40 protein-coding genes and 1 pseudogene (2 of these 41 running past the window's edge) are annotated in these 57,671 nt (G+C 70.3%); 18 read left to right on the forward strand and 23 right to left on the reverse strand.

The window, feature by feature from the left end; genetic code table 11:
* Nucleotides 1–2,482, forward strand: partial view of a PAS domain-containing hybrid sensor histidine kinase/response regulator gene (locus BJ964_RS37745; protein WP_188125129.1) — the 3' portion only. Its footprint begins 1,406 nt before the window's first position; only the last 2,482 of its 3,888 coding nucleotides appear in the window; the start codon falls outside the window, past its left edge; its stop codon occupies nucleotides 2,480–2,482.
* Nucleotides 2,483–2,757: 275 nt separating this feature from the next.
* Here the strand turns inward: BJ964_RS37745 and BJ964_RS37750 are convergent, their stop codons facing one another.
* Nucleotides 2,758–3,873, reverse strand: coding sequence for a 5-methyltetrahydropteroyltriglutamate--homocysteine S-methyltransferase (locus BJ964_RS37750; protein WP_229806673.1), 1,116 nt, complete (start codon nucleotides 3,871–3,873; stop codon nucleotides 2,758–2,760).
* Between the two features lie 55 nt (nucleotides 3,874–3,928).
* On the opposite strand from BJ964_RS37750, the gene BJ964_RS48640 reads away from it, so the two are divergent.
* Nucleotides 3,929–4,063: a hypothetical protein gene (locus tag BJ964_RS48640; protein WP_262480355.1), complete on the forward strand. Its 135-nt coding sequence runs from the start codon at nucleotides 3,929–3,931 to the stop codon at nucleotides 4,061–4,063.
* Nucleotides 4,064–4,107: 44 nt separating this feature from the next.
* Nucleotides 4,108–4,194 (forward strand): annotated as a pseudogene (locus BJ964_RS48645) (hypothetical protein); the annotation flags it as partial.
* Between the two features lie 166 nt (nucleotides 4,195–4,360).
* On the opposite strand, the gene BJ964_RS37760 reads toward BJ964_RS48645, so the two are convergent.
* The 4 genes from BJ964_RS37760 to BJ964_RS37775 all read right to left on the reverse strand — a co-directional run bounded on the left by BJ964_RS37760 (nucleotide 4,361) and on the right by BJ964_RS37775 (nucleotide 11,551).
* On the reverse strand, nucleotides 4,361–5,356 hold the full coding sequence (locus tag BJ964_RS37760; RefSeq protein WP_188125132.1) for a LacI family DNA-binding transcriptional regulator: 996 nt from the start codon (nucleotides 5,354–5,356) through the stop codon (nucleotides 4,361–4,363).
* Nucleotides 5,357–5,408: 52 nt separating this feature from the next.
* Nucleotides 5,409–6,665 (reverse strand): DUF1996 domain-containing protein, encoded by a 1,257-nt coding sequence (locus BJ964_RS48650; protein ID WP_188125133.1) that lies wholly within the window; start codon nucleotides 6,663–6,665, stop codon nucleotides 5,409–5,411.
* Nucleotides 6,666–6,738: 73 nt separating this feature from the next.
* Entirely contained in the window at nucleotides 6,739–8,400 is a 1,662-nt protein-coding gene (locus tag BJ964_RS37770; protein WP_188125134.1) for a galactose-binding domain-containing protein, read from the reverse strand.
* A gap of 187 nt (nucleotides 8,401–8,587) precedes the next feature.
* Nucleotides 8,588–11,551 (reverse strand): galactose-binding domain-containing protein, encoded by a 2,964-nt coding sequence (locus BJ964_RS37775; RefSeq protein WP_188125135.1) that lies wholly within the window; start codon nucleotides 11,549–11,551, stop codon nucleotides 8,588–8,590.
* A 123-nt stretch (nucleotides 11,552–11,674) separates the two neighbouring features.
* On the opposite strand from BJ964_RS37775, the gene BJ964_RS37780 reads away from it, so the two are divergent.
* Nucleotides 11,675–12,217: a DUF305 domain-containing protein gene (locus tag BJ964_RS37780; RefSeq protein WP_188125136.1), complete on the forward strand. Its 543-nt coding sequence runs from the start codon at nucleotides 11,675–11,677 to the stop codon at nucleotides 12,215–12,217.
* 22 nt (nucleotides 12,218–12,239) lie between these two features.
* Here BJ964_RS37780 and BJ964_RS37785 read toward each other — a convergent pair whose 3' ends face one another.
* Nucleotides 12,240–13,631 carry a DUF1996 domain-containing protein gene (locus BJ964_RS37785; RefSeq protein WP_188125137.1) on the reverse strand — a complete coding sequence of 464 codons (1,392 nt, stop codon included), beginning with the start codon at nucleotides 13,629–13,631 and terminating at the stop codon, nucleotides 12,240–12,242.
* A gap of 163 nt (nucleotides 13,632–13,794) precedes the next feature.
* Here BJ964_RS37785 and BJ964_RS37790 point away from each other — a divergent pair, with 163 nt between their 5' ends.
* From BJ964_RS37790 to BJ964_RS37815, 6 genes are all read left to right on the forward strand, one after another.
* Nucleotides 13,795–14,826 (forward strand): LacI family DNA-binding transcriptional regulator, encoded by a 1,032-nt coding sequence (locus BJ964_RS37790; RefSeq protein WP_188125138.1) that lies wholly within the window; start codon nucleotides 13,795–13,797, stop codon nucleotides 14,824–14,826.
* A gap of 85 nt (nucleotides 14,827–14,911) precedes the next feature.
* Nucleotides 14,912–15,805, forward strand: a complete 894-nt coding sequence (locus tag BJ964_RS37795) for a hypothetical protein (protein WP_188125139.1) — start codon at nucleotides 14,912–14,914, stop codon at nucleotides 15,803–15,805.
* Between the two features lie 120 nt (nucleotides 15,806–15,925).
* Nucleotides 15,926–17,581 (forward strand): DUF4331 domain-containing protein, encoded by a 1,656-nt coding sequence (locus BJ964_RS37800; protein WP_188125140.1) that lies wholly within the window; start codon nucleotides 15,926–15,928, stop codon nucleotides 17,579–17,581.
* 240 nt (nucleotides 17,582–17,821) lie between these two features.
* Nucleotides 17,822–19,114 (forward strand): tetratricopeptide repeat protein, encoded by a 1,293-nt coding sequence (locus BJ964_RS37805; RefSeq protein WP_188125141.1) that lies wholly within the window; start codon nucleotides 17,822–17,824, stop codon nucleotides 19,112–19,114.
* A complete protein-coding gene (locus BJ964_RS37810) occupies nucleotides 19,111–20,859 on the forward strand; it encodes a hypothetical protein (RefSeq protein WP_203832431.1) in 1,749 nt (582 codons plus the stop codon). The genes BJ964_RS37805 and BJ964_RS37810 overlap by 4 nt, the downstream gene beginning before the upstream one ends.
* A 34-nt stretch (nucleotides 20,860–20,893) precedes the next feature.
* Complete coding sequence (locus tag BJ964_RS37815; protein WP_188125142.1) at nucleotides 20,894–21,382, forward strand: hypothetical protein; 489 nt, start codon at nucleotides 20,894–20,896, stop codon at nucleotides 21,380–21,382.
* A gap of 64 nt (nucleotides 21,383–21,446) precedes the next feature.
* Here the strand turns inward: BJ964_RS37815 and BJ964_RS37820 are convergent, their stop codons facing one another.
* Both BJ964_RS37820 and BJ964_RS37825 read right to left on the reverse strand, forming a co-directional pair.
* Entirely contained in the window at nucleotides 21,447–21,854 is a 408-nt protein-coding gene (locus tag BJ964_RS37820; RefSeq protein WP_188125143.1) for a hypothetical protein, read from the reverse strand.
* Nucleotides 21,851–22,183: a hypothetical protein gene (locus BJ964_RS37825; protein WP_188125144.1), complete on the reverse strand. Its 333-nt coding sequence runs from the start codon at nucleotides 22,181–22,183 to the stop codon at nucleotides 21,851–21,853. Before BJ964_RS37825 ends, BJ964_RS37820 begins: the two co-directional genes overlap by 4 nt.
* Nucleotides 22,184–22,408: 225 nt before the next feature.
* Here BJ964_RS37825 and BJ964_RS37830 point away from each other — a divergent pair, with 225 nt between their 5' ends.
* The 3 genes from BJ964_RS37830 (at nucleotide 22,409) to BJ964_RS37840 (ending at nucleotide 24,521) form a co-directional block, all read left to right on the forward strand.
* Nucleotides 22,409–22,954, forward strand: coding sequence for a hypothetical protein (locus BJ964_RS37830; RefSeq protein WP_188125145.1), 546 nt, complete (start codon nucleotides 22,409–22,411; stop codon nucleotides 22,952–22,954).
* 7 nt (nucleotides 22,955–22,961) lie between these two features.
* Nucleotides 22,962–23,885 (forward strand): AEC family transporter, encoded by a 924-nt coding sequence (locus tag BJ964_RS37835; RefSeq protein WP_188125146.1) that lies wholly within the window; start codon nucleotides 22,962–22,964, stop codon nucleotides 23,883–23,885.
* A 96-nt stretch (nucleotides 23,886–23,981) separates the two neighbouring features.
* The gene (locus tag BJ964_RS37840) at nucleotides 23,982–24,521 is read left to right on the forward strand and encodes a snapalysin family zinc-dependent metalloprotease (protein WP_188125147.1); all 540 of its coding nucleotides are present in this window, start codon (nucleotides 23,982–23,984) and stop codon (nucleotides 24,519–24,521) included.
* Nucleotides 24,522–24,564: 43 nt separating this feature from the next.
* On the opposite strand, the gene BJ964_RS37845 is transcribed toward BJ964_RS37840, so the two are convergent.
* Entirely contained in the window at nucleotides 24,565–26,859 is a 2,295-nt protein-coding gene (locus BJ964_RS37845; protein ID WP_203832432.1) for a DUF6055 domain-containing protein, read from the reverse strand.
* A gap of 131 nt (nucleotides 26,860–26,990) precedes the next feature.
* Nucleotides 26,991–28,085 (reverse strand): glycoside hydrolase family 19 protein, encoded by a 1,095-nt coding sequence (locus tag BJ964_RS37850; protein WP_188125148.1) that lies wholly within the window; start codon nucleotides 28,083–28,085, stop codon nucleotides 26,991–26,993.
* Between the two features lie 68 nt (nucleotides 28,086–28,153).
* On the opposite strand from BJ964_RS37850, the gene BJ964_RS37855 reads away from it, so the two are divergent.
* A complete protein-coding gene (locus tag BJ964_RS37855) occupies nucleotides 28,154–29,131 on the forward strand; it encodes a hypothetical protein (RefSeq protein ID WP_188125149.1) in 978 nt (325 codons plus the stop codon).
* On the forward strand, nucleotides 29,094–29,645 hold the full coding sequence (locus BJ964_RS37860) for a DEAD/DEAH box helicase family protein (protein WP_188125150.1): 552 nt from the start codon (nucleotides 29,094–29,096) through the stop codon (nucleotides 29,643–29,645). Before BJ964_RS37855 ends, BJ964_RS37860 begins: the two co-directional genes overlap by 38 nt.
* Here the strand turns inward: BJ964_RS37860 and BJ964_RS37865 are convergent.
* From BJ964_RS37865 to BJ964_RS37880, 4 genes are all read right to left on the reverse strand, one after another.
* On the reverse strand, nucleotides 29,606–30,319 hold the full coding sequence (locus BJ964_RS37865) for a VIT1/CCC1 transporter family protein (protein WP_188125151.1): 714 nt from the start codon (nucleotides 30,317–30,319) through the stop codon (nucleotides 29,606–29,608). The genes BJ964_RS37860 and BJ964_RS37865 overlap by 40 nt on opposite strands.
* Nucleotides 30,320–30,899: 580 nt before the next feature.
* Nucleotides 30,900–31,358, reverse strand: coding sequence for a GNAT family N-acetyltransferase (locus BJ964_RS37870; protein WP_188125152.1), 459 nt, complete (start codon nucleotides 31,356–31,358; stop codon nucleotides 30,900–30,902).
* Nucleotides 31,359–32,246: 888 nt separating this feature from the next.
* Nucleotides 32,247–33,629, reverse strand: coding sequence for a glycoside hydrolase family 43 protein (locus tag BJ964_RS37875; protein ID WP_188125153.1), 1,383 nt, complete (start codon nucleotides 33,627–33,629; stop codon nucleotides 32,247–32,249).
* A 127-nt stretch (nucleotides 33,630–33,756) separates the two neighbouring features.
* Nucleotides 33,757–36,012, reverse strand: coding sequence for a beta-L-arabinofuranosidase domain-containing protein (locus BJ964_RS37880; RefSeq protein ID WP_188125154.1), 2,256 nt, complete (start codon nucleotides 36,010–36,012; stop codon nucleotides 33,757–33,759).
* A gap of 250 nt (nucleotides 36,013–36,262) precedes the next feature.
* On the opposite strand from BJ964_RS37880, the gene BJ964_RS37885 reads away from it, so the two are divergent.
* Together BJ964_RS37885 and BJ964_RS37890 are read left to right on the forward strand one after the other, a co-directional pair.
* Nucleotides 36,263–38,482 carry a putative bifunctional diguanylate cyclase/phosphodiesterase gene (locus BJ964_RS37885; RefSeq protein ID WP_188125155.1) on the forward strand — a complete coding sequence of 740 codons (2,220 nt, stop codon included), beginning with the start codon at nucleotides 36,263–36,265 and terminating at the stop codon, nucleotides 38,480–38,482.
* 9 nt (nucleotides 38,483–38,491) lie between these two features.
* Nucleotides 38,492–39,391, forward strand: coding sequence for a DUF1295 domain-containing protein (locus BJ964_RS37890; protein WP_188125156.1), 900 nt, complete (start codon nucleotides 38,492–38,494; stop codon nucleotides 39,389–39,391).
* Here BJ964_RS37890 and BJ964_RS37895 read toward each other — a convergent pair.
* A complete protein-coding gene (locus BJ964_RS37895; RefSeq protein ID WP_188125157.1) occupies nucleotides 39,382–40,071 on the reverse strand; it encodes a histidine phosphatase family protein in 690 nt (229 codons plus the stop codon). The genes BJ964_RS37890 and BJ964_RS37895 overlap by 10 nt on opposite strands.
* A gap of 158 nt (nucleotides 40,072–40,229) precedes the next feature.
* On the opposite strand from BJ964_RS37895, the gene BJ964_RS37900 reads away from it, so the two are divergent.
* Nucleotides 40,230–42,071: a PAS domain S-box protein gene (locus tag BJ964_RS37900; protein ID WP_188125158.1), complete on the forward strand. Its 1,842-nt coding sequence runs from the start codon at nucleotides 40,230–40,232 to the stop codon at nucleotides 42,069–42,071.
* 1 nt (nucleotide 42,072) lies between these two features.
* Here the strand turns inward: BJ964_RS37900 and BJ964_RS37905 are convergent, their stop codons facing one another.
* The 8 genes from BJ964_RS37905 to BJ964_RS37945 form a co-directional block, all read right to left on the reverse strand.
* Nucleotides 42,073–43,005: a DUF916 domain-containing protein gene (locus BJ964_RS37905; protein WP_229807337.1), complete on the reverse strand. Its 933-nt coding sequence runs from the start codon at nucleotides 43,003–43,005 to the stop codon at nucleotides 42,073–42,075.
* A 15-nt stretch (nucleotides 43,006–43,020) separates the two neighbouring features.
* Nucleotides 43,021–43,623, reverse strand: a complete 603-nt coding sequence (locus tag BJ964_RS37910) for a hypothetical protein (RefSeq protein WP_188125159.1) — start codon at nucleotides 43,621–43,623, stop codon at nucleotides 43,021–43,023.
* 14 nt (nucleotides 43,624–43,637) lie between these two features.
* A complete protein-coding gene (locus tag BJ964_RS37915) occupies nucleotides 43,638–46,613 on the reverse strand; it encodes an OmpL47-type beta-barrel domain-containing protein (RefSeq protein WP_188125160.1) in 2,976 nt (991 codons plus the stop codon).
* A 176-nt stretch (nucleotides 46,614–46,789) separates the two neighbouring features.
* Nucleotides 46,790–52,237: a galactose-binding domain-containing protein gene (locus BJ964_RS37920; protein WP_188125161.1), complete on the reverse strand. Its 5,448-nt coding sequence runs from the start codon at nucleotides 52,235–52,237 to the stop codon at nucleotides 46,790–46,792.
* A gap of 31 nt (nucleotides 52,238–52,268) precedes the next feature.
* Nucleotides 52,269–54,764, reverse strand: a complete 2,496-nt coding sequence (locus BJ964_RS37925) for a beta-L-arabinofuranosidase domain-containing protein (RefSeq protein ID WP_203832435.1) — start codon at nucleotides 54,762–54,764, stop codon at nucleotides 52,269–52,271.
* 8 nt (nucleotides 54,765–54,772) lie between these two features.
* Nucleotides 54,773–56,653 carry a glycoside hydrolase family 127 protein gene (locus tag BJ964_RS37935; protein ID WP_229807336.1) on the reverse strand — a complete coding sequence of 627 codons (1,881 nt, stop codon included), beginning with the start codon at nucleotides 56,651–56,653 and terminating at the stop codon, nucleotides 54,773–54,775.
* 7 nt (nucleotides 56,654–56,660) lie between these two features.
* Complete coding sequence (locus BJ964_RS37940; RefSeq protein WP_188125162.1) at nucleotides 56,661–57,464, reverse strand: carbohydrate ABC transporter permease; 804 nt, start codon at nucleotides 57,462–57,464, stop codon at nucleotides 56,661–56,663.
* Nucleotides 57,465–57,466: 2 nt separating this feature from the next.
* Nucleotides 57,467–57,671: the end of a carbohydrate ABC transporter permease gene (locus BJ964_RS37945; protein ID WP_229807335.1), read on the reverse strand. The gene runs 716 nt beyond the window's last position; the window shows 205 of its 921 coding nt (coding positions 717–921); its start codon lies off the right edge, out of view — the gene reads right to left on this strand; the stop codon is at nucleotides 57,467–57,469.

Below are 57,671 nucleotides of genomic sequence, written 5' to 3' on the forward strand. Positions count from 1 at the left end.
GGTCCGCCTGCTGACCGACGGGCACACGCCGACGATCGAGTTCGAGAACCGTTACCGCGGGCGCGACGGCCGTTACCGCTGGCTGAGCTGGAACGCCACGCCGGCCGCGGACGGCTCGAGCATCTACGCGGTGGCCCGGGACATCACCGACCAGCGGGCCGCCGGAGAGGCGCAGGCCCGGCTCGCCGCCATCGTCGAGAGCACCGCGGACGCGATCATCGGCCGCACCCTGGACGGCACCATCCTCAGCTGGAACCCGGCCGCCGAGCGCATCTACGGCTACCCGGCCGGCGACATGATCGGCCGCAACGTGGACATGCTCTACCCGGCCGGCCGCCACGACGAACCGGAATGGATCCGGTCCCAGCTGGTCCGGGGCGAGACGGTCCACATCGAGGACACCACCCGGGTACGCCGCGACGGCGCGCTCGCGCACCTGGCGATCACCATCTCCCCGATCCGCGACATCAACGGCGACGTCGTCGGGGCCGCGTCCATCGCCCGCGACATCACCGGCACCAAACGGGCCGAGAAACGATTCCGCCAGCTCGTCCTGAGTGCTCCGGACGCCATGGTGATCGTCGGCGCCGACGGTCTGATCCGGCTGGTCAACGATCAGACCGAAAGGCTGTTCGGCTATCGCGGGCAGGAACTGGTCGGCCGGCCGGTGGAGATCCTCGTCCCGCAGCAACTGCACGCCGAGCACGCCCAGGACCTCCAGAAATACCTCCAGGCGCCGGCCACGCGCCAGGTGGACCTGGGCCGGGAGCTGAGCGGGCGGCGGCGGGACGGCACCGAGTTCCCGGTGGAGATCAGCCTCGCCCCGCTGGAGACCGACGACGGGTTCCTGGTGTCCGCGGCCATCCGCGACGTGTCCGAACGGCGCCGCACCGAGCAGGATCTGGCCACCGCCCGGGACCAGGCGCTGGCCGCGGCTCGGGTCAAGTCGCAGTTCGTGGCCATGGTCAGCCACGAGATCCGTACGCCGATGAACGGCGTGATCGGCCTGACCAGGCTCCTTCTGGACAGCCCACTGGAGCCGGTCCAGCGACGGTACGCCGAGTCGATCCGCGGGTCCGCCCAGGCACTTCTGGCGATCATCAACGACATCCTGGACTTCTCCAAGATCGAGGCCGGAAAGATCGCCCTGGTGGAGCAGGACTTCGCGCTCGGCGACCTGATCGAGCAGGTGGTGCACGCCGCCGCGGCGTCCGCCCGGGACAAGGATCTCGACATCGTCTCCTACTACCCGGCCGACCTGCCGGGCACCGTGCGCGGCGACGAGGGCCGGCTCCGCCAGGTGCTGTGGAACCTGATCGGCAACGCGGTCAAGTTCACCCACGAGGGCGAGGTGGTGGTCCGGGTGGAGCCGCTCGGCCCGCCCCGCGTCGACCGGCACCGGTTCACGTTCAGCATCGCCGACAGCGGCATCGGCATCGACCCGGAACAACTGGACCGGCTGTTCGAGCCGTTCACCCAGGCGGACAGCACGATGAGCCGCGAGTTCGGCGGCACCGGGCTGGGGCTGACCATCAGCCACCAGCTCGTCGAGCTGATGGGCGGCCACCTCCAGGTGGACAGCGAGCCCGGCCACGGCAGCCGTTTCCAGTTCACCGTCACCCTCGCCGGCCCGCATGACGACCGGGCCGGCGGACCGTCCCGGGGCGATCTGGCCGCGCACCGGATGCTGATCGTCGACGCCAACCCGATCAGCCGGCGTTTCCTCACCGAACACGTGCACGCCTGGGGGATGCAGGTCACCGTCGCGGGCACCAGCGGTGAGGCGCTCGGCCGGCTGCGCAAGGCCGGGGAACGCGGGGAGCCGTACGACGTGGTGGTCCTCGACCACCGACCCCCGGAGCTGGACGCGGCCCGGCTCGGCGACGACATCGCCGCCGACCCGATGATCCGGCCGCGCCCGTTCTGTGTGCTGCTCAGCCGTGACCCGTCAGCCGAATACCGGGTGCACGGCGACGTTCTCGCCAAACCGGTCGGCCCGTCCGCCCTCTACAACTGCCTGCTCACACATTTCGCCACCGACCGGGTCGCCGCTGCGGTGGAGGCGCAACCGGACGTGCCGGCCGGCGGCCGGGGCCGGATCCTGCTCGCCGAGGACAACGAGATCAACCAGATGGTCGCGGTCGACACGCTCAGCGCTCTCGGCTACGAGACCGACATCGCCGTCAACGGCGCCGAGGCGGTCGAACTGGCCAGCAGCCACGAGTACCAGGCGATCCTGATGGACTGCCAGATGCCACGGTTGGACGGCTACGAGGCCACCGAGCGGCTGCGGCACAGCGAACAGCCCAACCAGCACACCCCGATCATCGCGATGACCGCCGGGGTGCTCGCCGAGGACCGGCAGCGAGCACTCCAGGCGGGCATGGACGACTTCCTGGCCAAACCGATCGACGCCGACAAGCTGCGCGTCACCCTGGACCGCTGGATCCACCCGGACGAGGAGACCGCCGGGCAGAGGTGAAAGGGCCGGTTCACAGCCCTCCGGCATCGGCGCAGTCGGAGGCGCCCAGGCGGTTGGCTATCGCGTTACCGCGAGCGTTGGCCTGGTCGGCGGCGGCGAGATCGGCATCCACCGCCTGGGCATCGCCACGCCGGTAGTCACGGAGGGCGTTGCCCCAATGGGTGGCGGTCTCGTCCCAGGCCCGGAGGTGCCACCGAGCCTGGCAATCACGGTACGAGCGGCGAAGCGATCAAGGTTGATCAATTCCCGTGTCGGATCAACGACCGGCCGGCCGCTCAGCCCCAGACCTCCGCGGCGGTCTCGGCGATCAGGCGGAGTTTGGCGACCTGCTCGTCGTAGGTGAGCGCGTTGCCCTCGACCGTGGAGGAGAACCCGCACTGCGGTGACAGTGCCAGCTGGTCGAGTGGGATGTGCCGGGCCGCCTCGTCGATACGGCGCTTCAGGTCGTCCTTGGATTCGAGCGCGCCGCGTTTCGTGGTGACCAGGCCGAGCACGACGACCTTGCCCGGTGGGACGAATCGCAACGGGGCGAAATCGCCGGAGCGTTCGTCGTCGTATTCGAGGAAGAAGCCGTCGACGGCCAGTTCCGAGAAGAGCGCCTCGGCCACGAAGTCGTAGCCGCCCTCGGCCGCCCACGAGGAGCGGAAATTGCCGCGGCACATGTGGGTGGTGACGTTCAGCCCGGCGGGCCGGCCGGCGATCGCCGCGTTGATCTGGCGGATGTAGCGCAGATGCTGGTGTTCGGCGTCGTCACCGCGTTCGGTGAGCAGCCGCCGCTGGGCCGGGTCGTTGAGATAGGCCAGGCTGGTGTCGTCGAGTTGCAGATAGCGGCAGCCGAGGGCGGCGACCCGCCGCACCTGTTCGGCATAGGCGGCCGACAGGTCCGTCCAGAACTGTTCCTCGTCGGCGTAGACGGCCGGATCGATGGCCGCCCGGCCGCCCCGGTAATGCACCATGCTGGGCGACGGGATGGTCAGTTTCGCGGTGATCCCGGGGCCGGTCTGCGAGGCGAGGAAGGCGAAGTCGCCGCCGAAGACGGTGTCCTCGAGGCGGATCGGCCCGTCCACGGCGAGGGCCGCCGATTCGAAGTCGAGTTCGCCGTTCTCGTTACGGAAATGGACCTGGATCTTCTCGTCGGTGGGCCGGATCCCACCGAGCCGGTAGATGAAGTCCATGTGCCAGGACGTGCGGCGGAATTCGCCGTCGGTGGCCGAGCGCAGGCCGACGTCGCGCTGCATGCGGACGACCTCGCGGATCGCGTCGTCCTCGACGGCGCGCAGCTCGGCGGGGGTGATCTCGCCGAGGGCGTGCTGTTCACGGGCCTTGAGCAGGCGGGGCGGGCGCAGGAGACTGCCGACGTGGTCGGCGCGGAACGGTGGCGTGTCGCGCACTGGCGTGACTCCCTTCTCTCGCTGCCAACCTACGCCGATCGGGTGATGATCAGGGATGAACTTCGATATCCAGCCGGTCCGCGTCCCGGTTCCGGAGTCGGCGCTCATCGATCTGCGGCGACGGCCGACCGGCGCCCGCTGGCCGGAGGAGTCGCCGGCCGGCGGATGGGAGCCGGCGCGTTCCCGCTGATCCTGACGCACGGATGGCCGGGATCGGTGCTCGAATGGGCCGGAATGGCGCCGCTGCTGACCGGCGAGTTCGATGTGGTGATCCCCTCGCTGCCGGGTTACGGATTCAGCGGAAAACCCGCGACGGCCGGGTGGGGCGTCGAGCGCATCGCCGCGGCGTGGGCGCAGATCATGGCCGGGCTCGGATGTCAGCGGTACGGCGCCGCCGGCACCGGGGCGGGCACTTCCCCGCCCTGGAGTTGCCCGGCCTGCTGGCCGCCGGCCTGCGGGCGTTCTTCCGCACGGTGGCGTGACGGGGTCAGGCGGAGGCCCGGAGCACCAGGGTGGGCTGGAAGATGACCGAGCGGGCCGCGCGGCCCGGTTCGTCGATGTGGGCGACCAGCAGCTGGGCCATCTCGGCGGCCATCTCCTCGACCGGCTGCCGGATCGTGGTGAGCTGCGGACGGCACTCCAGCGCCGGGCTGCTGTCGTCGAAGCCGACGACCGCCACGTCGTCGGGCACGCGGCGGCCGCGGTCCTGCACCGCGCGCAGCGCGCCCTCGGCCATCAGGTCGCTGGCGACGAACAGGCCGTCCAGGCCGGGATGGTCGTCGAGCAGGCGGTGGGCGGCGGCCTCGCCACCGGCCCGGGTGAAGTCGCTGATCACCGCGGGGGCACCGGCGCCGGCGGCGGCCCGGAATGCCTCCAGGCGCTCGGATCCGGCCGGGATGTCGAGCGGGCCGCTGATCGTGGCCAGCCGGCGGCACCCGCGGGCGATCAGGTGCTCGGCGGCGAGCCGGGCGCCGAGCCGCTGGTCCAGGTCGACGTGGCTGACCGGCAGCGGCGCGGCCGGCTGGGAGGACAGCACCGCCGGGATGCCGAGCGCGTGGACCTGCCCGGGCAGCGGGTCGTGTTCGCTGGAGCAGATCAGCAGCACGCCGTCGACGTGGCCCTGCCGCAGGTAGCGGATCACCTGATGATGGTCGGCCGAGTCGGTCGGCACGACCACGAGGTGGACGTCGTGCGGCCGCAGCGCGCCGGTCGCGCCCGCGGTGACGCGACCGAAGTACGGGTCGGTGAAGATCCGGTTGAGGAAGGAGTGGTCGTCGGGACGGTCCGGTTCGCTGATCACCAGGGCCACCGAGTTGGAACGGCGGGTGACCAGGCTGCGGGCGGCGACGTTCGGAACGTACCCCGTCGAGGCGATCGCACGCTGGACCGCGTCGCGGATGCCGGGCGCCACCGAGACCGCGTTGTTGATCACCCGGGAGACGGTGGCCCGGGAGACGCCCGCCGCGGCGGCCACCTGATCCATCGTGGGATGGTGGCCACCGCGGCCGGGTCGTGAACTCATGTGCAAAGTTCTATCAGGGCCGTCCGTCGGTCCCGCACTTGATGATCGGGCGAATGCAGTCGTTCACCCGGCGGGCCATCTCCGCGACCGGCCAGGCGTTGAAGAAGTCGCCGTGCATCGTGAAACCGCCACCGGAGGCCAGCCGCAGCCGGGCCGGGTCGCCGGTGACCGGATAGCGCATGACCTGCCGCAACTTGGGCACCACGACCGGGTGGCTGGCCGGGCAGGCGTTGTTCACCGGGTAGGCCATGTGGCTCTTGTGGTCGGTGGAGTCCAGGTTCCGGCCGTCCCAGCAGTGCGGGAAGTCGAGGTACGACTCCAGCATCGACCCGGCCGGGCAGTTGACGAAGTCCGGTGACGAGCCGACGTGCCCGGCGTGCAGGCACGACCAGCGGGAGATGGTGTTGTCCGACGGGCCGGTGGCCTTGGCGTTTCCGGCCACGATCCGCAGGCCGAGCGGCAGCGGCTGGGTCTGGGCGATCAGGTCGTCGCGGACCCCCTCACCGAGGTAGTAGAAGATGCCGGTGACCGGTTCGACCGGCACGTTGTCCTGGTAGAGGGTGGGAATCCAGTAGGAGGACTTGTCAACCGACGGGTTGCAGTTGCTGTTCGCATTGAGCAACGTGTCAACAGTTGAGTAGGCGTTGGTACCGGCCGCGCCGAAGAAGCTGTGCATGTGCGAGGCGCCCGGCAGATTCGGGAAGATGATCGGGTCGTCCGGCAACCGGTGGCTGAACGGGCAGTCGGCCAGGAACTCGGCGACGCGGACGGCGCCCGGCGGGATGGTCGGCGTGGTTCCGCCGCCCGTCCCGTACACCTGGAACTCGTTGAGCGACACACCCCATTGCGTGGCGCGCGCTCCTGTCTCGAGCCGCACGTAGCGTGCGGTGCCGTTGACGGTGACCGTCTGTTTTCCGCCGGCGCCGGCGGCGGTGCTGTAGAGGGTGGTCCAGCTCTGCGCGTCGGCGGAGGCTTTCAACGAGAAACTGCGGGCGTACGCGGACTCCCAGTCGAGAACCACAGAGGTGATCGCGGCGCTCGCGCCCAGGTCGACCTGGAGCCATTGCGGGTCGCTGAAGGCGCTGGACCAGCGGGTTCCGAGGTTGCCGTCGACGGCGTTGGCGGCCGGGAAGGCGGCCGACTCGACGGAGGAGGCGGTGGCGGGCTTCCCCTGGGAGAGCAGGGTGTCGGCGGCGGAGGCGGAGGTGGCGGTGACGATCAGGTAGGTGGCGAGAACGGCGGCCACCGCGCCGGAAATCAGGCGCCTCATGCCGCCACCTCCGCCGCGCTCCGGCGTCGCCATGAGTAGACAACTGAGCTGAATGATTCGCTCGCAAGCTCGCTCATTGGTAGACCCTCACGTAGTCGACGAGCATCTGGCTGGGGAACGGGGTGGTGGCGTCGATCGGGCCGGGGAAGTCGCCGCCGACGGCCAGGTTGAGGATCAGGTAGAACTTGTGGTCGTAGATCCACGGGCCGCGGGTGTTCTCCACGGTCTCCTTGGCGGCGTCGAAGACCAGGCGCCCGTCGAGGAAGAACCGGATGCCCTTGCTGTCCCACTCGGCGGCCCAGACGTGGAAGTCCTGCGAAAGGTCGACGGTCGCGTACTTCTGGCCATAACCACCGGCGCCGTTGTAGGCCGGGGCGTGCAGCGTGGAGTAGGCCTCGCCGGTGTTGCGGCCGAGGACCTCCATGATGTCGATCTCGCCGTTGTACGGCCACGGCCGGCCCTGGAGGAAGTCGTCGCCCATCAGCCAGAACGCCGGCCACAGCCCGTTGCCCTTGGGCACCTTGACCCGCGCCTCGATCCGGCCGTACTGGACGTGGAACTTGTTGCTGGTGTTCATCCGGTGCGAGGTGTACTGCCGGCCCTGGTAGTCCTGGCGGCGGGCCTCGATGACGAGCTGGCCGGCGCCGTTCATGGACGCGTTCTCACTGTTCGGCGTGTAGTACTGGACCTCGCCGTTCTGCGGGACGCCCGGGTCCATGGTCCACTTCGCGCCGTCCGGCCTGCTGCCGGCCGCGCCGTTGAACTCGTCGGAGAAGACCAGGCGGGTGGCCGGGAAGACCGGGTCGGCGGGCTTGGCGGGCGGGGTGGTGGGGTTGCCGCCGGTGCCGTAGATGCTGAACTCCCAGAGTGAGTAGCCGTACGGGCCGCTGCGGGCGGTGCCGTACATCCGCACGTAACGCCCGGTGCCGGTGGCGTTGATGACGTCCTTGAGGCCGTCGCCGGTCGTCGTCGAGTAGATGGACGTCCAGTTCACGTTGTCCGCGGACACCTGGATCTGGTAGCCGCGGGCGTAGGCCGGGTCCCACTGGAGGACGACCTGGCTGATCTGGGCGGTCGCGCCGAGGTCCACCGAGATCCAGCCGGGGTCGACCCAGCCGTTGGTGGAGCTGGTGGCCCAGCGGCTGGCCGGATCGTTGTCGAACGCCTTGTCGGGGCTGCACGGGTTGCAGTTGACGTCGTTCTGCCAGGTGGAGGCGAGGGCCGGTTTGGCGTACGACAGCAGGCCCGACGTCCCGGGATTGGAGGAGCCCGAGTAGACCTGGAACTCCCAGAACGAGTAGCCGTACGCCTCGAGCGCCCGCTGCGTCAGGTTGATCCGCACGTAGCGGGCGGTGCCGGAGAGCGCGATGCTCTGCTGGCCGCCGGCGCCGGTCGTGGTGCTCCAGGCGTTGGTCCAGGCGCTGCCGTCGGTGGACAGCTGGAGGCTGAAGGCGCGGGCGTGGGCGGCCTCCCAGTTGATCGCGACCCGGCTGACCGCGGTCGCCGCGCCCAGGTCGACCTGGAACCACTGGGTGCCGGTGAACGCGCTGGCCCAGCGGGTGCCGTTGTTGCCGTCGACCGCCTCCGACGCCAGGTAGGCGCCGGCGATCTCGGTGGACGAGGCGGTGGCGGCCTTTCCCTGGGAGACGAGGACCTCGGCGGCGTTCGCGGGTCCGGAGGGGACCGCGACGAGCGCGGCCAGCAGCGCGGCGACGGATAACAGACGACGTCTCATGCGGGGAACTCCTCGGGGGATGTTTCACGCTTGTGAAAGCGCTCTCTTGCCGGACACTGTGAACCGGGCGTTAAAGGCTGTCAATGCTCGACAAACCTTGGTGAAGCGCTTTCACGACCGCCGCCGAGAGCATCGCCCCAGGTCAATGGGGTACGCCCTCGGCGGCGGGCCGGGAAGTTCCGGAACCTCAGCTGCGGTAGACGCCGAATTCGTAGAGCGAGTAGCCGTACGCGGTGGCCCGCACGGTGCCGTTCACCCGGACGTAGCGGCCGGAGCCGTTCACCGTGAGCGTGTCGAAGCCGCCGTCACCGGCCGTCGTCGAGTACACGGTCCGCCAGGTGGCGCCGTCGTCGGAGGCCTGCACGGTGTAGGACTTCGCGTACGCCGCCTCCCACGCGAGCCGCACCCGGTCGAACGACTGCACCGAGCCGAGGTCGACCTGGAGCCAGGCGGAGTCCACCCATTCGCTGGCCCAGCGGGTGCCGTAGTCGCCGTCGACCGCGTACGACGGGAGCTGCGGCCCGTTCGTGCCGGTCGGCTGATAGCTGGACGCCGACGTGGGCTTACCGCGGGACAGATCCGTGCCCGGGGCGGGCGGCGGGACGACCTTGAACGAGCGCTGTTCGATGCCGACGTTGCCGTGGCCGTCATAGGCGTACACGTACACCTTCCAGACACCGAGCGTCTCCGGCGCCCGTACCGTGAACTGGCCGTTGCCGGTCTGACTGAAAGTCAGATGCCGCAGCCCCCGGTTGGCGTTGATGTGCTTGTCACTGGCCATCAGGTTGTAGCGGATCAGGTCGCCCTGCGGATCGGTGGCGGTGGCGCTGACGGTGAACGTGCCGCCCGCCGGGACCGCCGTCTGCGTGCCGACCGTCATGGCGGTGATCTCCGGTGGCGTGTTCGGCGCGGCCTGCCCGGTATACGCCTGCCGCATGGCGTGGTAGCCGAGCCGCCGCCAGCCACCGGTCGTGGTGTTCAGCCACACCCCGCCGAAGTCGTTCTCGATGCCGTAGTGGAACTCGGTGGCGCCCAGAGCCACGCCCGGATGCCCCTTGATCGCGTTCCAGCTGTACGTGTACCCGGCCTTCTTCTGCAGGTCGGTGGGCTCGTTCGGCACCCCGTTGACGTCGCCCGGCACCTCCCACTCCCCCGCCGGACCGCCCTCGGTCAATATGTACGGCTTGGTGTATCCACCCGCGATCCAGTCACGCTTCACGGTGTCGATCGCTCCGTACGAGTTGACCGCGAGCAGGTCCAGCGCCGGAGCGTGCGGCTTGTAGTAGGTCCACGCATGGGTGTACGCGTCGGTCGAGGTGACCGGGTGGTTCGGGTCGGCCGCGTGGATCGCCTCGGTGACCTCGTTGACGAACTTCGCGTACGCCACCCGCCGCGCCTCGACCACATCGGCGGCCAGCCCGTAGTTCTGCATCTCCAGGATGACCTCGTTGCCGACGTCCCAGAGCAGCACCCCGGAGCGGCCCTTGAGCTCGTTCACCTTGGCGACGATCTCGCTCTTCACCGCCGTCTTGTACGCGCTGTCGTTCACGTAGTCGGCGCCGTGGTTCAGCCACAGCCCGACGATCACCTTGACGCCGTGCCGGGCCGCCGTGTCCAGAAGCAGCGGGGTGCTGGCGTCCGGCCCCCAGATGCGGATCGTGTTGACGCCCATGTTCTTGAGATCGCGCATGTAGCCGTCGGCCGCCGCCTGCGGCGGACCGTAGGTCATGCCCTTGACCTCCCACGGCGCCCCGTTGACGGTGAGCTGCCAGTTGCCCTGGCTCCCGGTCACCCGGACGACGCTGGGCCCGGCCGGGACCGGCGGGTCGGTCATCGCCGGGGCGGTGGTCCCGGCGGCGCGGCCGACGGTGACCGAGTCGACGCTGAGCACACCGCCCGAGGTGGTCTCCGGGGTGGGGGTCGTGAATCCGGCGATCGCGTTCGGCAGCGATCCGCCGATCGCCAGGTCGAACCGCAGGTAGAAGCCGTGGTGCACGGCCGCCTGCCAGGCCGCGACGCCGACCTGCGACTCGCGGACCACCCAGGTCTGCCGCCCGTCGAGGTAGAAGCGGATCTCCTCGTCGGTCTTCGTCCGGTCGATGATCTGGGTGTACTCGTGGTAACCGCTCTGGCAGCCCACACAGGACGCGAACCCGGAGGACCGGCCGTCGTACTCGTTGCAGGGTCCGCCCGGCGCGGTGCCGCAGTGCAGCGTCTGGGAGAGCTGGTCACGGCCGTTGACGCCGGTCATGATGTCGGTCTCGCCGACGCTGGGCCAGTTGGTGAAGTTGCCGCGGTAGGCGGCGCCGGTGGCGCGGAAGCCCGGCCAGTAGCCGGCGGCGTTGGCGACGTCCGGCTGCCTCAGCACGGCGGTGAATTTGAGCTGCTCGCCGGGCTGCGGGGCGAAATCGGCGCGCTGTGTCTCGATCCGGCCGGAGGTCCACTTCCCGGCGCCGTCACGGATCGCCTTGATGGCGAGTCTGCCGCTGCCGTCGAGGGCGACGTTGGCGGTCGTGTTGCCGGCGGTCTCCACCGAGCCGGTGCCCCAGTTGGCGGCGCCGCCCGGGTACTGGGTGCCGGTGCGCAGCAGCCAGTTCGCGGCGCTCGGGCCGGTTCCGGCCGGGCCGTCGAAGGTGTCGCTCCAGATCGTGGTGAACTGGTCCGGGGGTTGGGTTCCGCCGCCGCCGAAGACCTGGAACTCCCACAGCGAGTAGCCGTAGCCCGTGCCGCGCTGCGTTCCGGCCAGCCGGACATACCGCCCATTTCCGGAAATATCGAGATTTTCGACGCCTCCGGTGCCGTCGGTCTTGGTGAAGACGGTGGTCCAGGAGCTGCCGTCGTTCGAGGTCTGGATCTGGTACGCCCTGCCGTACGCGCCCTCCCAGTTGAGCACGATCCGGTTGATGGCGACTGCCGACCCGAGGTCGACCTGGATCCACTGCGGATCGGCGAAGGCGCTGGACCAGCGGGTGCCGAGGTTTCCGTCGAAGGCGTTGGCCGGACTGTACCCGGGCCCGTCGACCTCCTGCGACGAGGTGGTGGCCGGCTTCCCCTGTGACAGCAGCACGTCGGCGGCGGTGGCCGGGGACACGGCGGTGAGGCCGAGGAATGTCGCGGCGAGCGCGACGAGGAGCAGCAGCCGTCTATACATGATCACACCAATGGGTAAGGGGATGGAAAGCGCTCTCCAAGCGAGGAGATTGTTTCGCCCATGTTGCCGCGCGTCAATAAGGAAGCATTGACAGGATTGGTTCCGGAACCGGAGACTGCGGCCGTGAATCCTCTTTCTCTCGCATGCGTCACGGCCGCTTTGCTGGCTCTGACCGGCTGCGGCGAGCCCCCCACTCCGGCCGCTCCCACCCCGGCCGCCCCGCCGCCGGCCGTCTCGTCCACGGCCTTCGGCGGCACCGACCGCGCGTGGCTCGAGATCACCATCGCGATGGACGAGCAGCTGCTCCCGCTGCTCGACCTGGTCCCGCGCGACTCCGCGCTGGAAGCCGTGTCTGCGCAGGTCAGAGCGTTTACGGAGGCCGAGCTGGCCGAGCTGCGGCGGCTCGGCGCCGAGGCCGGGCTGCCCGCCGAGAACCAGCACAAGGGCATGCCGATGCCGGGCATGGTCATGCCCTCACACGTGAGTGAGGCCACCGCGCTGCGCGGCGGGGAGTTCGACGAACTGCTGCGCTCATGCCTGCGCGCACACCTGGAACAGAGCCGGAAACTGGCCGAGGGCGAGCAGGCCGCCGGGCTCGAACCGCGCACGACAGCCCTCGCCGCACGCATTTCCGAGACCCGGCGGACCACCCTTTCCGCGCTCTGAGAATTTCAGTTAAAAACTGTTATCAGGGAAGCTGATAGTTCTCGTTGAGGGCGGCGCCCCGCTCCGGCTTGTACTGGTCGAAGCCGCGCGGATTGCACTGCAGCCCGCCGTTGATGCAGTGCCGCACCAGCGCCGCCAGGATCGGCGGCTCCCAGACGTTGTAGACGTCGTAGTGGAACGAGAACCCGCGCCCGCTGGCGAACCGCACTCCCGCCATGTTCCCGCTGACCGGCCAGGCCATCTTGAACTCGATCATCGGGACGGCCACCGGGTGCGAGACCGGGCAGACCCCGTTGACCGGGTACGCCATGTGGCTCTTGTGGTCCGGCGAGTCCAGGTGGAGGCCGTTCCAGCAGCTCGGCGCCTGGTAGCGGACGTTCAGCTGGGTGCCGGCCGGGCAGTTCGCCGGGATGTCCCAGTTGAAGGCGCTGTTGCCGCACTCGAAGCCCTCGACCGCGCCGGGGGCGTTGCGGAACTCGTCCTGTGTGGCGGTCGGACTGCCCACCACGTAGCGCAGCCCCGGCGGGAACGGCCGGACACTGCGGTAGTCGATGACGCCGCTCTTGTAGTAGATGACCTGCGGGCCGTCCGGCTGCACGGCCTGGTCACCGTTGTAGAGCGTCGGCATCCAGTAGCCGGTCTTGTCCCCCGGCGTGACGCAGGACGTGCCGCCGGCCTGCAACGACGCCAGAGTCGAGCCCGCGTTCGTGGTCCGGTTGCCCATGAACGTGTGCGAGTGCGACGCGCCCGGCAGGTTGGGGAAGATGATCGGGTCGTCGTTGAGGTTGGTGCGGCTCACCGAGCAGTTCGCCTGGAACTCACGGTGCGTCACCGGCGGATTCGTGGCGGGCGGGATCTCGGTGGACGGGACCACCCCGGTCACCGGCGGGTTCGCGTAGACGTACCCGGGTCCGTCGGTCGGCGGCGGGGTGACCGACGACGTGCCGTAGACCTTGAACTCGAACAGCGAGTAGCCGTAGCCGGTGCCGCGCTGGGTGCCGTACATCCGCACGTACCGGCCGGAGCCGCTGACCGCGTGCGTCTCGGTGCCTCCGGCACCGTTGCTCACCGACTTGATCGTGGTCCAGGCGTTGCCGTCCGGTGAGGTCTGGATCTGGTACGCCTTGGCGTACGCGGTCTCCCACTGCAACACGACCTGGGTGATCGTGGCGGTGGCGCCCAGGTCGACGCGCAGCCACTGCGGGTCGGCCCACTGGCTGCCCCAGCGGGTGTCGGTGCGGCCGTCGACGGCGGCGACGGCGGCGGACTCGCCGTTCTCCACCGACGAGGCGAGGGCGGGGCGGCCCTGGGAGAGCAGGGTGTCCGCGGCGTGCGCGGACTGGTTACCGGCCACCACCAGCAGGCCGGCGGTGAGCAGGGCGGCGCCCAGCGGCGCCAGGATTCGTTTTCGCACGGTTGTCTCCACGGGGGTTGAGGACTGTCGGAGACTTGGAGAGCGCTTTCCAAGCGTGAGCTCCCGGCTCACGTACGTCAATGATTTGAGGTTCCGGAACCGGGCCGGACGCCCCTGTGGACAGAGAATCGGAAAGCGCTCTCCCTGTGCTATAACTTCGGGCATGCAAAGCCAGCGGCTGCCCACGCTCGAGGACGTGGCCCGTGTGGCCGGTGTCTCGCGCGCCACCGTGTCCCGTGTCATCAACGGCATCCGCAATGTCGACCCGCTGCTGCACGAGCAGGTGTGGAGCGCCGTCGACCAGACCGGTTACGTGCCGAACCGGCTGGCCAGATCGCTGGTCACCCGTCGCACCGGCACCGTGGCCCTGGTCGTCTCCGACTCCGAGACCCACGACGACGACCCGTTCATGAGCCGGTTCTTCTCCGACCCCTATTTCGGGCGCGTCGTCGGCGGCCTGATGAGCGTGCTGCGCCCGGCAGGGATACAGCTGGCCCTCCAGATGGTCGGCGCCGACGGGCACCGCCGCCTGATCGGCGACCTGCGCAACGGCCAGGCCGACGGCGCCGTGGTCCTCTCCCTGCCGGCCCGCGACCCGCTGCCCGCGCTGCTCGCCGAGGCGGCGATCCCGGCCGTCCTGATCGGGCGGCCCGCCCAGCCCGTCCCGATCAGCTACGTCGACCTGGACAACGAGGCCGGCGCCGCGCTCGCCGCCGCCCGCCTCGCCGCCGGCGACCGCCGCCGGCCCGCCATCATCTCCGGCCCCGCCGACGTGCCGGCCAGCGTCGACCGGATCTCCGGTTTCCGCCGCGCCATGGCCCGCCACGGCCACCCCTGGGTGCCGCTGGAATCCGGCAACTTCACCCAGGAGAGCGGCGAGCAGGCCATGCGCGCCCTGCTGGCCACCCATCCCGGGCTGGACGCCGTCTTCGTGGCCAACGACCTGATGGCCCTCGGCGCCCTGCTGGTGCTGCGCGACGCCGGCCTCCGCGTCCCGCAGGACGTCGCCGTCGTCGGTTTCGACGACAGCAGCGCGGCTGTCGCGGCCCGGCCCGCCCTCACCACGGTCCGCCTCCCGCTGGAGGACATGGCCGCCGAGGCGGCCCGCCTGCTGCTCGCCCGCGTCGACGACCCGGGCACCCGGGTCACCTCGGTGATCTACGAACCCACCCTGGTGGTCCGCGAGACGACCTGACCGCGCGCGCAAGCTTGCGCGCCGTTTCCCGTCGCGGATCCCAGACTTCGGGCAGTACCGGCAAGCGCCCGAAGGGAACCCCGACATGCCTCTGCTCCTGCGGCGGTGGATCTCCGCCGTCCTGGTGGCCATCGCGACCACCACGATCACCGTGCTGACGGCCCCGGCCGCCGCGCACGCGCTGGCCTTCACCGACACGTTGAAGAACGGCGAGAAACTCCTCCTCAACCAGCGCCTGATCTCGCGCAACGGCCTGTACGAGGCACGCATGCAGGCCAACGGCACGTTCGCCGTCTACCGGGTGCTCCAGAACGACACCGTGAACGGGCTGTGGACCACCGCGCCCGCCAAGCGGAGCAACGAGTCGGCGTTCGTCGGCAACCAGGGCGACGGGAACCTCGTCGTCTACGCCGGCTCCCCGACCGGCGGCCCGGTCCGGCCGCTCTGGGCGTCCGGCACCAACGGCCGCGGCCCCGGTGAACTGGTGATGCAGAACGACGGCAACCTCGTGCTCTACGCGGCGGGCGGCCCCACCTGGTCCAGCCGCACCAACAACACCGCCAAGCCGCGAACCGACTGCGGCGGCCTCACGATCGACGGCATGACCCCGGCCGTCAGCCCGCAGAAGCCGCTGCCGCCGGTCCTCGACGGACAGCGACCCGACGCCTGGCTGCACGCGGCTGGATACGTCGAGTCCTACAAGGCGCCGTGCAACGCGGTCGTCCACGTCTGGATCGAGCGCAAGAGCTGCGGAGCCCTTGGCTGCTCCTGGCTGGTCCGCGCCAAGTCCCCCGATCGGGTGGTGAACCCCTACAACAAGACCTTCACCACCGTGTCGACGGTCTGCAAGGAGGGCGTGCACTCCTACCGGACCCGGACGATCGCCATGTACACGCAGGTCAACGACGGTACGAACTTCGTCGCCAAGGAGGAGGTCAGCAACGTCGTGAAGATCGACTGCACCGGTATCGGGAGCTGATTCGGAGCCGCCACCCGGCCGGATGGGTGGGCGTCGGAAAGTTCACAGACGCCCATCCGTGGCCGGGTGGCGCCACGAATCCGTGCCGAGAACACCATCCTCGGCACGGAAGGAACCACCATGAGGGCCAACCCTCCCCGGAGCGGGCGACGGCGTACCGTGGCCGCGCTCGGCCTCGGCGTGCTGCTCACCGGGTCGCTCTACGGTCTCGGGCCGTCCACCGCCACCGCGTCCAGCCACCGCGAGGCGCCGCTGATCGCCGCCGACCCGGCGGTCGACAACACCGACCTGTACGCCTTCGTCAGCCCCGAACGCCCCGATTACGTCACGTTCATCGCCAACTGGCAGCCGTTCGAGGAGCCCAACGGCGGCCCCAACTTCTACCCGTTCGCCACCGACGCCACGTACCACATCAAGGTCGACAACGACGGTGACGCGAAACCGGACGCCGAGTTCCGCTGGAAGTTCCGAAACGTCGACAAGCGCGGCAACAGCACCTTCCTCTACAACAACGGCCCGGTCACCTCGCTCGACGACGAGAACCTGCTGTTCCGGCAGACGTACTCGCTGGAGTCGAAGTTCGACGGCGAGTCGTTCAAGACCCGCGTGCAGGACGCCCCGGTCGCGCCGTCGCGGGTCGGCGCCGCGTCCATGCCGGACTACGCGACGCTGCGCCAGCAGGCCACCCAGACCCTGCCCGGCGGGTGGAAGATCTTCGCCGGTCAGGCCGACGACCCGTTCTTCCTGGATCTGCGGGTCTTCGATCTCCTGTACGGCGGGGACCTGTCGGAGACCGGGCAGGACACCCTGGCCGGCTACAACGTGAACACGATCGCCCTCCAGGTGCCGTTCAAGGACGTGGCACTGGGCGGCGACGCCACCCGCAACCCGGTCGTCGGCGTGTGGACCACCACCGAACGCAACCGGGTTCGGATCGCCGGCGGCGGCTCGTCCGGCGACCGGGTGCAGGTGTCCCGGCTGGGGAACCCGCTGGTCAACGAGGTGGTGGTGCCCGCCGGGCTGAAGGACACCTTCAACGCCACCCGCCCGGACCGCGACGCCCAGATCCCCGCGCTGGTGAACCGGGTGCTCAACCCGGAGGTGCCGAAGCTGATCGAGGCGATCTACAAGATCCCGGCGCCGGCCACCCCACGCAACGACCTCAGCGAGATCTTCCTGACCGGCATCACCACGAAGGCCGGCGGCCCGATCAAGGCCGACCTGAACTCGCAGCTCAACAACGCCGACGTGAAGGCGTCCCGGTTCACCCCGTCGGAACAACTGCGCCTCAACCTGACGGTGCCGGTCGCGGGCCAGCCCAACCGGCTCGGCGTGCTCGCCGGTGACCTCCAGGGCTTCCCGAACGGGCGGCGGCTCACCGACGACGTCGTCGACATCGAACTCCAGGCCCTGGTGGGTGCGGCGCAGGCCGGCAAACTGGTCGACGCGCTCGCGGCGGGGGACGCGGTGGACGCCAACGATCAGGACTTCACGGGCGAGTTCCCGTACGTGGCCCTGCCCAACGGGGTGTCCGTCAACAGCGCCGGCGGACAGCGGCCCGCCGCCCGGCCCAGCAGCGACGCCACGCCGAACAGCCTCACCGGCGCGCTCACCTCGGACACCGCTCAGCCCGCGCCGGCAACCGTTCCGGTGTCCTACGCGGCTGGCGCCTCCGGCCTCGGGATCCTCGTCGTCGCGGGCGGTCTGCTCTTCTTCCTCTGGCGGCGGCGCAGGCAGCGCACCTCCGCCGACCCTGATCAGACGCTCTCGCTCTGATCCCGGCCCGGGCGGGCGCCGCCCGCCCGGCGCCGCAACCGCTTCCCGGATCCGTTTCCACCGCGTTCCGGGCCGGCCCACCCGGCCCGGAACGCTCCACAGCAGCTTTCCCACCGGCGTTTCCACCGCTTTCCGGGCCGGCCCACCCGGCCCGGAACGCTCCACAGCGACTTTCCCACCAGCGTTTCCACCGCTTTCCGGGTCGGATCGATCTCCGGCCCGGCTCCCTCTGGAGAGATCATGCGACGTACGCTCGTCCGCCTCGGCCTCGCCGCAGTGCTTGCGGCCGCCCTGCTCGGTGTCGCGGCCCTGCTCACCTGGCCGCGTTCGACCACCCCGGCCGTACCGGTCGCCGCCCGGCAGCCGGCCGACGTGCTCGCCCAGCGCATCGCCCGGACCCAGCAGCAGCTCCGTGACGTGCCCGGGGACTGGCCGACCTGGGCGGCGCTCGGCGCGGCCTACCTGGAGCGGGCCCGGGTAACCGCCGATCCCGCGTACTACCCGAAGGCCGAGCAGGCCGCCCGCCGGTCACTCGCGCTGCGGGCCGACGGCAACAGTGACGCGCTGGTGGTGCTCGGCGCGCTCGCCAACGCCCGGCACGACTTCCCGGCCGCCCGGGGCCACGCCGAGAAGGCGCTGACCGTCAACGATCACGACGCCGAGGCGTACGGGGTGCTCGCCGACGCGCTCACCCAGCTCGGCGACGCGGACGGCGCCACCCGGGCCGTCCAGCGGATGCTCGACCTGCGGCCGGGCCTGTCCGCGTACGCCCGCGCCTCCTACGACCTGGAGTTGCACGGCCGGGTGAGCGAGGCGGAGAGCCTGATGCGGCAGGCTCTGGACAACGCCGTCGATCCGCACGACGTGGCGTTCTGCCGCGCCCAGCTCGGCGATCTGGCGTTCGGCCGCGGCGATCTGGCCACCGCCGAGACCGAGTACGGGATCGCGCTCTCCGCCGATCCGGCCACCGGCACCGCCCGGCACGGCATGGCCCGGATCGCGGCCGCCCGCGGCGACCTCACCGGATATCCGGGCCTGCCGCCGTCGATGTCCTCCATGGTGGAGTACGCCCTGCTGCTGAAGGCCGCCGGCCGTGACGCGGAGGCGGCCGCCCAACTGGATCTGGCCGCGGCGGCGGACCGGCTGTTCACGGCGAACGGCGGCACCGACCGGCTGGCCACCGCCGAACTCGCCCTGGCCCAGGGCCGCCCGGCCGACGCGGTGACCGCCGCGCGCGCCGAATGGGCGGTACGGAAACACCCCGACGTGGCCGACACCCTGGCCTGGGCGCTGCACGCCACCGGCCGCAACGCCGAGGCCCTGCCCTACGCCCGGCACGCCGTCGCCGGCGGGGCACGGCCGGCCGTCTACTCCTACCACCTGGGCATGATCCATCTCGGCCTCGGGCAGCACGGCGCCGCGCGTACCGAATTGGAAAGCGCTCTTTCCACCAACCCGCATTTCTCGCCCGTCGACGTCCCCACCGCCCGCCGCGCCCTGGCCGGCCTGCCCGCCTCCGGAGGCCCCCGATGAGAATCCGTCTCGGCATGATCGCGGTGATCGCCGGGCTTCTTCTCTGGCCCGCACAGCCGGCCGAGGCGCACCCGGTCGACAGTTTCTCGGTCAACCAGTACGCGGGCCTCACCCTGTACCCCGGCCGCATCGACGTGACCGCCGCGGTAGACGCCGCCGAGATCCCGACACTCCAGGAGAAGCCGCTGGTGGACGTGGACGGCGACGGTGTCCTGTCGCCCGCCGAGCGCGCCGTCCACGCGGCGGCGGAGTGTCAGCGCCTGGCTGCGGGCCTCGCGGTGTCAGCGGGCGGCGAGCGCCTGGTGTGGACCGTCGCCGATCCCCGGTACGAGGTGCTGCCCGGTTCCGGCGGCCTGTCCATCAGCCGCCTCGACTGCGTCCTGAGTGCCCCCGCCCGGCTGTCCGGCGCCACCACCATCCAGATCGACAACGATTATCGTTCGGATCGGGTCGGCTGGAGGGAGATCACGGCCAACGGCGCCGGGATAGCCCTCTCCGAGTCCGCCCTGCCGACCGAAAGCGTCACCGACGGCTTGCGCACCTACCCCACCGACCTGCTCGCCTCACCGCCGGACGTCCGCTCCGCCACCGTCGGGATCGGCGGCGCAACCAGCGTCGGCGGGAGCGGCGCGACCGGAGGCGGCGCGGGCGGCTCAGCGGCCGCGACCGGCAACGCCCCGGACCTCACCGGCGGCCCGCGATGGCTGGCCGCCGCACAGACCCGGGTGGAGACGACCGTCGGCGGACAGCTCACCCCACTGGTGGTCGGCCTGGCCTTCCTTCTGGCACTGCTGCTCGGCGCCGGCCACGCGGTCCTGCCCGGCCACGGCAAGACAATCATGGCCGCCTACTTCGCGGGCCGTCAGGGCCGCATCCGCGACGCACTCGCCGTCGGCGGCACGGTCACTCTCACCCACACCGGTACGGTCCTCGCGCTCGGCCTCCTCCTCAGCACCTCGACCGCCCTGGCCGGCGAACGGGCTCTGAGCGTCCTCGGCATCGTGAGCGGTCTCCTGGTAGTAGCCGTAGGCGCGACGATGCTGATCTCCGCCCTGCGTTCCCGCAGCTCGGGCGCCCACTCCCACGGTTGGCCCGGCCACTCCCACACCCACGGCCCGCACACCCACACCCACACCCACACCCACGGCCCGCGCTCTCACACCCACGGCCCGCACGGACACACCCACGCCTCCGGCCCGCACGGACACGCTCACGGCGCGCACTCCACTACCCACTCCCACGACCCGGATGATCACGCGTACGCCCACTGCCGCGACGATGTCGATCCGAGCGGACATAATCACCCCCACACCCCCCACTCCCGTGACGAGCGGGCCGAGCAGGCCAGGCAGACCGGAAAGGGTGAGCAGCACGATCGGGCGCCTCGGCGTACGCGACGCTGGCTCGGCCTCGCCGGAATCGGCCTCGCCGGAGGCCTGGTGCCCAGCCCGTCAGCCCTGGTGGTCCTGCTCGGCGCGATCGGTCTCGGCCGCGCCGGCCTGGGTGTGGCACTCGTCATCGCCTACGGCCTGGGCATGGCCGCCACCCTGACCGCGATCGGCCTCCTGCTGGTGGTGGCCCAGAACCGGCTCTCCCGGCTGATCACCAGCGGCGGCCGAGCCGCCCACCTGGGCAGTCGGCTGTCCCACCTCGGCGCCCGGCTCGCCGCGACCGCGCCCACGGCCACCGCCGCCCTGGTCGTCATCGTCGGCCTGGGCATCGGCCTCCGGGCAGCGGCGGCTTGAGATCCCACTCGCCACGGTCCCAGAATTCATCGACATGAGCCGTCCCCGAGTGCTGCGGTCGTTGGCTGGTCTGCTCTTCTTCTCGGTTGCCGGAGGTGTGCTGATCTGCCTGCCGCTGCTTGCCGCGCTGGCGTTTCTGACCGCGGCGGACCCCGGGCGGGCGCCGGTCGGGCTGATCGCCGTGATGGCAGGGTTTGCGCTGCTCGGGACCTTTCTGCTGCGGCTCGCGATGATGCGGGTCGTGTTACACGACGACCACATCGCACTGGTGAATCCGCTGCGGACGTTCCGGTACTACTGGTTCGACGTAGAGGACATCGACATCGTCTCCAGTGGTGGGTGGATCGTCCGGGTCTGGGCCGGTGGGGTGCCGCGCTGGGCGTGGGGAGTGTCGCGAATCGGACGGTTCGGGCTGCCGTTCGCGAGCGTGTACGACGACCCGGCCCAGGACGCGCCACGCTTCGTCCACGACGGCTATCGCGCCATGCGAACCGCCTGGCAGCGGGGAAACCGTCGCCGATGACCCGTCGTTTCTCAGCCGCCGAGGCAAGGTTTCCCCGGCCCTGGCAGCGGGAGAACATCGCCGGTCAGCCGCCGGGGCAGGGGTGGCCGCCGCTCGTCGGGATGCAGACGGTCACCTCGGGGACGGGTTCCAGGGTGGGCGGGACGGTACCGATCAGCGGGGCCGCGGACTGGGTCGCGGCCATGGCGTAGACGGCCATGAACAGCAGCATTCCGGCCAGGGCGCCGAGGAAGTGGGTGCGCCAGTAGCGGTCGCGGAGCATGACCGCCACGAGCAGACCCAGCAACGGTACGGCCACGTTGAGCCCCATCGCCGTGCTCAGGTAGCGGTCGGTGACGGCCGCGAAGTGTTCGGCTTCGGCCCGGGTGGCGAGGGTGGGCAGGGTGTAGCGGCGGATCAGGCCGACGATCAGCAGGAACGGCACGCCGTACAGCCAGCCGAAGAAGAGCGCGCCGAGCGTCGTACGTCTCATCGGGCGACCGCCAGGACCAGACCGCCCAGCGCGCCCGCCACGGGGACCGCGACCACCGCGGTGAGGGTGCCCGCGAGCGGTGCCGAAGGCAGCCGCCGGGCGAACGGACCGGCCAGCACCAACACGATGATGATCATGGCGAGGAGGACCGGGCTGGCCAGCGCCAGGCCGAGGACGGCGGCCTCGCCAGGGGTGAGGCACCAGGAGGTGGCGTCGTCGCACGTCTGCTCGCCCGCCGACTGCACCGCACCGGCGATCACCGCGGCCACCACTGTGACCAGCCAGCCGAGCCCGACCAGCGCGGTGGTCCGGTACGAGGCCTCCCTCATGTGTCTCCCCGTTCAGCACAGTCGATATGTCCGGCCGGGACAGTAGTACCCACGCGCCCGGGGTCCGGCCCGAGTTTGTACGGCCCGGTGCGTCATACCTGCGTGGTACCCGCGCGGCACTGTCCGGCCCCGGTGCGGTCATACCTGGGTGGTACCCGCGCGCCCGAGGGCTGGCCGGGATCCGTCATGATGTCCGCAAGCGATCGGCTACCTGGGGGAACAGTGATGAGACGCGTCTGCGTGGCGGCCCTGCTCGTGCTCGCGCTGGCCGGGTGTGAGAAGGCGGAGCCGGCCCCGGCGACCACCGCGACCGCCGTGACCACCGTCGCCACCACGGAACCGGCGGCGGCGACGGCAGCGACGACGGCCGAGGTGGTTCTGGAGGACGGCCGGCACCCGGTCTACCTCACCAAGGTGGCCGCCGGCACGGTGACCTTCGACCTGATCGAGTTCCTGACCGGCGACAAGGCCAAGGCGCGCTGGAAGAAAGAGCATCCGGAGAATCCGGACGGGCCGGACAACGACTACATGATCGTGAACGAGAACCCGAAGCTGCGGACGCTGCCGGTCGCCGCGGACGCCGACTGCCAGGCGCTCGAGACGCTCGGCGGTGTCGACATGACGACAGTGCCCTGCAAGGACCTGGCGGCCTTCCTGAAGAAGCAGAACGAGGACCTCGACGTCTCCCCGCCGCACATCGCGGTGCTGCCGTTCTGGCTGACGGTCGAGGACGGCACGGTCGTGCGGTTCGAGGAGCAGTTCCTGCCCTGACAGACCGATGGCGGGGGTGCTGAGCGGTTTCACCACGATCTGGGCGCTCGCCGCGCTCGGCTACGTGCTGGCCAGACGCCGTCTCCTGGGTGAGCACGCGCCACGGGTGCTGGGGCAGTTGGTGTTCTCGGTGGCGGGTCCGGCGCTGCTGTTCACGACACTGAGCCGTACCTCGCTGGACCGGATCGTCACCGGGGCGTCGCTGGTGTTCGTGGCGTCGACGATCGTGGTGGCGGCCCTGTACGCGCTGGTCGCGCGGCTGGTGTGGAGGCGGGACGCGCGGACCGTCACGATCGGCACGCTCGGCGCGTCGTATGTGAACGCCGGCAACATGGGCCTGGCGATCGCGGCCTATGTGCTCGGTGACGTGTCGCTGGTCGTACCGGTGCTGCTCTTTCAGCTCTTGATCTTCGGTCCGATCGCGCTGGCCGTGCTGGATCTGGCCAGTGGGCAGGGGCGCCCGTCGGCGGCCCGGCTGGCGCTGTTGCCGGTCCGCAACCCGCTGATGATCGCGTCGGCCGCCGGGATCCTGGTGGCGGCGACCGGCTGGCATCCGCCGGATCTGCTGCTGGAGCCGTTCGAGCTGGTCGGGGCGGCGGCGGTGCCGGCCGCGCTGCTGGCGTTCGGGATGTCGCTGCCGGGAGCGCGGCCGTTGCGCGGCGGCCCGGATGCGCCGGAACGGTATCTCGCGGTGACGTTGAAGGTGGTGGTGCAGCCGCTTCTGGCGTACCTCATCGGGCGTCTCGTTCTTGATCTGCCGGACCACCAGGTTTTCGCCGCGGTGATCACGGCGGCGCTGCCGACCGCGCAGAACGTGTTCGTGTTCGCGCTGCGTTACCGGACGGCCGAGTCGCTGGCGCGGGACGTGGTGATGCTGTCGACGCTGGTGTCGGCGCTGGTCATGATCCTGGCGGCGGTCTTCCTCGCCTAGGCATCATTCGGCGCAGAGGGCCGAACCGGTATGCCGCATTCATGGATATCCGTCGATAGAAAGGAGGGGTCCCGTTCCCCATCCCCGGAGGTAGCCATGCTGCTCCGCAGAATCGCCGCGGCCCTGGTCGCGGTCCTAGCCGTCGGCGGTTTCCAGGCGGTCACCGCCGCGCCCGCCGCCGCCGCGCCGCGCACCCTCTACTACGACGCGAGCCAGGCCCAGGAGTTCAAGTCGGTCGTCGATCAGGGCGCCCAGATCTGGAACAGCCGGGTGACCAACGTGCGCCTGCTGCCGGTCCCGGCCGGATCAACCCCCAACATCCGGGTGTACGCCGACAACGGCTGGCCGCGCACACAGACCACGTCCCTGGGCAACGGCCGCTGGTACATGGGCCGGCAGGCGGTGGACCAGGGCTACTACCCGCCGCGGATCGCCGCTCACGAATTCGGGCACGTGCTCGGGCTGCCGGACCGGCGCACCGGTCTGTGCACCGATCTGATGTCCGGCAGCAGCGCGCCGGTGAGCTGCACCAACGCCTACCCGAACAGCACTGAGGCGAGCACCGTCAACAGGAATTTCGCGACCACGGCGAGCGTGCCGGCCCAGACCTTCATCTGGTCCGGCAGCCCGGCGTAGTGGAAGGGGCGCCGCTGGCAGGCGGCGCCCCGACCCGTCGTGACTACTTCGCGAAGGTCTTCACCTCGAGCAGGCCCACCGAGCCGGCGCCGGAGGAGGTCAGCGACACCCGCAGGCGGGTGGTGGTGACCGGGGTGAAGGTGACCGTGTTGTAGGCGTCGGCGGCCGTCGGGTATCCGCCGGCCGCGGGCACGTCGGCGTACGCCGAACCGGTCCAGTACTGGAGCTTCCAGGACGACGGCAGGCGTACACCGCCGGCGTCGTCGAAGAAGTAGACCTGGGCACGGCCGACCGTGACCGCGGACGGCCAGATCAGCTCGGCCCACTGGCTTCCGGCCTCCGGCCACGTTCCCCATCGCGGGTTGACCGTGTCGTTCGACGCCGCCGGTTCGAGACCGTCGTTGAGGGCGCCGACCGTCTCCCACGGCGAGGTGCAGGAGGCGGACGCGGTCGCCGTACCGGAGAGGTTGGCGGTGGCCTGGGGAGCCGACGTCGTCGGCGCAGCCGATGAAGGGGTGACCGACGGGGTGGCCGAGGCGGTGGCCGAGGGGGTCGCCGAAGGTGTCGTCGCCGGCGTTTCGGAGAGCGCCAGGTCCGTGCTCGGGAAAGCGGTGAACGACGGGTTCACGTCGGTCTCCCCCGCCGTGCCGTCACACTTGCGGTCCGGGTCGAACAGCAGATACGTGCCGGACGAGCAGGCGAAGGCGATCTCCGCGTCACCGCCGACCACGATGCTGCCGGACAGGTTGGCGCCGGCCTGGACGAGAGCGTTGTCCTTGACCACCGCGTTGCCGCCGACGGTGCCGCCGTTGACCCAGCCGAGGCCCTCGATCCGGGCGTTGCCGGTGACCGTGCCGCCCATCACGGCGGCCTTCGGCCCGACGTACGCGGTGGCCGCCACGCTGGCGTTCGCCGCGACCCAGCCGCCGCCGTTGGAGTGCCAGCGGCCGCCACCGGTCGGGTTCGGCTTCACGTGGCCGGGCTCGAAACCGGACGGCGTGGCCCCGGAGACGCGGAATTCGTACGGGAACCGGCGCGCCTTGGTGTATCCGTCGAGGAAGCCGTAGTGCGGGACCGCGCTGGGTGTGGCGGTGACGACCAGCCACACCTCGCTCTCGCCGGCCTGCAGCTGGAGGTCGATCTGGCCGTCGGTGCCGGTCTTGACGCCCGCGTAGCGTGGCGTGCCGTTCTTGACCGCCACCAGGCCGAACGTCCAGCCGCTCGCCCCGGTTTCGGCGTGGCCCTTGAGTCGCAATCTGACCAGTCCACCGTCGGTCGACGGGACCAGCTTGATCTTGTTGAAGCCGTAGTCGGACGGCGCGACGCGACTGTTGATCTGGTAGTGCCCCAGACTTGAGTTGACCGCCTCAACATTGCCGCCGTTGTACGCATTGAGGAAGCCGGCGCCGTACACGTTGTTGATGAACGGCATCAATGTTGACCGGTTGCCGAAGTCGTAGGTGACCGTGCGGGTGGCGTACTCACCGAGACGCCGGTTGAGTTCGTTCTGGTCGATGCCCGCGATCCGCCGGTACACCTCGAGTGGATGCTCGGTGCTGCGGGCCTCGTTCCAGATCCGGTTGAACATCTCCAGGCCGTCACGGTCCTTGATGTACTGCGCGAGCATCCAGTTGCCGTAGTGATGCCGGCTGGAGCTGTAGTACAGGTTCTCCGAGCGCAGCCAGCGGGTCAGGTCACCGGCCGCCGTGGTGGGCAGCGCCTGCATGGCCATGAACTCGGCACTGGTCTCCCAGAACGTGCCGGCCGAGGGGTCGGTGAAGCCGTAACCGCTGCGGCCCAGGAACGTGTAGTTCTGGAAGACGTGGGCCAGCTCGTGCGCCAGGCCCCACGATCCGGGCAGGGCCGCACCGGGGGCGACGTTGATGACGCCCACCTTCCCGTCGACCGAGCCACCGGTGGCCCAGGCGTCGAGCTCGGTGCGGTTCCAGGTGTTCGTGACAATGACGATGATCTTGTGCTGGGCCAGCAGCCCGGTCTCCGGCGTGAACTTCATGGTGTTCACATAGAAGCCGTAGAGGTTCTCCAGCTGGCTGATCACGCTGTCCGGGTCGAAGTTGTACGGCGATGCCGCGGACTTCGGATCGGTGCCCGACTTCTCACCCCAGAGCAGGATGAAGTTGGTGGACTCCTTGGTGCGTTCGGCGACCCACGGCACCTCGCCGGTCTGGGCCCAGTAGGAGGGGATGTAGACGGTCTTGGTGGCCGCTGACGCGCGCGACATGATCTGGGGGATCAGACCGGCACTCGTGAGGAGTACCAGCGCGCACGCGATGACGAGCCACAGCTGCCGCCGTGATCGCGTTCGGGGGATCGGCATGAACCGGAACCATAGACCAAATCTGGAAGCGCTCCCAGACCTGCTTAGGACGGACTTTCCCTGCCCTTTCGAGAGCCTTAAAACGGACAGCCCCGGCGCTCGGCGCGCCGGGGCTGTTCCACTGCGTACGGTCAGCAGGAGAGGTTGGCACCCGGGCTCACGCCCAGGATCGCGCTGAACCGCTGGTAGGCGTCCACCCGGCTCTGCACCTGGGCCGGATTGCCACCGTTGCACTCGAGCGACCCGTTGATGCTGCGGATCGTCTCCCCGAAGCCCCGGCTGTTGACCATGGCGTCGTGCGGGGTCATGGTGCCCGGACCGCGCTGGGTCATCCAATACCAGACGGCCGTCTGGTAGGCGACCGACGACTCGTTCTTGACCCGGTCCGGGTTGTTCAGCAGGTCGATGCCGAGCGCGTCACCGGCCGCCTTGTAGTTGAAGTTCCAGCTCAGCTGGATCGGGCCACGGCCGTGGTAGGCGCTCTGCCCGGCCGGGCACCCGTACGACTGGCTGCGGTCGCAGTAGAGCGGCCAGTTCGCCTGGTTGATCTCCTCGACGTAGACCAGGCCGCCGGACTCGTGGTTGATGTTGGCGAGGAAGGCGGCGGCCTCCTGCTTCTTGACAGTGTCGCTGCCGGTGGTGGTGAACGCCGGGTACTTCTTGACGGCGTCGATCAGGCCGGCGTACGAGTAGAACGCGATCCGGCTCGGGAACATCTGGTTGAACTGGGCCTCGCTGACCGGGAAGCTTCCGGACCCGCCGCCGGGCGGCGGGGTGGTTCCGCCACCGGAGCAGGTGTACGGCGACCAGTACCAGGTGCTGATGACCGGGTCGTAGCCGGGGTTGTCGTGCGACGCCTGGTAGTACTGCCCGTTGGTGTAGCGGACGATCGACCCGGCCGCGTAGAACTGGCCGGCCACCCAGTTCGGGTGGTTGCAGGCGCCGGCGGTCGGGGTGGTGCCGCCACCGCCACCGCAGGCGCCGTTGTCGGCCCACACCCCGGAGCCGCCGGTGCTGGGCGTCTCCCCCTGGGTCCACCACTTGGCGGTCCAGTTGCGGCCGCTGTAGGACGCCCGCATCCCGCCGGTGTAGACGGCCGTGTTGCTGTACGCGGCCACGCACGCCTCGGCCGCATTCGACGCGGTCATCGGCAGGATCGCGGCGGCGGCGCCGGCCACGGCCACGCTGACCGCAGCCAGGATCGACAAGAGCCGTTTTCTGGGCATGACTCACCTTCCGTACATCAACGGATGCACTGGTGCGAGGGGGATATCGGGTACATCGACTTAACTAGATGCTGGACACTCGGTCAAGATATCTGTTAAGAAAGTTCAGGATTTGTTGCGGGCAACCGTCCGGTCCGGTGGGACGTCGAAGGCGCGTGGACGTACTGATGCTGGTGGTCGTGGGGTTGGTCGGTTATCTCACCGGGCGGCGTTTCCCGCATCCGGGGGCGTGGATCGGCCGCCGGCGCGAGGCGCTGGTCCGCGTCGCGGGGCCGTGGCGCCGGTGGTCACGTCCGCTGCTCGTGGCCGGTGCGGTCATCGCCACGGCGCCGGTGTGGCCGATGGTCCAGCCGGGCGATCCGATCGCGGACGAGATGCTGGAACCGGCCGAGGTCGCCGTACTCGTGCCGGTGGTGTTGACCTTTCCGGTCGCGTGGGCGCTGCTGGGCCGGTCCCGGCCGCACGCCTGGCGGATCGGCGCCGGACTGGTCGCATGGGTCGCCGCGTGGGCGGTGTGGACCGTGGTGTTCGGCAGTTGGAGCACGCCGCCGAACATCGATGACGGCCTGCGCTGGCACCTGATCGGCGCCGCTGCCATCGTCGCGGCCGGAGCGTGGGGACGACAGCCGTTGACCAGGCGCTGGCTGGCCGGAACGGTCATCGGGGCGATCGGCGTGGCGGTCGTCTTCGCGATACCGGTCGCCGGCGGCCCACCGATGCCGGCGCGCGACGCGATTCCGCTTCCGGCCACGGCAACCGTGATCCATGAGGAGACCGGCTGTGGCTGGAACTCTTGCTACCGCCGGCTCACGGTCACCGGCATCGACGAGGCGGGCATGCATGAGCTGGCCCGGCGGAGCGGTTGTCGGCGGATCGGATGGCTAAATCCGTACGAATTGTGTCTCGACCTGCGGCGCAATGAGCCGGCATCGACAGTGGGCGTCCAGGTCACGTACTACAACGGACGGGACAGGGTGGTCTTCATGGGGCCCGCTAGCATCGGGCCACATGATCGTTTGGATCAATGGGACCCACGGGGCCGGTAAGACGACGACCAGTGCGCTCGTGCGGGCGCTCATCCCGGATTCGCGGGTGCTCGACGCCGAGAAGGTCGGCGAGACGCTGATGGACATCACGCCGGGGCTGCCGGAGACCGACAACTTCCAGCACTGGCCGCCGTGGCGGCAACTCGTCGTCGAGACGGCCCGGCGGGTGCTCGACTACACCGGCGGCACCCTGGTCATGCCGATGACAGTCCTGGTCGAACCGTACTGGCGGGAGATCAGCGCGGGCCTCGCCGCACACGCCATCGGAGTGCGGCACTTCGTCCTGCACGCCGACCAGGACACTCTTCGCGGCCGGATCGCGGCGGCCTCCCCGATTCCGTCACCGTTCCGGCTCAAATACCTCGAGCCGTACGCCGAGGCCGCCCGCACCTGGCTGCACGCCGAGGCCGAGGTCGTCGACACCACGCACCGTACGCCGGCCGAGGTCGCCCGGTGGATCGCCGACGCCGTGACTCAGCCGGTCCCGGCGCCGACCAGTGTCCCGATGCCGTAGGTGACCGCCATTCCCGCCGCACCGCCGAGCACCAGCCGCAGCACCGCACGCCCCGGCCGGGCGCCACCGAGCCGTGCGCTCAGGTAGCCGGTGCCTGCGAGCGCGACGATCACCACCACGAACGCGACCACGATCCGGGCGCCCGGCGGCGGCAACAGGATCGCCGCGAGCGGCAGCACCGAGCCGGTCGTGAACGCAACGGCCGACGCGACGGCGGCCTGCCACGGGTTGGTCAGCTCGTCCGGGTCCAGGCGCAACTCGACGTCGGCGTGCGCGGCGAACGCGTCCCGGTCGGTCAACTCCCGGGCCACCTGCCGGGCGGTCGTCTCGCTGAGCCCCTTGGCCTCGTAGAGCGCGACCAGTTCCTCGAACTCCTGCTCCGGGAACTCCGCCAGCTCACCACGCTCCTTCTCCAGCAGCGCCTTCTCGGTGTCACGCTGGCTGCTGACCGAGACGTACTCCCCCAGCGCCATCGAGACGGCGCCGGCCACCAGCCCGGCGACACCGGCGGTGGCGATCGAGGCGGTGGAGGTGGTCGCTCCCGCCACACCGACCACCAGACCGGCGGTCGACACGATGCCGTCGTTGGCGCCGAGCACACCGGCGCGCAGCCAGTTGAGCCGCCCGGCCAGGGCGGCGTCGTGCGGCTCGCCCGGATGCGGGTCCATGGTCATGGGTTTCAGAACCCGGCCAGCTCGACCGGCACTGGCAGGAACGCCCTCAGCGCGTAGATCTCGCCATCTTCGACCAACGCGACGCCGAAAACCCGATTCTCCATGTTGGCGCTCCCTTCAAACCAACATCATCTGGTACGGGCGGTGCCGTCGCCAATCCCGGCGGGCACCAGCCCGCTCGATCGACAGGCTCGGCACCTCCTGCCGCACACTCCGGTGGAGTCCACAGTCGAACATTGAGCTGGACCGGGCCCGGGGTGCTCGCCAACCTCATCCCGCGCCGGATCACACGACCACTTCTTGTCACCGAAGACCGCCCGGTGCAGGGCCGGATCTCAATGCCTCGTCACCCTGGACCTGAGCCGGCGAGACACCCACAGACGATTGAACAGGCAGCTCAGCGGCGCGCGGACTACACCGAAGTGCGTTGGAAGAAGGGCAGCCGAGGTGGCGCGAACGGCGCCTGCGTGAAGGTAGCCATCCCCGGGCCGACAAAAAGACCGCAGCATGCCGCCCCACCACTACACCCACGCCGAATGGACCGCCTTCATCGACGGTGTCAAAGGCCGCGAGTTCAACCTCACCTGAGGTCGAACCGCATCCTGGGCAGTACGCGGCCGGGAATGGACGTCGACGGAGTCGTGCCCACGGTCGTCGCCCCCATCCCGAGGTAGAAGCCTTCGGCATTAGGATCCGCGTCGATCAGGATCGCCGCGAAGCCGAGTTCCCGCGCTACCCCCATGGCGTGCTGCCACAGACTCCGGCCGATGCCACGCCGCAGGTGCTTCGGGTCGATCCAGAGATTGCCCAATTCGCCCTCGGGCGGCTGCCCGTCCAGCGTATAGAAGCCGGCGATTCGGCCATCAATCTCCGCAACCGAGGTACGACGAGAGCTGATCTCCCCCGGCGACAACGTCAGTTCGTCCCGGCAGGCCTTCAGAAACAGCTCGTCATACCCCCAATGCGCTTTCGACCTGAGAGCCAGCTCAGTCAGAGCCCCAGCCTCCTCAACCCGCGCCAGTCGCATCACGATCCGCATCCATCGCCTCCGCCCTCCATCCGCACCCACGCACCCACGCACCCACGCACCCACGCACCCACGCACCCACGCACCCACGCACCCACGCACCCACGCACCCACGCACCCACGCACCCACGCACCCACGCACCCACGCACCCACGCACCCACGCACCCACGCACCCACGCACCGCACCCACGCACCCACGCACCCACGCACCCACGCACCCACGCACCCACGCACCCACGCACCCACGCACCCACGCACCCACGCACCCACGCACCCACGCCGAACGATCATCGCCCACCCATGCCGTTCTTGGACGATCGACCACCGCCCACACGGCAGGAAAACGTCCAAGATCTGGACAGGAAGGCCGCACCCGCCCGCCCCAGGCCGACCTTGAACGATCGACAACCGCCCGCGGTACAAAATCGCCCAAGATCCGAAGGGGGAGGGCGCACGACCCATCCCCCACCGACCTTGGACGACCGACCACCGCACACGGTGAGCGAACGTCCATGATCCGGGAGGGAGGCACACCGCCCAACTCTCGCCGACCTTGGACAACCGACCACCGCGTCTGGCAGGAGAAGATCCAAGGCCCGGAAGGGGTAGGACGAACCGTCCAACTCCCGCCGACCTTGGACGACCGGCCACCGCAGACGGCAGGAAAACGTCCAAGATCCGGAAAGGGAGGCCGCACCGCCCGGCCCCCCAGGCCAACCTTGGACGACCGACCACCGTCCGCGGTAGGCAAACGCCCAAGATCTGAAAAGGGGGATACGCGTCGCCCAAATCCCACCGATCTTGGACGATTGGCCACCGCATGCGGTGGGAGAACGTCCAAGATCGGCGGAAGCGGAAGCAGGAACGGGAGCGGGAGCAGGGCGGGGTGGGGAGGTGGGTCAGGAGACTCGGAAGGTGGCGTCCTGGCGGTCGGTGGTGCTGGAGGAGGTGGTCAGGGGGTCGATGCGCAGCACGTAGTTGGAGTGGCGCAGGTAGCGGTCCGGGAAGTTGTAGGAGCGGAAGGACGACCACGCGGAGTCCGCCAGCCCGGCCACCCGGTAGAAGGTGGCGTCGGCCCGAAACGCGGCGGTGTTGTCGTTGGGGTCGAGGCGGATGGCGTAGTTGCTGTGCCTCAGATAGCGCCCGGGATAGTTGACCGACTCGAACGACACCCCGGCGCTGTCGGCCAGTCCGGCCACCATCCGCCACAGCTGGTCCTGGTGCGGGTCGAACGGGTAGGCGTCGATGCGGCCGATGCTGTTGGCGTGGCGTACGTACCGGTCGGGGAAGTTCGAGGACTTGAGCCGCACCCAGGCGGGCAGGCCCCAGCGGCTGACCAGGGCGCTGTACTCGGTGGCGGTGATCCCGGCGATGCTGCCGTGTTTGGCGTTCAGCGGCGGTGTGAAGGTGCGCTGGTTGGCCACGGTCCAGCTGTCGCCGCCGACGTTGCCGCTGCTCCACAGGTAGTAGTCGTTGTTGACCGGGCTGAACGAGTCGCCCCAGAGCCACCAGCCCGTACCGGCGTTGTTCTTGATCAGGAGCGGGGCCTCCATCGAGCTGCCCTGGCGCAGGCCGCTGGTGTAGGTGGTGTAGCTGTTGGCCGCGCCGGTGCTGGATCGGGCGCCGTGGATCAGGCCGGTGTTGAGGTTCTTGTAGTAGAGGTAGAAGGTGGAGCCGTCGACGACGATGTCGCCGTCCAGAACCGGGAAGCCGGGGCTGAAGTAGACCTGGTTCGCCGACACGGTCCGGAAGTCGGACGTGTAGTTGACCATGAACACGTCGGTGCCGTTGTTGGCCGAGTAGACGATGCCGTACTGGCCTCGGGCCGCGTCCCAGAACGCGGTGGGCGCCCAGGTGTGGGTGGCCAGCGTGTGCATGCGGATCCGCCGGTAGCCGGTGAAGCTGGTGAGGTTCGCCGAGTCCCAGACGTGCAGGTACTGGTTGTTCTGGCCGAAATCGGTGCCGTTGAGGTCGGTCGCCAGGATCACGAACGTGCCGTCCTGCTTGCGCAGGATGAACGGGTCCCGCAGGCCGAGGGTGCCGGCGGTCGGGGTGACGACGGGTGCGTTCTGGTTCAGCGGCGACCAGTTCAGACCGTCCTGGCTGACCGCCAGGTGCAGGCCGTAGTTCGCGCCGGACATGTTCGGGGTCTCGGTGAAGTAGGCGAACACGTAGGCGGTGTTCGCCGCGAGGGCCGCGGTCGGGGCGGCGGCGACCGCGGTGGCGGTCGCGGCCGCGGACAGGACGGGCAGCAGGGTGAAGGTGCGGCGGGTCAGGGACACGGTTTCACCTTTCGGGGTAAGGGTGACGTCACCGGGCCGGCCCGGCGGCGGCCGCCGGCCGTGCCGGGGCGGGTCGGCCGTGCGCTCGCCACGGTGACGCTTCGTAGCCCGTACGAAATGATCGGTTTCAAGCGAAGCGCCAGAGGTTGTCGGCGCTGCCGTTGTCGGGGTCCTGGACGACCTGGACGCCCCACGCGGTGCCGCCGTTGAGGACGGCGAGGAGTTTGCCGCTGTTCACGTTGCGGATCTTGTAGAGGCCGCCGCCCTGGTCGACGAGGGTCCAGCGGTGGTCGGCCGTGCCGTTGTCGTCCCATTGCAGGACGCGCGCGTTGTCGGCGGTCGACATGTTCTCGACACCGAGGACCTTGCCGCTGTTGACGTTGCGGAAGCGGACCGCGGTGCCGTCGGTGATCCGGACCCAACTGTGGTCGAGGGTTCCGGTGTCACCCCAGGTGACGGCGAGGCCGCCGTTGGCGGTCGACATGTCCTGAATGCCGAGGACCAGGCCGGTGGCGTTGTTGACGATCTTGTACGTGGCCGCGGTGAGCCAGTACACGCTGTAGTTGAAGCCGTGCGCGTCATAGAACGGCACCAGGTTGACGGCGGCCCCGTTGGCGGTGGCGCTGGTCCGGGTGACCGAGGAGACGGTGAGCGCGGGCGGGGCGCTGAGAGCGGTGTCCCCATAGTTTCCGGCCAGCACGGCCGGCCCGTAGGTGATCGCCTGGACGTCCGGGTTGTCGGGCGCCGGCCGCAGCACGACCCGCATCGGCAGCCGGACCGTGATCGTGTCGCCGGCCGCCCAGGCACGGGTGATCGTGGCGTAGCTGCCGGGGGTGGCGGTGACCGACTGGGCGACGCCGTTGACGCTGATGGCGGCGCCGCTGGTCCACGACGGGATCCGGACACGGATGCTCCACGACCCGCTCATCGTGCCGGCCAGGGTGAGCGTGCTGGTGTCGCCGGCCGGGAACGTGGTGGCCTGGGTGACCGTGATCCCGCGCTGCGACCAGGTGAGCACCGACGGGGCGTAGAGGTTCACGGTCAGCGTGGTGCCGCTGTAGTAGTAGATCGACTCCATGAGCCGGGTGTTGACCTCGACGCCGGTGCCCTGGCAGCACCAGAACGTGCCGTAGTCGGTGGACCAGGTGCCGCCGCCCCAGGCCGGGCCGACACCGCGGCGGCCGCCGGACCGCAGTGGCGTGAAGTAGGTGACGTGGCCGTAGTTCGACGCCGGGTTCTGTGCGCCGAGAACGTGGTTGAGCAGCGCCTGCTCGTAGAAGTCGAAGTAGGCGGCCCGGTTCGGGTCGGTCACCCACAGTTCGCGGGTCAACCTGAGCATGTTGACCGAGTTGCAGTGCTCGCACGTGTCGTCGGTCAGGTAGGAGGCGATCGCGTTGGCCGGACGGAAGTGCTCCGCCTGACTGTTGCCACCGATGGCGTAGGTGTGCGCGCCGACCGTGATGTTCCACGCGTTGCGGGCGATGTCCAGGTAACGGGTGGTGCCGGTGGCCTTGTACTCACGGGCCGCGCCGATCCACTTGGGCACCTGAGTGTTGGCGTGCAGGCCGTTGAGCGCGTCGGTGTTGGCGGCGAGCGGGGTGAAGACGGATGCGTGGTCGAAGCGCTGGGCGACGGTCAGCCAGCGGGCGGTGCCGGTCTGCTGGTAGAGGTCGGTGAGGACGGCGTTCATCCCGCCGAACTCGGTGCCGAGCATGGCCTGCATCTGAGAAACGGACAGAGCGGCGGTACGGGTGTCGACCCACCCGGCGAGCTTGAGCAGGACGTCGCGCGCCTGGGTGTTGCCGACGTACCGCCACACGTCGAGCAGCCCGGCCATCGTCTTGTGGATGCAGTAGTACGGCACGTTGCCGTTGGTCAGGGTGCGGTTCTCGACCGCGGTGATGTCGGCCTCCGGGAAACCGGACAGGTATCCGTTGGCCGCCTGGCATTTCGCCAGCTCCGTGACCATGTAGTTGGCCTTGTCGCGGCAGACGGTGTCACCGAGGATCGCGTAGACCTGCGCCCACGCGGTCAGGAAGTGGCCCTGTACGTGGGACCGGAACGGGAAGGTCGGCGCGTCCCAGCCGCCGTTGGCCGCGGCGCCGCCGGTGGACTGGCCGTGGTTGGCGCGGAAGACGTAGAGCAGCCGGTCGACGTCGATGAACCGCAGGTAGTTGAGCGTGCGGGTCTGGTTGTCCATGAGCCGGCCGGCGGTGAGCCGCACCTGTCCGAGGGGGAATGGGTAGGCGGAGACGCCCAGGTCGGCGCGGGCGGGTGGCAGTTCGGCGGCCGCGGCGGGGTGGCCTGCACCGGTCGTGGCGACGACGGCGCCGCCGAGGGCGGCGCCCAGCAGACTGCGGCGGGTGATGGGGAGCGGGGACATCGGGAGGACTCCGATCTGGGGCGGATTCCGGGTACGACGGCACACGCCTTTCGGCGGTACACGGAGGGGAGGCTTTGCTACCGGCCGATGTTATCGATAACAAAGATGGTGTCAAGGTTTATCGATCTCGAAACATTTCGACGCTCTCACGTTCGTCACCGGGCTCCGCAGATTACGAAAAACGTGAATGTGATCGTTATACAAGGTGGGCGCCTCTCAAGTGGGTCCCGGTGCGACCGATGGTCAGCCCATGAGGCCGGGTAGCCGATGGTGGCGGTGGTGGACGGTGGGCGGCGCGCTCGCGGCTGTCCCCTACTACCTGATGCCGGCCGACAGCGCGCTGGCGAACATCGGCTACAGCGCCGTCGGGCTCCTCGCCGGGCTGGCCATCCTGGTCGCCGTGCGCTGGAACCGGTCACCGCGCCCAGCCGCGTGGATCCTGTTCGCGGCCGGGATCTCGCTCTCCGCCGTCGGTGATCTCGTCTGGTGGTACCTGGAGAGCGTCCGGCACGAGGAGCCGTACCCGTCGGTGGCCGACGTCCTCTACCTCGGCGCGTACCCGCCACTGATCGCCGGGCTGTTCCTGCTGCTGCGCGGCCGCCGCGGACGGGACACCGGCGGCCTGCTCGACGCGTCCATCGCTGCCCTCGGGCTCAGCCTGGTGCTGTGGGTGTTCGTCCTGCACCCGGTCGCCGCCGGGGAGTCGGCGTCGCTGCTAGAACGCATGGTCAGCACCGCTTACCCGGCACTGGACGTGCTGCTGCTGGTGATGGTCGCCCGGCTGCTCATCGGCGCCCGCGCCCGCTCGGCCAGCTCCGACCTGCTCGGCGTGGCGGCCGGGCTGCTGCTCGTGGCGGACATCGCGTTCTCGGTGCTGAGCCAGTATTTCGACTACGACGGGCGCGGGCTCGACTGGGCCTGGCTGCTGGCCTACGTGCTGTGGGCCGCCGCCGCGCTGCACCCGTCGATGGCTGCGGCCGAGACCGGGGACCCGCCCGAGGTGGTCCGGGCGGGCCGGGGCCGCCTCGCCGTCTCCGCCTGCTGCGCGGTGCTCCCGCCCACCCTGCTGTTCATCCCCGCGGTCGGTGCCGACCAGGTCGACCGGCTCGTCATCGCGGCCGGCGCCATCGTGCTGTTCGCGCTCGGGGTGACCCGGATGGCCGGAGTCATGCGCCAGGTGCACCGGCAGTCGGCCGAACTGCGGCGCCTGGCGAACCAGGACGACCTGACCGGCCTGCACAACCGGCGCCACTTCCAACGGGCCCTCGGCGACGCGCTGGTCGCCGGCCGCCCGCAGGTGATCCTGCTCGGGGTAAGCGACCTGGGCAGCATCAACGACGAGCTCGGGTACGTGGCCGGCGACCACGTCATCGTCCGGATCGCCGAACGGGTGCGCACGCTGGCCGGCGCACAGGCGCTCGTGGCCCGGCTCAGCGGCGACGAGTTCGCGGTGCTGTTGCGCGACGCGACCCGCGCCGAGGCGGATGCGGTGGCCGGCCGGATGATCGGCGTGGTGCACTACCCGGTCCACTCGAACGACTACGAGGTGCTGGTCGGTGCCGGGATCGGTGTCGCCGACTCCGACGGCGCGGACGATCCGGTGGAGGTGCTGCGCCGCGCCGGGGTGGCCATGTGCGTGGCCCGGCGGACCGGTGAGACCTACGCGCGGTGGACCCCCGCGTTCGACGAGCGGTCGTCGGAGCAGGCCCGGCTGGGCGCGCAGATCCGGCACGGGCTCGACACCGGCCAGTTCCAGGTGGTGTACCAGCCGATCGTCCGGCTGCCCGAGTGCCGGGTCGTCGCCGTGGAGGCCCTGGTCCGGTGGCGGCATCCGCAGCGTGGCCTGATCAGCCCGGCCCTGTTCATTCCGGTCGCCGAACGCAACGGCCTGATCGTCGAGCTGGGCGCGTGGATCCTGGAGACGGCGTGCGAGCGGCTGGCCCGCTGGACCGCCGAACTGGGGCCGCTCGCCCCGGACCGGGTCAGTGTCAACGTGTCGGCCCGCCAGCTGGCCCGGTCCGGGTTCGCGGCGTCGGTGGCGGCGGTGCTCGCCCGTACCGGTCTGGCTCCGCACCAGCTCACCGTGGAGGTGACCGAGACGGCCGTGTTCGAGGGCGGGCCCGCGGTGGCGGCGCTGCACGGGTTGCGGGCCCTGGGCGTACGGATCGCTCTCGACGACTTCGGCACCGGGCACTCGTCGCTCGGGTTGTTGCAGAGCGTGCCGGTCGACGTGTTGAAGATCGACAAGTCGTTCGTCGACAGGGTCACCGAGGCCGGCCGGCACGCGGTCATCGCGGAGGCGATGATGCAGGTCACCTCGGGTCTGGGGCTGGACGCGGTGGCCGAGGGCGTGGAGACCGCGGAGCAGGCGGAGGTGCTCCACCGGCTCGGTTACCGGCTGTTGCAGGGCTACCACTTCGGCCGTCCGGCCGAAGAACCGGACTTCACCGTACGGGCAGTGCACGCTTAGTCTCGTCCTATGTCGACGGGCCGGGACCGGGCAGTGGGGTTCGCCGTGGTGACGGCCGCCTACCTGGCGGCCGGGCTGGTCGCGTGGGCGGTCGTGGCCGTGGCGCGTGGCCCGCACCCGTTGCTGCTCACCTTCTACGCCGACCTGGCCGCCACCGTCGTGGTGTTCGCGGCCAGCATGCTCGTCGGCAACGCGAGCCTCTACGACCCGTACTGGAGCGTCGCCCCGGCCGTGATCGTGACCGCCTGGGTGTGGTGGCAGACCGGTGGCGAGATCACGGCGATGACCGGGCGGCAGACAGCCGTTCTGCTGCTGGTGCTCGCCTGGTCGATCCGGCTGACCGCCAACTGGGCGCTGTCGTGGCGCGGCCTCGACCACGAGGACTGGCGCTACGTGCGGCTGCGTGAGCGGCGACCGCGCGGCGTCCCGTGGTGGCTGGTGAACCTGACCGGCATCCAGCTCATGCCCACACTGGTGGTCTTCGCCGGGCTGCTCGCCGTCTGGCCCGCCGTCACGGTGACCGGCCGGTCGTGGGGCCTGCTCGACGTGGTGGCCGTCGCGGTCACGGCGGCCGCCGTGCTGCTGGAGGCGACCGCCGACCGCCAGTTGCAGCGGTTCACCCAGGATCCCGCCAACCGGGGCGGCATCATCGACCGCGGCCTGTGGCGGTACTCGCGGCATCCCAACTATCTGGGCGAGATCCTCTTCTGGTGGGGGATGTGGCTGTTCGCCCTGGCCGCCGCCCCGAACTGGTGGTGGACCGTGGCCGGCCCGGTCACCATGGTGCTGCTGTTCACGTTCGTCAGCATCCCGATGATGGACGAGCGCTCACTGGCCCGCCGTCCCGCCTACGCCGAGCACATGCGCCGCGTCCCGGCGCTGCTGCCCCGCCCGGCCCGTCACCGGTAGGTCAGCAGCCGCCGGTCGGCCTCCAGGTGCGGATGCTCGTTGAACGTCGACAGGGACAGCCCGCGGCTCCCGGCGATCACCTTCGTCACGCCGGTGTTGACCGAAACCCGGTTGAAGGCCGCCCATCCGGCCACCGACCCGGTGGTGAGCAGCGTGGCCACCATCGCGATCGGCCCGCCCGAGCTGACCACGAGCACCTCCCGGTGCGCACGCAGCAGCGCCTCGGCCGACGCCAGGGCGCCGGCGACCCGGCTCTGGAACGCGGGGAACGATTCGCCGTACTCCGGATCGTGGTCGCCCGACGCCCAGCGCGTGGTGGCCGCCTCGAAGATCTCCTGGAACGCCCGGTCCGGGCGCGCCTCGCGCGCCAACTCGGCCGCCATGGCGGCGCGGTCCCGGAACAGCGGCCGGTGGATCTCCACGACGTGCTGGAAGTCGAACTCGTCCCAGCCCGGATCGATCGCCACGTCGACCGACATGGCGAGGCCGTCGAGGATCCCGGCGGCGGTCTCGGCATGCCGGCGCAGCGCGCCGCGCACCAGCAGGGCCGGGCGGACACCCCGGTCGGAAAGCGATTTCCCGAGCGTACGGGCCTGTTCGTGCCCGAGCGGGGACAGCGCGTCGTAGTCGTCGGCGCCGAACGACGCCTGACCGTGGCGGACGAGCAGCAGACGGGCCACCGGCACCGGTCCTTCGGATAGCGGGCGAGGGGGTTCCGCTGCACCATACGGCAGGGCCACCGGATGACATCCCGGCTGCGACCGCCGGTTTCCGGGTTCCGGGCTTGACCCGGCGAAACCGGGCATAGCCTACCTGCATCCGGAAAGGGGGCCGGACGATGAGGCGACCGAAAGTCACGCCCGGTGTCGTCGGGGCCTTCGTGGCCGTGACCGTGCTGGCAGTGTTGTCCGCTCTCTCGCCACCCCGGATGCTCACCTTCGGGATGCTGGCGGTGGGACCGGCTCTGGCCGCCGCCACCGCCAGCCCCACGCTGGTGCTCACCATCGGCGCCTACGCGGGTGCCGTCGCGCTCGCGATCTCCACTCGGCAGGGTTTGTTCGGCTCGCCCGACCAGATCCTGCGGCTGCTGATGATCGCCGTCATCACGATCATCGGCTGGTTGATCGCCCGGCATCTGCGCGGCCTTCTGACCGCCCGGTCCGCCGCGGCCGGCGATCGGGAGATGCTGGGCGCCCTCGTCGAACAGTCGGCGGACGCGATCATCGTGGTCGATCTCGACGGCGTCGTACGGATCTGGAACGCCGGCGCCGAGAAGATGTACGGCTACCATCCGAGCGAGATCATCGGGCACGAGTTTCCCAAGATCATACCCCCGGAGCGGTTTCCCGTCTTCAAACAGAGCCTGATCACCCTCGCTGCCGGGCAACACGTGCGCCTCGACGAGACCCGGCGGATCCGCCGCGACGGATCGGAGCTCCTGGTGTCGGTCACGGTCGCGCCGATCCGCGACGACTCGGGCACGGTGGTCGCGGCGGCCGCCACCGAACGCGACATCACTGCTCGGAAGCGGCTCGAGGCCGAGGAGAAGCTGGCCATCGAACGGTCGGCGCGGGCCAAGCGGATGGAGAGCCTGGGCCAGCTGGCCGGCGGCGTGGCGCACGACTTCAACAACCTGCTGGCGATAATCCTCAACTACGCCGACTTCCTGATCGACGAGGTGACCCCCGAGGGCCGAAAGGATCTGGCCCGGATCCGCGACGCCGCCGACCGGGCCCGCGATCTGACCGGGCAGCTCCTGCTCTTCGCCAAACGGCAGCCGACCCAGGTGGAGACCGTCGACCTGAAAGAGGTGGTCGACTGCTCCGGCGAACTGCTCCGGCGCAGCATCGGCGCGAACATCCAGCTGATCTGCCGCGGGCAACCCGAGCCGCTACCGGTCCGCGCCAACCGGGGACACCTCGACCAGATCCTGCTCAACCTGATCGTGAACGCCCGGGACGCCATGCCCGACGGCGGCGTGATCGTGATGGAGACGGACCGGCCGCCCGGCGACAACGCGCGGCTGACCGTCAGCGACACCGGCTGCGGCATGACCGCGGAGGTGCGCGACCGGCTCTTCGAGCCGTTCTTCACCACCAAGCCCGCCGATCAGGGCACCGGGCTCGGGCTGGCCACCGTGTACGGCATAGTCGCCGACGCGGGCGGGCAGATCAGCGTGGACTCGTCGCCGGGCGTCGGCACCACCTTCCGGATCCTGCTGCCGCTGGCGGCCGAATCGGCGGACCGTGCTCCGGACACGGACGACGGCCCGGCGCACGGCCACGGCGAGCACGTGGTGGTGGTCGACGACGAGGAGCCGGTCCGCGATCTGGTGGTCCGGATCCTGGAGCAGAACGGCTACCGCGCCACGGTGTGGCGCGACGGCACACCACCCGGCGACGAACCGGGCGACGTGGCCCTGCTCGTCACCGACATCGTGCTGCGCGGCCGCTCCGGCCCGGCGATCGCCGAGCGGTTGCGGGTCCGTCATCCGGAACTGCCGGTGCTGTTCATGTCCGGTTACGGCCACGACGACCTGCGCCGCCGCTACGACCTGGACTCGGCCCACATCGTCCAGAAGCCGTTCACCGCCGTGGAACTGCTCGCAGCCGTCGGGAACGCGCTCTCCGGCGGGACAGCGGATCAGCGGAGCCGGGACAACTCGTCGCGGGTCGCGTGACTCAGGCGCCCGCTGAGCGGCGACCTTCCAGGCGGGCCTGCTCCAGCAGCCGTTTCAGGCGTGCCCGCCTCGTTCGGGCCAGCAGGATCAGGGCGGCGACGGCCCCGAGAGCGAGCACCTGCGGCCACGGGAGTGCCCAGGTGGTGACCGTGACCGTGTGGGGTTCGGCGGCGGCGCCCGGGACCACCGGCGTGAGGGTGAGGGTGGTCCGGATCCGGCCGAGGGGCCAGGTCCGCGCCACAGCCGTGACGGTGCGGCTCCCGCCGGGCAGGAGTTCGCCGAGATCGGCCCGGGTCCCGGCGACCCGGCCCTGGATCCCGGCGCGGACGTTCCCGGTGTTGGCGACGGTGTAGGCGACGTGCAGTGTGCCGGGTCGCAGCGGATTCCAGTTCGGCCGGAAACTGGTGGTCACCCCGGAGACGGCCAGCGCCGGCCGCAGCGTTCCGGAGGCGCGGAGCAGCACCCGGAAGCCGACCCGGCTCTCCACCTGGACGGTGCCCCGCTTCCCGGCGATCGAGGCGGCGATCCCCGCCGGATGGTCACCGGGGGTGGCGTCGGCCGGAGCCGTGACGGTGAACGGCACCACCACGGTCCGGCCCGCCGCCACGGTCACCGTCTCCCGCACGCTGATCCAGGTTCCGCCGTCCGCCGACCTCCGGTCCGAGGGCAGCATGTTGAACCGGCCGTTCTCGGTGAGATAGCCGTCGGCGGCCCTGAGCGCGAACACCGCCGTGGCGTCGCCCAGGTTGCGGACGGCCAGATGGTCGGTGACCGTCCCGCCCGGGTCGAGGGTGTGCTCGGCCCACCGCCGCCCGTCCGGGCCGTTCGTGCCGGCGGGCTGGACGGTCCAGGTGACGGTGGCCGGCGCGGCCGCCGCCGGGGTCGCGGGTGACAGCACGGCCAGACAGGCGAGGACGGCGACGGCACGGCGCACGGCGGCGGCTCCCAGCTACTCGAAGAGGGACAGGGTCAGGGTGGAGTGGTAGGAGCCGGCCGCCACGTCGGCCGGGGTGCGCAGGTACAGGTCGGCGTCGACGGTGTAGGCGCCGCCGGTCACCTCCGCCGAGTCGTAGGTGGACACCAGCAGTTCCTGGTCGACGAGGCCGACGTTGTTGCCGGGCTGGGTGGGATCGTCGAGAACGGTCACCACCTCCTCGCCCTCGGCGACCAGACCGGTGCCGCCGCCGTCGATGAGCCGCGGTTTCCAGCCCAGGTGCCCAGCGCTGATCGGGGCCTGCCCGGCGGTTCCGGCGAAGTCGCTCGAGCTGCCGAGCACCGCCCACGACGATCCGGCGGGAATCTCCTCCAGCGTGCGGGTGTCGGTCACGGTGACCGTCGGCAGCCGACCGGTGAACTGGCGTACCAGCAGGTCGGAACCATTCTCGGTGAGGGCCACAGCGTCACCGGCGACGGACAGGGCGAGCACGCCGGGCTCCTCGATCTCGGGAATCCGGACGGTCACCTCGACCTCGGCATCACCGGGATCGGCGCTCGCGGCGGCCGGGAGAGCGGTCGCCGCGGCGAGCACCGAGCAGGCTACGGCAACCGGCATTCTTCTGATCAACTTCAGCCTCCACAGGATTGGGCGGGATAGGTGGTGACGGTTCCGTTGACGGTCACGGCGCCGTCCGGCACCGAGACGACACGCGCGGGGAAGCTCTGATAGACGCTCGCGCCGGGTGCGACCGCGGCGAAAACCCGTTTCCCGTACGCGGTGACGACCTCGATGTCGAGTGCCGCCGTGTGGTCGTTGCGCGCCGCGACCGCCAGATAGACCTTCCCGGCGATGCAGCGCGGCTGGGCGGTGACGGTGAGTGGCCGCTCCTCGGCGAACGCCCGCCACTCGGTGACGGCCACCGCCGAGTACGTGCTGCCGTCGCCGTCGGCGCTGATCACGGCCCGCAGCCGGGCGGTGACCACCGGATCGAAGGTGACCCGGTTGAACGCGGTCGTGCTGGTGCCGTGACCGGTGGCCCCGGTGACGTCCTGCCAGGCGCTGCCGTCCCAGTGCTGGAGCTTCCAGGACGAGGGTTCGGCGACGCCGTTTCCGGTGCCCTGGTCGACGTCCCGCCAGAACTTGATCTCGGCGCCGGTGAGCCGTACCGGCCGGGACCAGGCGTACTCGATCCACTGCGATGCCGGCCGGGTGCCGGACCAGGTGCCCCAGATCTGGGCCTGGGACGGCGACGCCGGGTCGGAGTCGTCGTTGAGGGCGGTGAGACTGTTCCATCCGGCCGTGTAGGCGGCGGTCGCGGCCGCGATCGGGCCGACGTTGCCGTTGAGCGGTGCGGACAGGTCGGCCGGGAGGACCACGGTTCGCGCGGTCTCCAGGTTTCCGGCCCTGTCGACGGCCCGGTACGACACCGTGTGCCTGGCCGCGTCGGGTGCGCCGACCGGCCCGGTGTAGACGGTCCACGGGCCGGTGCCGAGGGCGTATTCGACACGGTCCACCCCGGAGGTGGCGTCGGTGGCGGTGACGGTCACCGTCCGGTCGGCCACCGCGGCGCTGCTGACCGGGTTGGTGGCGTCGATGTCGACCGTGCGGGAGGCCGGAGAACTCGTGTTCCCGGCCCGGTCGGTGGCGGTCGCGGTGACCGTGTGGCGGCCGTCGCCGGTGACCGTCACCTCGGCGGAGCGGGCCGGTTCGGCGGTCTGCGGTGCGCCTTCGTCGACCGTGGTGACGATCCGCATGCGGCCGCCGCGGTCGTCGGCGGCGCTCGCCCGTACCCGGACGGAGGAGCGGAACCACCCGGCGGCGCCCGCCGAACCGCTCGCGGTGAGCACGACGGACGGTGGCGTTCGATCTCCTTCGGTGTCGCCCGGCGAGATCACGGTGACCTGGGCGGTGACGCGCCCGGCCGCATAGCCGAGGACGCTGCCGCTGACGCTGAGTGTGCCCGGCTGATCAGCGGTGATCGGGTCCCAGTAGACCGGGATCCGGAGCGTCTCCGATCCGAACGTGACCGGAACGGAGCTGGGCAGCTCGTTCTCGCCGACCTCGACGGTGATCGGCGGCGGGGTGACCGTGGCCGGCTGCGCCGCGAGGATCTTCCACTCCTCGACGGCGACGGCCGAGTAGGTGCTGCCGTTGGTGGACGCGTCGAACACGGCCCGCACCTGGGTGGTGGTGACCGGGTCGAACGTCGTGTCCTGGAACCCCTGGGTGCCGGTCGGATAGCCGCTGGCGCCGGGCACGTCGGTCCACTGCCCGTTCCAGTACTGGATCTTCCAGCGGGCCGGTGCGGCGACACCGACGCCGGTGCCCGGCGGCTGGTCGTTCCAGAAGTCGATCTGCGAACCGGTGATCCGCATCGGCTGGTCCCAGGTGTACTGGATCCACTGTTGAGGAGGGTTGCTGCCGGTCCAGGTGCCCCACATGTCCGGTGGCAGCGGGTTACCGCGGACGATCTCGTCGTTGAGCGCCTTCCCCCAGTACTGGGTCGGCACCGGCTCGTTCGAGACGGTCACCGTGGCTGCCTGGGCGATGTTGGCGCGCGGCGTGCGGTTCACCTGTTTCGGCGGAGTCGGCACGACCGGCCTGATCCGCGGCGGTGACTGGGTGTCGTCCCACTCGACCCGGTCGATCGCCACTGACCTGCGGAAATGACCGCCTCCGACGGCGTCGGCGGTGTGGTAGGCCAGGTACCACTGACCGTTGAACTCGACGATTCCCGGGTGGCTGGTCGTTGACGAGACAGGCGGGAGGATGGTCCCGCGGTAGGTCCACGGGCCGATCGGTGAGGTGGCGGTCGCGTAGGCGATGCAGGCGTGATAGTGCGCCGGAGTACAAGGCCCGGCGTTGTTGCCCGCGTAGGCCAGGTAGTAGGTGTCGCCGCGTTTGAACAGCCAGGACGCCTCGAAGAACCCGGTCAGCCCGGTGATCGTCCGCTGGGTGCCGACCGGCGTTTTCATGTCGGCCTGGAACTCCAGCATCCGCAGTTGGCCGAATGTGCCCCAGTAGACGAAGACCCGCTGCCCCTCTACCAGGATCGTCGGGTCGATGTTCTCGATGGTGTTGGCGGCCGGGGTGCGCTGCGAGATCAGCGGCCCGCCGACGTGGTCGGTCCACGGTCCGGTGGGTGTGTCGGAGACGGCCACACCGATGGCGAAGGTGTTGTCGGCCGTCGAGTCGCGTTCGCTGACCGGGACGTACCAGTAGTAGCGGCCGTCCGGGCCCTGCACGACCTGCCCGGCGTAGGCGCGGCCCGGGGTGGCCCAGGCGAAGACCTGCTCGGGGCGCATCAGCGAGGGGAAGTGCGTCCACTCGCCACCGGCGACATCGGAGGTGCGGAACGCGCCCCACTCGTTCATGACGAAGTCGTTGACCGCCGGCCCGGCCTCGTCGTGGCCGGTGTAGAGGTACAGCTGCCCGTCGGCGACGAGGGGCGCCGGGTCGGCGGAGTAGTAGGAGCCGTCGGCGAGGATCGGATTGACGGTGTTGGTGAAGGTGTGTGAGTCGGCCGCCCGGGCCGGTGCGGCGGGTGCTGCGAGCAGCAGCCCGGCCGCGACCAGTCCTGCGACCGCTGCCCGGAGCGGTCTCATGGCGATTCCTATCGAGGGTGGGATGGCGCCGCCCGGTCGTGGGCGCCGCCGTGACGTGGCCAACGCGGCACCCGGTCGCGGGCACCGCCATGACCGGGCCAACGCGGCACCCGGTCACGGGCACCACCGTGACCGGGCCAACGCGGCGCCCAGGACCGGGCGCCGCCGTGACCGGGTCAACCACAGGTGATGGCGTTGTAGGGCGCTTCGAGGGAGACGGTGTCCGCCCCGCCGGTGACCCGGACGGTGGCCGTACCGGCCGCGACCGACGCCTGCCGCGTGTTGAAGGATTGATAGGCGGACTTGCCCGGCGCAACGTTGACGACCGTCCGTGTCCCGTACGGCGTGATCAGCTCAATGTTGAGTGGTTGATCGTCAATGTTGCGTGCGTTGACGGATACATACGCGTTGACGCCGGTGCACTGCGCCTTGGCCTGGACCGTCACGTCGAACACCGGATCGACAGGTGCGGGAACGTCGTACATCTCCCACTCCTGGACACCCGGTGCACCCTTGCCCTCCTCGGTACCGCTGGCGGTCAACAGTGCCCGCAACCGGGTGGTGGTCACCTTCGTGAAGGTCACCGTGTTCCATCCGGTTGCCGAGGTGCCGTAGGCACTGGGCGAGAGGACGTCCTTGAACGCGGCCCCGTCCCAGTACTGGAGCTTCCACGAGCTCGGCGGGGCGACCCCGGCACCGGTGTCGTCGAGGTCCTCGGTGAACCAGATCCGGGTGCGGTCCACGGTCACCGGCGCCGCCCAGTCAAGCTGGATCCACTGCTCCCCGACCTGCGGCCAGGTGTTCCACACGTCGGTGTCGGGCCCGGACGGCCCGGTAGGCGTGACCCCGTCGGTCAGGTTGTCGACGGTCAACCACCCCGGTGTGTAGGACGCCGACGCCGTCCCGGTGCGGGCCACATTGACCGGCGCCTGACCGGCCGGAACGTCGATGCTCCCGGCATCGGAGGTGTTCCCGGCCCGGTCCACCGACCGGTAGCCGACCGTGGTGGCCGCCGACCCGATCGGCACGGCACCGTTCGTCACCGTCCAGTCCTGCGTGACGACCCCACCGACCGTGAGCCGGTACTGCACCGCCCCGATCCCGGACAGCGCATCCGAACCGGTGATCGTCACCGCACGCGCCCCCGAGTCGAAAGTGGCCGCAGCGGTCGGTTTGGTCCGGTCGATGCCGACGATCCGCTGGGTGACCGCCGAGACGTTGCCGGCGTCGTCGGTGGCCCGCCCCTTCACCGTGGTCTCGCCCTCGGCGGTGACCGTGACCGGCCCGCCGTAGTCCTCCCATTCCCCCGCCCCAACCGCGATCTCCAGCTCCGGCGACGAGTCCCGGTTGTCCGTGGCGGTGAGGGTGACCTTGACGTTCCCGCTGGTCCAGGCGTCAGCCGGGTCAGCCGTGAAGGAAGCGACCGGAGGCGCGGTGTCATCCGGTCCACCCGCTCCGACGGTGACGGTCGCGACCGCGGGCTTGTCGGTTCCGGCCACCTGACCGGTCACCTCGAAGGTGCCCGCCGCCGCGTAGGAGGCCGGGTCGATCGCCGCCCAGGTGACCCCGATGCCACTCTGCCGCGACCCGTCGTTGTAACCGACCGTGACTGTCGATGGCAGCACCGGCGCCATACCGACGCGGGTGCTCGCGGCCACCGGGTCGACCGTGTTGATCTGCACCGGATCGCTGCCGCGCACCCAAACATGGGCCGAAGCGGTCAATGTGGTCCCGGCGACGAATCCGGTGACCCGGAAGTCACCGACCTCGGCCACCTGTGCGGGTTCGATGGCGCTCCAGGCGACGGCGACGGGCAGGCGCGTCCGGTCGGCATAGGTCACCTCGACGGTCGCCGGAAGAGCAGGGACGACACCCACGGGGGTACGGACGTCGACGCCCTGAATCGACGATGCCGCGGCCGCGTACACCCGCCATTCCGACACCCCGACCGCCGACCAGGCGGTACCGGCCGTGTTGGGCAGGGCGTTGAAGGTGGCCCGCAGTCGGGTGGTGGTCACCGGGTCGAAGGTGACCTCGTTGGTGCGCCCGCGAACGGCCGGGTCGAAACCGCTCGCCCCGGTGACGTCCTGCCAGGCGCTGCCGTCCCAGTACTGGATCTTCCAGGAGGTGGGCACGGACACGCCGCTGCCGCCGGTGGTGCTGTCCGACCAGAAGTCGATGGACGCCCGGTCGACGCGGACACCGGCCGCGAAGTCGTACTGCAACCAGCGGGTGGCCGGCTCGTTCCCGGTCCAGGTGCCCCACAGGTCGGTCTGCGCCCCACCGGCGAACAGTGGCGGTTTCCCGTCGTTGACCGCGTTCACGTTGTTCCACCCGGCCGTGTAGCTGGCCGACGGAGTTGCGGTCGACGCCACGTTGATCTCCCCTTCGGCCAGGGCGGCGGCGTCGACGACGACATCCTTGGTCGACTCGCCGACGGTGAGCCGCAGCGTGTACCGCCCGGAGACGGTGAACCGGGCGACCGTGCCGGGCGTGTTCGCCGGGTCGAAGGCGACCGTGCCGCCGTCCGGCCCGTCCACCATCGACCAGGCCGAGGCCGGCGCGGTGCCGGGGTTCCCGTCGTCCTGGGCGAGGCCGATCAGGCGCACCGATCCGGCCTGGCTGTAGGTGGAGTCCACCCACGCGTCCGCGAGCGGCGGCTCCGCGGTCGGCGCGGGTGCCCCGGCGCCGCTGTCGAAGGCCTGGATCTCCTTGACACCGGTCTTCGCGCCGGCCGCGTGCTGCACGGTGAGCCGCAGCTTCTCCGCGGTCACCGCCGGGAAGCGGACCTGATTCAGATTCCCCCGGGGGTACGCCGGGAGGCGCGACTGGCCGGGAACGGTCCTCCATCCGGATCCGTCGTCGTACTCGACGAGGAACTGTGCGGGTGGCTCGTACCCCTGGACGGTGGCGGTCGTCGACGACTTGTAGAAGTGCACCCGCACGTCGTCGATCCGGCGCGACCCTTGCAGGTCGATCGTGATCGCGTCGCTGCCGGTGGACGATCCCGCCGTACCCCAGAAAGGCTCGTTGATCGTGGTGCCGTCGACCGCGCCCGCGGGTCCGCGGCCGGATGCCGAGAAGGTGGCGGTGGCCGGCCGTCCCGCGGCGACGTTCGTGGCCGGGTCGACGCCGGCCTTGGCCAGCACGTCGCTGATGCGGGCATCGCCCGCGAAGGCCACCTCCTGTGGCGCTTTCACGGCGAGCGCCGCAGTGTTGGCCACGGTGATGCCGGGCGCCGCGGACACCTGCCCGGTGGCCGGGTCGTAGACGACCTTCCCGAGGCCGGAGGCGGTGAACGCGAGCTGCCCGTCGAGGTAGACCGAGTAGCCATCCGGCGCCGAGTCGTAGTGGTCGGTGCCGCCGGGCGCGTCCCAGACGACGGTCAGGTCCCGGTCGCGGTAGCGGACGTTGTTGGCGGTGAAGTGGTCCCAGCCGATGTCGATCGGGTCCAGTTCGATCTTCGCGTCGTCGCGGGGCCGCAGCCCCATGGCGTCCTCGATGACGGTGAAGTTGGTGGCGCCCAGGATGGTGTGGTGGATCCAGGACCGGTAGCCGATGCTCTGGTTCGCGGCCGACCCGTCGGCCCAGAACTCGTTCTGGTCCGGATACCGGTTGTCGCCGTTGTTCTGGTAGTGCGCCCAGGCGTTCCAGTAGAGCAACTTCTTGTACCACTCGGCGTCGATGTAGCCGGTCGGGTAGTTGCGCAGCACCGACGACAGCATCCGGAACGTCACCGTCGAGTTGATCACCGAGAAGTTGTTGCTGCCCGGGTCGCCCTGCGCCGCGGCGGCCGCCTTGTCGGCCTGGTTCGCCGTGGTGAACGGGAAGATCGGGTACTGGGCGGCGTCGGCGAACAGCCGCAGTGCCTCGCGGTACCCGGCGGTGTTCGGCATCAGCCCGACCGTGAACGGGTAGTAGTTGTTGATCTCCTTCCACGGCACCAGGTCACCGGATGCCACGTGCCGGTGTTTGAGCAGGTTGCCGTAGTGGCCCATCTCGTCGGGCGTGTCCCGGGCCGGCTCCCAGAGGTATTCCAGGACGGCGGCCTTGATGCGCTCGGCGAGGGCGTCCATCTCGGCGGCCTTGGCGGTGTCGCCGGCGGTCCGGTAGGCGGCGGCCGCGGCCTTCGCGTTCGAGTACAGGTACGCGTTCTCGGTGCGGTCCAGGTAGCCGGAGCGCCAGTCGAACGACACCGCGTCGGCGTCGTTGCCGGTCATGGCGCCCCAGTTGTACTCGATCAGGTCGTTGCCGTCGAAGTCGTAGGCGTCGAGCAGGCCCTCCACGTCGTACTCGGCGTACCTGGCGAGATTCCGGGCGACCGCCGGTGGCCCGCCGTGCAGCTGGTAGGAACGCCACGCCGCCTCGGAGATGTACTGGGTGTAGCTGTTGGACCAGTTCGCCGGGTCGCCCGGGTTGTCGACGTACTTGCCGCTCTTGGCCACCTCACCCGCGGAGATCCACGGCCCGTAGGAGTAGACCGGATCGCGGAAGTACTTGAGGTCGTCGACGAACATGCCGACGGTCAGCACGATCGCGTTGTTGTAGCCGAGCACGCCCTCCATCGACGTCGGGAACTGGTAGTCGTTGCCCGGCAGGTCGGCGTCGAGGAAGTTGTACCGCATCAGCCACCAGCGGTAGAACAGCGTCTTGTCGATGTTGTCCTCGGGCGTGTCCAGGTAGGGCACGTTCTGCGCCCACCACCGGTTGTAGGCGGTGACGTGCTCCCGGAACGCGTCCGCCGGGCTCCGCCCCCGGAACCGGGTGTACTCCTCCGCCGACGCCGGAACCTCCCGCGCCACGAACCCGAGCTGCACCTTCGCCCGCACCGAACCGGACGCCGGAACGCTCACGGTCCGCCGCAGCCTGCCGTCGACCGGCGTGAACCCGTCGCCGGAGAATCGCGGGAACAGGTCGGTCAGCTTGTTGAAGGCGCGCACCGCGCCGGTCAGTTCAGGATCAGACCCCTCGACGGTACGGGCGAACGGTGACGTGGCGACCAGGGTGACGTCCTTGGCCGTACCGTTGCCGCTGCTCACCTCGAGGTCGGTGACCGCGACGTTGGCGTCGGTGATGTATTTGGTCTGCACCACCCGCAGCCCGGCCGCGCTGTTGGTGAACACGCCCCGCCAGTAGCTGGGCGTCTGCTTCCGCTGGGTGGCGTCCTCGGTGAGGGCCACCTCGGCGCCGCCGACCGACGCGGTGATCGTGTAGGCGCCCTGGCCACCGGCGATCGACTCGATGTAGGCGACCTCGCCGCCGAACCCGAGCGTGCCCGGCTGGTGGGTCTTCATGAACAGGGCGCGGCCGCGGCTGAACAGGTACTGGTTGGCGTCGCCGTTGGAGCCGCCTGGCTGGTTCCCGGTGCGCGCCAGCATCCGGTCGATCCAGAAGTCGTTGTCGGTGCCGCTGCCGGCGCCGGCGGCCACGTCGGCGTCGAAGATCGCCTGGAGCTGGTTGCGCGTGTGGTAGCCGGTGCGGTCGTCGGGCACCGGGTTCGCGTCACCGGAGAAGACCGGGTACGGGGTGGCGCTGTTCAGGGCGGCCTGGGCGGCGACCGGGGACAGGACGGTCGTGATGAGCAGGGCGGCGGTCGCCCCGGCTATGTGGCGGGGTGTCGGCATGGCTCTTCTCTCAGGAGCGGGCGCGAATCTCTCAGGAGCGGGCGCGGACGTACGCGTGATAGGCGGCCGTGTCGCCGAGGAAGAACGGCTCGAACGTGACGTCCCCGGTGGTGAACGTCATCGGCCGCGGGCCGGGCTGGACGGACCCGGCGAGGTCGGCGGGCAGTTCCAGATAGGCGGTGCTCGCCGACTTCGCGACCAGGGCGATCGGGCCGTAGAGCAGAGCGTGCAGGCCCGGGTCGTCGAGGGTGGGCTCGACGTGCAGCCGGTAGGGGAAGCTCACCTCGACCCGGTCGCCGGTACGCCAGGAGCGTTCGAAACCGGCGTAGCCGTCGCTTCCCACCCGTACCCTCTGCTTCTTGCCGTTGATCGTGACGGCGAAGCCGGACCCGGCCCACGACGGCACCCGCAGCCGCAGGTCGAAGCGCGCGTTGCCGCTGATCGTGAGGGTGGTCGACGGGGTGCGGGGATAGTCGCCGGCCTGGGTGACCGTGACCCGCCGCTCGGCCCAGCGCAGCGTCGACGGGACGAAGAGGTTGACGTAGAGCGCGTCGTCGCGTGCTGACCGGAAGTAGACGGTGTCCTGGTATTTGGTGTGGTTCTCCAGGCCGGTGCCGCCGCAGCAGGTGCCGATGTTGCCGTAGCCGCGCCGCGCGCCCGGCCCGACCGGGACCATGTAGGTGACCAGCGGATCGGTGGTGCTGTCGGCGTCCCGTTTCGAGGCGAGGATCTGGTTGACCAGCGTCTTCTCGTAGTAGTCGAGGAACCGGGCGTCCGGGGTGTGCGCGAACAGGTTCCGGGCCACCTTGAGCATGTTGTAGGCGGCGCAGCTCTCCGCGTTGGTGGTGCCCACGATGCTGCCGGCGATCACGTCCCGGCCGCGGAACACCTCGCCCTGGCCGGTGCCGCCGTGCACGTAGGTGCGGTGACCGACGACCATGTCGAAGAAGTTGGCGGCCGCGGTCCGGTAGCCGGCTCCCTCGCCCTGCTCGAACAGGCGCAGGTAGCCGAGGAACTGCGGGATGTGCTGGTTGGCGTGTTTCCCGTCGAGGGTGTCGGTTCCGGCCACGCAGTCGGCGAGCAGTCTGGTGTTGTCGAAGTACCGGGCGGTGGTGAGGAAGGTGCGGTCGCCGGTGAGGGCGGCCAGGTCGGCCAGCACCTCGTTCATGCCGCCGTACTCGCCGGCGATGTAGAGCGACCACATCCGGTCGAGCTGCTCGCGGGGCAGCTTCGACAGCCGGGAGTGCACCCACTCCCCCATGCCCCGGACCACGTCGAGGGCGGTGGCGTTGCCGGTGAGGGTGTGCGCGTCCAGCAGCCCGCGCATGATCTTGTGGCAGGTGTAGTAGGGCGCCCAGATGGCTGGGTATGTCACGTACTGTTCGAGCTGGATGAACTGGGTCTCCGGGTAGGCGGCCAGGAAACCGGCGTGGCTGGGGCCGGGTGGTCCGCCCGCCCCGGTGACGACGGCCGCGTCCCAGTTCCGGCCGGACGAGTCGGCGACCGTGGTTCCGCTGGTCTCGTCGAACCGGTACCAGGCCAGATTGCCGGTGCTCCCCGCGATCTCGCCGACGGTCAGCGCCCGGTCGAACAGGTGGAACTCGCCGACGACCGCTTTCAGGCCGGCGTCGCCGTACTGGGAGCGGCCGATCCAGTTGTTCTTCGGGGCGCCCAGGTCGGCCGGGGTGAGCGTCATGGCCGGGTTGGCGCCGACCGCCACACCGTTGATGTAGAGGACACCCACCCGGCCGTCGAGGGTCACGGCCAGGTCGACCCACTCGCCGACCGGGAGTGGGGTGCTGACCGGGATCCGCTGCTCGCCGCCGCTTCCGGAGGTGGTGATGGCGAACCGGGGGCCGGTGCCGTCGTGGACCGTCAGGAACATGTTGACGGCCGGGCCGACCCCGAAGTCGAACGCCCGCGACCAGGTCCGCAGTTCGTTGATCTTCAGCCGGATGACGACGGTCGCCTGGGTCAGGCCGTCGACGGTGGCGTCCGGCAGGCCCACGTACTGGCCGTCGCCGGACAGCTCCAGGCCCTCGCTCGTCCAGGTGGCCGGGGGCGGCGGCGTGCCGGGCCGGCCGACCTGGGCCGCCCAGGCGTCCTGGCACTGCTTCAGGCCGGTGATCAGGTAGTCGAGTTCGTCCTTGAAGACGGCCTCGCCGGTGCCCGCCCACGCCTGCGCGAGCAGGGACAGGAAATGGCCGCTGTAGTGCCCGCGCAGGTTGCCGGTGGCGTCGTCCCAGCCGCCGGGCGGCTCCGCGCCGAGGGTGTCCAATCCGGCGGCCGCCCGGAAATTGGCCAGGATCCGGTCGGCCGGGTAGGCGCGGGCGTAGGCGAGGATGCGGTCGCGTTTCTCGGTGAAGATGCTCGGGGCCAGGGTGACCCGGTCCAGGTCGAAGGGGACGGCCTTCCACGATTTCGGTACGGGCAGACCGTTGACCCTCTTCTTTCGGGGAACGGCGGTGGCGGGAACTCCGATAGCGGCGGCGGCACCTATCTGGAGGACGTGTCGACGGGAGATCACGGTGGCGCTCACTTCCTGTCGAGGGGAAACCAGACGCGCATGGTGGACGGGCCGCGCCTGGCCCAGCGGTGGTAGGGGTACAGCGGAATCTCCACCGGATCGGAAAGAGCCGGAGCCGGCGGTGGGCCGTAGGGCCAGCTCGCATCGTGCGCGGGCTGGGTGTGCCCGGTGACGATCACGGCGCCGTCGCGGTCCTCCGGCTCGGCGGAGGGATCCAGGCGGACGGTGTCGACGGTCAGGCCGGGTGGCAGGTCGACCGATTCGAGACAGTAGACGACCGGCCCGCGTTCCACGGCGACGTTTCCGCGTACCGCGTCGATCCGGCCATCGGGGAAGGTGAGCCGCGGCCGGACCGCCAGATCGAGCACCAGCGTGTCGCCCGCCGTGAAACGGCGCCGCACCGCGGCGAGGCCCGGCGCCACCGGCACGCCGTCGAGGGTCGCCTCGGTGGCCCAGTGCGGGATCCGCAGCGTGAGCGTCCACGCCGTCTCGGGCGCGGACACCACCCGGATGGTGACCCGCCCGTCGGCCGGGTACTCGGTGTCGATGTCCAGACCGATGTCGCCCACCCGGATGGACGCCGGCGTGTACTGGTGGATCTGCACGCCGCCGTCGTCGTCGGTGGTGGCCAGGTAGGCGGCCAGGCTGCTGAACGTGCGGGCCAGGTTGGTCATGCAGCAGGACACCGCGTACCAGGGCGCGCGCAGGCTCGACGCGGCCCGCGGGACCAGGGTGTCGGCGGCCGGCTCGATGCCGGGAACCCGCTGGTGCAGGGTGTTGGTGTAGAAGAACCGGGTGCCGTCGTCGGACGGTGACGTGGCGATGATGTTGAACAGGACCCGTTCGATCAGGTCGGCGTAGCGGGGGTTGCCCTCGGCCAGCAGCAGCCGCCAGGCCAGCATGACCGAGCCGACCCCGGCGCAGGTCTCCTGGTAGGCGCGGTCCGGCGGCAGCACGAAGTCGTCGCCGAACGCCTCGTCCTGGTGGCGGGATCCGATGCCACCGGTCAGATAGGTACGCCGGGCAACCGTGGCCCGCCACTGCCGGGCGACCGCCTCCAGCAGTTCGGTGTCACCGGTCTCGACGGCCACGTCGACCGCACCGGACGCCAGGTAGACGGCCCGGACCGCGTGCCCGCGCAGCACCCGGGCCTCGCGGATCGGCATGTCGTCCTGGAAGTAGGCGCGGCCGAACTCGATGTCGTCGAGCACCTGCCGGCCGCGGCGCTCGACGAACAGCCGGGCCTGGTCCAGGTAGCGGCGGTTGCCGGTGACCCGGTACAGCTCGACCAGGGCGGGCTCGATCTCGGCGTGCCCGCAGACCGAACCGATGCCGTCCGGGCCGAACGTGTCGCAGACGTGGTCGGCGGCGCGCACCGCCACGGTCACGAGGTCGTCGTGACCGTGGCTGCGGGCCCGGGCCACCCCCGCTTGGATGAGGTGGCCGTAGCAGTAGAGCTCGTGGCCCCACTCCAGGTCGCTGTACCGGGCGGCCTGGCCGGGCCGCCCGAAGTTGGTGTTGAGGTAGCCGTCCGGCTGCTGGACCGCGGCGACCCGGGCCACGATGGCGCGGAACCGGTCCTCGTACGCCGGATCGCCGGCCCACGCCAGCGCCTCCAGGTATTTGTAGACCTCGGAGTCGGAGAACTCGCGCCCGCGGCGGCCCTCCACGGGCGCGCCGAAGTTGCCGAGCCAGCCGGCGCGTTCCAGCCAGTGCTCGATGTGGTCGAAGGAGGCGGTCCGGCTGGTGTGCTGCCGCCGCTGCCAGAACCCGGGCCGCAGGGTGACCTCGTGCAGGCCCAGCGGCCGCAGCCGGCCGGTGCTCGGGGCAGCCGGAGTCCCGCCGCGCCCGGTCCATTCGCCGGACACGACGGCTTTCTCGATCGTCACGTGAGGATCAACCCTTCAGTGCGCCGGACATGAACCCGCGGACGTAGTGCCGCTGGAGGGCGAGGAACAGCAGGATGCAGGGCAGGGCGAGGGTGACCACCCCGGCCTCGGTGGCGCCGTAGTCGACGATGCCCATCACCTGCTGGCGCATGTTGGCGACGGCCAGCGGCAGGGGCACCCGGTCGGAGTCGCTGATCAGCACCAGCGGGGTGATGAAGTCGTTCCAGGCGGCCAGGAACGCGAACAGGCCGACGGTGATCAGGCCGGGCCGCACCGCCGGGAGCATGATGTGCAGCAGGGCGCGGAAGCTGCCGCAGCCGTCCACCAGCGCCGACTCGCCGAGTTCCTTGGGCACCGCCTCGAAGGAGATGCGCATCATGAAGACGGCGAACGGCAGCTGGAACATGGTGAGCACCAGCGCCAGCCCGACCAGCGAGTTCTGCAGGCCCAGGTCGTTGAGCAGGACGTAGAGCGGGATCAGCAGGGTCGCGTACGGCACCATCAGGATGGCCAGGGTGACCAGGAACAGCAGGTTCCGGCCAGGGAAGCGGAACATCGCGAACGCGTACCCGCCGAGCAGGGACACGCCCAGCGTGAACAGCACCGTCAGGACCGACACCACTGTCGAGTTCAGCAGGTACTGCCCGATTCCGGCCTGGTAGTTCGCGAGGGTCTGGTAGTTGCCGAGGCCCCAGCCGGAGGTCTGCGCGGTGCCGGCCTGCGGGCTGACCGAGGCCACCGCGGCCCACACCAGCGGGGAGAGGAAGAGGACGGCGAGGCCGCCGCCGACGACGTGCTGCGGGGTGCGCATGCTCAGTCCTCCCTGCCGCGCAGGCCACGGAACTGGAGAAGGTTGACGACCAGCAGGGCGGCCAGGATGAGGATCGAGAGGGCGGCGGCGCGGCCCAGGTTGTTCTGGCCGTAGAAGGCCATGTTGTAGACGAGCTGGACGATGGTGATCGTGCTGTTGTCCGGGCCGCCCTTGGTGAGGATGTAGAACTGGTCGAAGGCCAGCAGC

The organism is Actinoplanes lobatus (genome assembly GCF_014205215.1).
GTDB lineage: Bacteria > Actinomycetota > Actinomycetes > Mycobacteriales > Micromonosporaceae > Actinoplanes > Actinoplanes lobatus.

Excerpts from the sequence above, each read along its gene's own strand:
- BJ964_RS48640 (WP_262480355.1), top strand. The coding sequence starts at position 3,929 with ATGAACTTCGATATCCAGCCGGTCCGCGTCCCGGTTCCGGAGTCGGCG.
- BJ964_RS37760 (WP_188125132.1), bottom strand. The coding sequence starts at position 5,356 with ATGGATCAGGTGGCCGCCGCGGCGGGCGTCTCCCGGGCCACCGTCTCC.
- BJ964_RS48650 (WP_188125133.1), bottom strand. The coding sequence starts at position 6,665 with ATGAGGCGCCTGATTTCCGGCGCGGTGGCCGCCGTTCTCGCCACCTAC.
- BJ964_RS37770 (WP_188125134.1), bottom strand. The coding sequence starts at position 8,400 with ATGAGACGTCGTCTGTTATCCGTCGCCGCGCTGCTGGCCGCGCTCGTC.
- BJ964_RS37775 (WP_188125135.1), bottom strand. The coding sequence starts at position 11,551 with ATGTATAGACGGCTGCTGCTCCTCGTCGCGCTCGCCGCGACATTCCTC.
- BJ964_RS37790 (WP_188125138.1), top strand. The coding sequence starts at position 13,795 with ATGCAAAGCCAGCGGCTGCCCACGCTCGAGGACGTGGCCCGTGTGGCC.
- BJ964_RS37795 (WP_188125139.1), top strand. The coding sequence starts at position 14,912 with ATGCCTCTGCTCCTGCGGCGGTGGATCTCCGCCGTCCTGGTGGCCATC.
- BJ964_RS37800 (WP_188125140.1), top strand. The coding sequence starts at position 15,926 with ATGAGGGCCAACCCTCCCCGGAGCGGGCGACGGCGTACCGTGGCCGCG.
- BJ964_RS37805 (WP_188125141.1), top strand. The coding sequence starts at position 17,822 with ATGCGACGTACGCTCGTCCGCCTCGGCCTCGCCGCAGTGCTTGCGGCC.
- BJ964_RS37810 (WP_203832431.1), top strand. The coding sequence starts at position 19,111 with ATGAGAATCCGTCTCGGCATGATCGCGGTGATCGCCGGGCTTCTTCTC.
- BJ964_RS37815 (WP_188125142.1), top strand. The coding sequence starts at position 20,894 with ATGAGCCGTCCCCGAGTGCTGCGGTCGTTGGCTGGTCTGCTCTTCTTC.
- BJ964_RS37820 (WP_188125143.1), bottom strand. The coding sequence starts at position 21,854 with ATGAGACGTACGACGCTCGGCGCGCTCTTCTTCGGCTGGCTGTACGGC.
- BJ964_RS37825 (WP_188125144.1), bottom strand. The coding sequence starts at position 22,183 with ATGAGGGAGGCCTCGTACCGGACCACCGCGCTGGTCGGGCTCGGCTGG.
- BJ964_RS37830 (WP_188125145.1), top strand. The coding sequence starts at position 22,409 with ATGAGACGCGTCTGCGTGGCGGCCCTGCTCGTGCTCGCGCTGGCCGGG.
- BJ964_RS37835 (WP_188125146.1), top strand. The coding sequence starts at position 22,962 with ATGGCGGGGGTGCTGAGCGGTTTCACCACGATCTGGGCGCTCGCCGCG.
- BJ964_RS37840 (WP_188125147.1), top strand. The coding sequence starts at position 23,982 with ATGCTGCTCCGCAGAATCGCCGCGGCCCTGGTCGCGGTCCTAGCCGTC.
- BJ964_RS37845 (WP_203832432.1), bottom strand. The coding sequence starts at position 26,859 with ATGCCGATCCCCCGAACGCGATCACGGCGGCAGCTGTGGCTCGTCATC.
- BJ964_RS37850 (WP_188125148.1), bottom strand. The coding sequence starts at position 28,085 with ATGCCCAGAAAACGGCTCTTGTCGATCCTGGCTGCGGTCAGCGTGGCC.
- BJ964_RS37855 (WP_188125149.1), top strand. The coding sequence starts at position 28,154 with ATGCTGGACACTCGGTCAAGATATCTGTTAAGAAAGTTCAGGATTTGT.
- BJ964_RS37860 (WP_188125150.1), top strand. The coding sequence starts at position 29,094 with ATGATCGTTTGGATCAATGGGACCCACGGGGCCGGTAAGACGACGACC.
- BJ964_RS37865 (WP_188125151.1), bottom strand. The coding sequence starts at position 30,319 with ATGACCATGGACCCGCATCCGGGCGAGCCGCACGACGCCGCCCTGGCC.
- BJ964_RS37870 (WP_188125152.1), bottom strand. The coding sequence starts at position 31,358 with ATGCGGATCGTGATGCGACTGGCGCGGGTTGAGGAGGCTGGGGCTCTG.
- BJ964_RS37880 (WP_188125154.1), bottom strand. The coding sequence starts at position 36,012 with ATGTCCCCGCTCCCCATCACCCGCCGCAGTCTGCTGGGCGCCGCCCTC.
- BJ964_RS37885 (WP_188125155.1), top strand. The coding sequence starts at position 36,263 with ATGAGGCCGGGTAGCCGATGGTGGCGGTGGTGGACGGTGGGCGGCGCG.
- BJ964_RS37890 (WP_188125156.1), top strand. The coding sequence starts at position 38,492 with ATGTCGACGGGCCGGGACCGGGCAGTGGGGTTCGCCGTGGTGACGGCC.
- BJ964_RS37900 (WP_188125158.1), top strand. The coding sequence starts at position 40,230 with ATGAGGCGACCGAAAGTCACGCCCGGTGTCGTCGGGGCCTTCGTGGCC.
- BJ964_RS37910 (WP_188125159.1), bottom strand. The coding sequence starts at position 43,623 with ATGCCGGTTGCCGTAGCCTGCTCGGTGCTCGCCGCGGCGACCGCTCTC.
- BJ964_RS37915 (WP_188125160.1), bottom strand. The coding sequence starts at position 46,613 with ATGAGACCGCTCCGGGCAGCGGTCGCAGGACTGGTCGCGGCCGGGCTG.
- BJ964_RS37920 (WP_188125161.1), bottom strand. The coding sequence starts at position 52,237 with ATGCCGACACCCCGCCACATAGCCGGGGCGACCGCCGCCCTGCTCATC.
- BJ964_RS37940 (WP_188125162.1), bottom strand. The coding sequence starts at position 57,464 with ATGCGCACCCCGCAGCACGTCGTCGGCGGCGGCCTCGCCGTCCTCTTC.